This is a genomic window from Mesorhizobium sp. P2_A8 (assembly GCF_056404935.1).
Window position 1 is genome coordinate 511,369 of the sequence record NZ_JBFUDB010000004.1, and the last position, 56,977, is coordinate 568,345.

Consider the following 56,977-nt stretch of genomic DNA (forward strand, 5'->3'; position numbering starts at 1 on the left):
ATGGCACCCCTGATGTCAGGACGGGCGGGGCAGGGGAATTCCTCGCCTTCATCGAGGACGAATTGAAGCCCTGGGTGGCAAGCCGCGCCAGGATCGATGAAAGCCGCCAGGCGCTTTATGGTCATTCCTTCGGTGGCCTGTTCGCGCTCTATGCCCTGTTCACCCGCCCGCTCTCGTTCCGGACCTGGATCGCGGCCAGCCCCGCCATCTATTGGGAAGACCGCGCCGTCGATCGCTTTCTCGAAGCCTTCGAGGCCGCCGTTCCTGCAGGCCTGACGGTGAACGTGCTTCTGTCGGCTGGCGAGTACGAGACCGAGAAGCTGGCGCCGTTCCAGGTTGGCGCCGAGGACGAAGAAAAGCGACTGCAGCAGAAGCAGGTGACACGCACCGACGAATTCGCGCGGACAATGGCGGGGCGTCTCCAGGCCCTCCCGGGGGTGAGCGCGAGCTTCGAACTGCACGCCGGCGAGAACCACATGTCGATCCTGCCGGTGACGGTCAACCGCGCGGTTCAGGCCGCGTTTGCGGTGCGTGGGTCGGGCTAGGCGACTCCGGTCCGGATCTTTGAAATCACCAGTTCCTGTGTTGCGGCGATATCCGCGGTCATCGCGCCAAAGCGCAGGGCGCAGTGAAACATCCCGCCCGGCGCGACAACAACCAGGCGGCCTCTTTCCTTCGCCGCGAGATAACCGTCGGGTTCGGCGGTCGCCGGCAGCACGAGGCCGAGCGCGTCCTGGTCGGCGCCGCGCGTGATCCAGCGAACGGCGTAGTTGAGCTCCGCCGGGCGAAAGCTGACAAAATCCGCGGTCCGGTCCGGATGCACCTGCAAGGCGTGCGCCCAACCTTCGGCGTCTGCCTTGGCTTTCATCGTCAGCACGAGTTCGGGGTCGATCGGCTCGCCTTTGGTCAGCAAACGATGCCGCGAAGGATCGGCGACAATGGCGTCGCGGTAGGCAAGGTAGCTTTCGCTTGGCGTGAAAAAGGGTGGGAGCACCTGGCGCACGACAATGTCGGCGCGGTCATCAGCGACGCTGTCGACCAGGCGTCCGCCGTCCACCGGCCTGAAATTGATGTGCGCCAGGTACATCAGCTCCATTGGCGAGTGTTTCAGGTTCTCGATGGCGATGTCGACGGCCACGCTGGTGCCGTCGCGCTGCAGCCGCACGGTTGGCTGTGCCACATAGTCGTGGCTGAAGGCGACCGTCTGGCGGCTACGCCCGGTAACAGCCATGAACGACCCCTCGGCGTTTTCCCCAGCCAAGAGCTGCACATCTCTGTAAGGCGCATTGGGCAGGTCGCCGTGAAGCGGATGGCGATCGCTCGGGCCCGGGTTTCCCATCGCCGTCGCGCCGCAGTGAATGAAGAACGCACCGTAGGACGAGAGATAATCCCGGGTCGCAATCGGCTCGTCGAACATCGAGCGCATGGTCAGTGAACGGCCGAGGAATGTCGCGTCCCAAATCTGCTGCCCCTGGAACGGCAGCATGATGATCTCCCCCTTTTCGTTGCTGACCCGAAGACCGGCGACGCCGGATCGGTAGCGAAATGCGGTTGCGACAAGGCCGGCGTATCGCGCAACGATGGTTTCCGACGAGCCAAACTGCTCTGGCACCAGGTCAATGAGAACGTGGTCGGGGTGCTTGGGGTGCATGTTTCAGCCTCTGTCTGCCGCCGGCAGATAGTCGCAGGAAACGTTTGGAAATCAACGGCAGCGTGTCTCGCATGGCTGCCAAAACGGTAGCGCGCCGCTGCCGGTCACTGTCGATCGTGCGGTGCAGCCGACGTTGCGCCGAAGCAGCGGGACATCAGCCAGCCGTCCACTGGTTGACAGCGTCTTGCAACACACCGCGATTTCCTATCCGCGGGCGGGCGGCAGCTCGAACAGGCTGGCACCGTTCTCCTCGCCGCGCTGGACATAGCCGATGACTCCAAACCATCTTGCGACATCCGGCCCCTGAAGCCAGCTGCGTGAGTGGACGGGGACGTTGCCGGCGAGCGCCTGGATGTGCCTGATATGCCGCTTGCAGAAGCGGACGGTCGCGGCGCGGAAGAAATCCTCCTGTGCGGCGAACAGCGTGTCGGCGGCGTCGCTGTTCTCGTGCCAGGCGATGATCGCCACGGCCTTGTCGCCCTCGACAAGCGCGTGCGCGCGGCCTTCTTTCAAGTTCATCATCAGATTGTCGTACGCGATCTTGCTGTCCTTGCCGGCCGCGACGTATTCGTCGGACATCCGCTTGGACAGACCACGAAAGACGTCCTCCACATCCCCGAGCGTTGCTGCGCGTGCTCTCATTTCTCCTCCTGACGCCCCGACAGGCAGTTTGCCCTAAGGTTGGGGGATCACCAAGCAATTCCAATCCGCCGGCAACCCAATGGGCGCAAAGTCGTTTCAGCTGGCGATGCGTGGTAAAAGTTCCGGAAACCATTTTAGCGCAAGCTAATTGAATCGGGTTCTGGGCGTCGGTTCATCGGTTTGAAGTTCGTCCCGCCCCTGATGCCGGCTCTGCAAAGAGGATCGCGCCGCACGATGTCCAGGAGGAATGAGACAATGAGCCCCACTGACCCGCGACCAGAGCGACGCTCTCACCCGCGCGGGATCGTTCTAAAGGGTGCCACCATCATCACCGATGATGCGAACATCAGTTGCTCGGTCAGAAATCAGCACCAGCACGGTGCGGAATTACGGGTCGACCCCGGCGTCACAATTCCCGACCGTTTCGTCCTTCACGTGCCTGCGGATGACGCAAGCTATCGTGCCGTGGTGCGATGGAGAAGGAACGAGCGGCTTGGCGTGCAGATTTATTAGCCCGGGAACGTGGAGTGTCAGAATGCCAATTCGACGAAAAGCTGTGGAAGCGGGTATTTTTGAACCATCCGAGTTGGCGTTGCTGGGACGAGTTTTCGAGCACCTTAAACTCGGCCACCAATCGCCCGATGCGCGGGATGCGTTGGCGTCTCGGATCATCGCAAACTACATGGCAGGCGTCGTTGACGAATCCGAGCTGATTTCGCTTTCAAGACAGCCCCTGGGCCGCTAGCGGCAATGTGCCCTGTCGGCGGCCTAGGGCTTCAGTCTTCAGCCTTATTTCCGCGACTGCTGATGTGCCTTTAGATTTATCGCAGCGGGATGCCCAAACCCGACGCAGCCCAGCCGCACCGGCCTTCATTGCCTCTGAAGCTAGCGGCGAGAGCCGCAGTGCGACAGGCCAATACCAGGGAGGGAACATGGCTGAGCAAGAGAGCTGGAAGGAACTGTCGAAAGCGGCCGGCAGCGCGAGCCTACCTCGTGCAGTCACCGTGATCGGAGACCATATCCGCCTGGTGCCGCTCTGCCTCGAAGATGCCGACGAAATCTTCCGGCTAACTCATGCTGGCGAACGCGATGATATCTGGGCCGAGATGAAAGTAGGGCCGTTCGATGGGGTTCAGTCTTTCCGGGCACATGTCAGCGACCTGCTCGACGACCAATCGCGCACGTTCCTGACGCTGCGCACCGCAGCCGCGGGGCCTGTCGGTTGGCTCTGCCTGATGGAGGCGAGGCCGGCGCACAGGGTGATTGAATTGGGCTATGTCCTTTTCGCTCCCGCTCTTCAAAGGACCGTCGCAGCCAGCGAGTCGCTCTTCCTCATCATGCGTCACGTCTTCGATGACCTGGGTTATCGCCGCTTGGAATGGACCTGCACCACGGCTAACGCGAAGTCCAGGCGGGCAGCCGATCGGCTGGGCTTTGTCTTCGAGGGCATAATGCGCGAAGGCCTCACGCTGAAAGGCCGCCCGTGCGACATCTGCATGTACTCGCTTCTGGCGCGGGAATGGCAGCCCGCCAGCGCCGCCTTCCTGGCTTGGCTGTCCCCTGAGAATTTTGCCGATGGACGTCAGGTGCGATCCTTGGAGGAGATCAGAGCTTCGTTATGAGCTGGACTCGCCAAATGGCTGCCGAGTCGGCAAAATCCGTCGACGGATGGGGAATTGGCCGGGGATCATTGGATGAAAATCAATGTGGTCTACGCGCATCCTTTAGCCGACAGCTACCAAGCGTCACTTCACAAGCGCGTCGTCCAGACCCTCAAAGCAAGAGGCGACGAGGTTGTCGACTTCGACCTTTACGAAATGAAGTTCAATCCGGCCATGGATGCTGAAGAGAGACGTGGCCACTTCGATCTTTCTCAAACACCGAAGGATTTGCAGATCTATATCGACACGTTGAGGTGGGCTGAGGCGTGCGTGTTCTGCTTCCCCACGTGGTGGTCAGGCATGCCGGCAATTTTGAAGGGCTATTTCGATCGAGTCTGGCGGCCAGGCGTTGCTTACGATTTGCCGGCAGACGGCGGCACGATCAAGCCGGCACTCCTAAACATTCGCCGCATGGGGGTAGTCACCACATGTGGTTCGCCGTGGTGGTATACAGAAATCTACATGCAAAACCCAGGCAAGAAGGTGCTGCTGCGAGGCCTCAAGACGATGTGCGGCCGCAATGTCAAGCACCTCTATCTGACGCGATATTCCGTCGAGAGCATTTCGAATGAACAGAGGGAGGTGTTCGCGCGTCGTGTGGAACGAAGGTTCGAGAAATTCTAAGAGCGGGCTCGGCCGCCCGCGAAACCATCCTAGAGACCCTGTCCAACCCGGTGCGCTGCCTCACGGTGGGGCCTTTTCATTGCCCGGCCGTCGATACGATCGTCGCAACAAGCTGCCTCGCTTGAACCCGCTTCAGACAATGGCCGGGGATATTTGGCCACGTCGCCTTGGCGCATTCTTTCTGAGTGATTGCTACAGTTTCGCCGGGCTGCACATTCGCGGCTTGGCTAGTGGTGGCTGAGGCAAAGAGCACCGTCTGAGTTATGAGCGCCGCAACGGCGGCGACCTGGATCAGAACGGTGGCGAGGGCGATCTTCTTGAGCATTCGACCAAACGCGCGACCGCGCCGCCGGTTCCCTCCGGTATTGCCGGTTTCACGCCCCTCACAGTGGAAGAACGCTTCCAGCGGAGCAAAGACGCGGATAGGGCGCAACAGTTGCCTATGCGCGTGGCATGGCTCGAAGGGCGCTTTGGCAATCGTGAAACAAAAAGCCGGGTCGGGCCGTTTGCAATCTGCCAGACCCCAATCTGGCATACTCTAGACCCTCCCGCTGGCTTCGGCCGGCGGGCTTTTTTCGAAGGCTCCCGAATTTCATCGATAGAGCTGCACCTCGTCGCGCAGGAAGTTATCGAGCGTTCCCTGGCCGCCACGACCGGTGATGTCGACCAACTCTACAAAAACGGATCCGCCGGCCGATGCACCCGGAACAGGCTCCGACAGGAAGAAACTTGCAAACGCCTCAACGGGAAGGTTTGTACTGTTGCCGTTCAGATCGTTGCCAGCGGCCTCGAGCGCATTGCAGTTGAGGATTGCCCCGTAGAGCAGACGACGATCGACGGATGTAACAGGCGATTGACAGGAGCTCGGCGGCGTTCCCACCTCACCGCCTGTCGAAGCGTGTCCGACGAGACCGTTCGCAATCTCGTATTTGTAAACCTGGTAACGCGTCGGTTTGCTCGTGTCCCATGACGAAGGGTAGCTCGTCGAACTGAAATTGGTGCTCCAGTATCCGGAAAAGTTCCAGTTACCGTCTCCCATGCGGCCGCCCATATAGGGCGTGGTGGCATCGCGTGGCAGGCCCATGTTGCCCGTAGCGTTGAACGTCAGCTGATTGTACTGCGGGCACTGGTTGCTGTTTCCGTTGCCGTTGCCATTGCCATTGCCATTCCCGCCAGGCGATGCGCCTTTCCTGACATTCGACGCGGGACCATACTCGGGCGTGTTGAAGGCGTTGCCGTTCGCTTGGATGCCGAAGCGGACATTGAAGGCGTCCTGAATCGGACCTGTATTCTGGCCAGTCTTTGTGCTGACGTCTTGTGCCGAGTAGCAGCCGAGCGGCTTCGATGTTGCGATCGTCTCGGCAAGCCCTTGGGCACCGTTCCCGACGTTGTTCGGCGGCGCCAGGAAGCCAAAATTGCCAGGGCCGTATGCGGCATTGTTGCCAACCGTGCGAAGTTCGATCAAACGCCGGCGAATTGAGGGGTCAGCTGCTGCTTGTTCCAATGTCACGCCGCCGGCGGAGTTGGTGCCGTTCACCATCTCGTAGGGGTTGCAGATAAAGACCGGCGTGTAGTTGCAGACGCTCGATGTGAAGCCAGCCACGGAAACCGCGCCGACATTGAAGCCATTGCTCGCGGTGTTCCCGGTCAGGTAAGACGCCGGGAAAATGGCCGCAAAGCCGACAGGGGTCACTTTCACTTGGATGAACCGAGCGTTTGGGGCGTCTGTCACTTCATCGGTGATGATGTTGGCTGCTGCAACCGGCGAACTATCCAACGCAGGAAGTGACCGAAGATATGTTCTCGTCACTCCGGCGGATGACAATGTTTGGGGTATGCCGGCCGTGGAGAATGAATAGCTATTGCTCACCAGAGTCGATAGCGCGCGATCCGCCCTGGTGATCGAATCCGATCGACCATCCAGTTCCGCGGCGGCTGCCAACGCCATCGCGTCGGCGTCCTTCTGCAGATCGTTTTGCAGGTTATTGACCCGGCTCATGTCGATTGCCAGGAGCGAAAATCCGATGATCGCCGGCAGCATCACGCTGACCAGAATCAGTGCTATGCCGCGTTGATCAGTCCAGAATTTGCGTAGAGCATAAAACATTGCGGCGCCGCCCCCACCGGCGACGGTTGGTTGGCCGACGCCGGGTAGGGTCGTCGTTCTTGATAGCAAATGCGCCCGGTCCAGATGCTTGGACGCGTTGGTTATGGTCCCACCGAAACGCCCAACGGTCCAATCACGAGCTTGCGAGCTAGCTAATATGCATGAACCCGCGTCATACCGGCGCTCATGATCCTTTCGCCGACGCGGCTCCTGTGACATTGCCCGCGGCATTTACCGCGACACTCGGACAAGCAGGTCAGAAGCGACGCGGGATCAAGGGACATCGCATGGACGGACGTGAGCCACAGGAGAGGGCATCCTTGCAATCGCGGCGATCACTCCGGCACGCCGGAGATGCGCAGCGCCTCGACGTAACGCTCGGCGAACACCTTGTCCAGCCACGGGTTGATCTGTCTCTGCAGGGTGAGCGTGTAGGTCGGGAACGCCTCCATCAGCCGCCGCGCCGCCGCCTGCGCCTCATCCAGCCGGTTGAGTTTGACCAGCGCCATGATCACCACCCGGTGCGAGGAGCCGTAGTTCGGCATCTCGTGCAGCGCGCGTTCTCCCCATGCCAGCGCTTCGTCGTAGCGCTCGAGCATCAGGTAGCTCATCCCGATGCCGGAGAGCGCGATGCCCTTCTCGGGGTCGACTGGGCTTAGCCGCATTGCCCTGTGAAAGTGCTCGATCGCGACGAGCGGGCGGCTGGAATGTGCGTTCACCCAGCCGCAGCCCGTATGGCCCTGCGCCGAATTGGGGTTGAGCAGCAAAGATCGTTCGATCGTGCCCAGCGCCATCTCGTATTCCTTCGCGCTGTAGGCGATCACCTGCGCGGCGAAGCGTAGGCTCGTGGGGTCGTCGCGCGCTTCCGCCAGTACCTCGCGCGCCATGCGCGCGGCGACTCGGATATCGTCGGGCTCGTGCCAGCACTGGCTCACGGATAGGCTGCGGATATAGGCGCCGAGTGCCTTCGCCAGGTTGAAGCCAGGGTCGATGCTGAGCGCCTCGTTGGTGAGCCGGCGCACGTCGGCAAAGCCTTCGCGCGTCATGCTGTAGAAGCGCGGCAGCGCGCGAAGGTAGAGGTCGTAGGCACTGATGTAGTCGGTCGGCTTCATGCGTGCCTGCTTGATCTGCTCCAGCCGGATGCTCGGCTCGACAGCGCCGACGACGCTCTCGGTCACCTTGTCCTGCAGTTCGAAGATGTCGCTCACGTCGCCCTCGAAGCGGTCGGTCCAGACATGGTGTCCACTGATCGCGTCCACCAACTGCCCACTGATGCGCACCCGCGATCCTGCTCTGCGGATGCTGCCTTCGAGCACGTAGCGGACGCCCAGCTCGCGCCCGACCTGGCGCAGGTCCACCGCCCGGCCCTTGTAGGTGAAGGACGAGTTGCGGGCGATCACGAAGAAGGAGTTCACCCGGCTCAATCCCGTGATTATGTCCTCCACCAGCCCGTCGGCGAAGTATTCCTGGTCGGGGTCGCCGCTCATGTTGGTGAAGGGCAGAACCGCGATCGAGGGTTTCTCGGGCAGGGGAGGCGGTGCAGCCACCGAGGCGCTGGCGTCGGTCTCGACGCGGTAGGCGCGCACAGGCCGCTCGATATTCTTGAGGTGCAAGTTGCCGAGCGGTGTGAAGCCGCAGTCGAGCTTGCCCTGAAGGTGGTCGTAGGCGGTGCCCGAGACGACCACGGTGCCGGGATCGGCGATGCTTTCGAGGCGCGCGGCGATGTTGACCCCGTCGCCGTAGAGGTCGCCGTCCTCCTCGCAGACCACGTCGCCGAGATTGACGCCGATGCGGAAGCGAATCCGCTCTTCCTTGGGCGTCTCCGCCTCGTGTTCTGCCACGGCTTGCTGGATCGCCATCGCCGAGGTCACCGCGTTAACGACGCTCGCGAACTCGCACAGCATGCCGTCGCCGGTGAGCTTGACGATCCGACCCTGATGCTCGGAGACCAGCGGTTGGAGGAGGTCCTTGCGGTAGATCTTCAGCCGCTCGAGCGTGCCGCGCTCGTCGCGCTCCGTCAGTCGCGAATAGCCGACCACGTCGCAAGCCAGGATCGCTGCGAGGTGGCGCTGCGTGGTCATCGCACCGCTCAGCCAAGCGCCCGCACGCGGGCCGCCCCGCGTCGATGTCCTGCCAACTGCCAGACGTCCCCCGTGCATGGTATCCATCTCTCCCAGTCTCCGCCCGTCGCCGATACAGAACGGAGAACGCAGCTTGACCTTGCCTTCACGAGATTTCGCTATCTCGCTTGCGAGACGTGGAGCGTTCCAGTCGCTGCGCTAACAGCCAACCGACGACACGCCCACGCAGCCTCTGGGGACACTGACACGCCACGCCCAGAAGGACGGAGATATTTCCTGCCCTGTGTAACCGGCTGACGCCACCGTGGCGGTGCTTTTGTATCGGGCATCACACCAGACCTTCTCGCTTGGAGGTCCTGAGGTCGGCAAGTGGCGCAACGCCATGCCCTCACGCTGACGGGGGCAAGGTCATGAAAGGCTCGGTCGCCCACTACTTGGATACCGCCGAGCGTCTGGAAAAGATCGTCCCGACGGTCGATCCTGCGAACGGGGATATGATCATCGTGTATATCACAGAAGACGCCAGCGGCGGGCGGGCGTTCCGCATGTCGCCCGAAATCGGTGCGGACTTCCGCTCCTTATTCTCCAGGCTGATCCGCGAGAAGGCGAACTGAATTTCCATCCGGTGGTGGAAGAATGGCCCGCTGCCTCAATGGTGGCGGGTCTCTTCAAGGCACGACAACACGACGTACCCACACTCATGGCACTTGAGCAAGTCCTGGTCTTCTCTCCGCTGGTCAACCATGGACTCCTGCCTTGCTCGCCATATCCAGCAGCGCGGGCATTGAGGCTTATCGTCGATAAGGGGCTGATACGTCTCTAAGCGGGCACCGGCAGCGACCTTGTTGTCCAGATCGGATTCCAATTTTGCTTTGGCTTCATCCTGCAGGTCCAGCCTGTGCCTTAGGTCTCCGGCCTTCTTCTTTTCGTCGAAAGCTAACCGTTCGGCGTCGTGCATGAGGGTTTCGCTGAAGCGGACCATTGCTTGATGGAGTGCAAGGACGCACGCGGAGTGCAAGATGGCCCTATGAGGTACACCCGAATGAGGTACAGCGAGCCACGGTGGCTTCGGGCTCAGCCAATTCAGCGCGTGGCTGGCGATAGTGCGGACGCCGAGCGTACACTTGCGCTTGAGAAAACCACGAAGGCGAAAAGCAGCACCGCTGCAGCCACGATCAGCGAGCCGACGGCAACGACCGGTTCGATTGCCGTATAGCCTCCGTGCAGCATCAGATACAAAGCAGGAAGCATGATCACAAGCCCGACGTTATATAAGCCGTAGTGGATCATCGCGATTTTCCGCCCGGCCTTTGCCGGGTTAAGGGCGTAGTAGCCGCCGAAGATTGCACTTGTAACCCATCCGAGGAGATTGATGTGCGCATGCGCCGGAAAGGCGCTGTGGTCGCCCGAAATCGCCATTTGCAAGCCGGCGCCAATCCCCAGGATGAGCCACACGACTGCCGTCTTAAAGAAGAGATCCGAAACCTTAGGCATGACACGTCCTCCCCGTAGTGCCGATTTTTCAACGGGGGATATTAGGGTTCCCTAAAAAAGCAATGCAATCAAAATCAAAGACCATCCACAGGCCCGACCGCGCCTTACAGTGGTGCGCCTCTAACTGGCAGGACCAGGAACAAAGTGAGCGCGATCATTCCCGCTGTTCGGCCGCTGATCAAAATTCCCGACGAGAAAAATGAAGCCCGCTGCCTCACGGTGGCGGGCCTTTTAAGTTGGGCTGGCGATGAACTTGAGAAATGCGTCCCCAACGCCGGTTGTTCTCTTGGTCAGGAAAACGCCTTGGGTCCCCATCGCCGACATCCCGCCGGTGACGGCCAATCATTTGCTTCCCCCATGTCGCATCCATGTCGCGTGGACTCGCCGATAGTCGCAGGAAATCCTTGGAGATCAACGGTAGCGGTTTGCAACATGGCGCGACATGAAATTGGGTACGGGTGCCCATACCTGACTGTCAAGACATTGATTTTCTTGGAGAAAATTTGGTGCCCAGAGGCGGATTCGAACCACCGACACGCGGATTTTCAGTCCGCTGCTCTACCAACTGAGCTATCTGGGCCTGTCCGGCAAACAAAATCTCGTAAACCGGAGTTCATCAGGGCGCCGTGGGCGCCCCTTGAAAGCGCGTGGGTTATAGCATGGGAATCCGGCCTGTCCAGCGCCCAGGTGGCGATTTCAGACAGGAAAAAGAGATGCCATGCATCGGCCGGTTCTGGTGCCGCGGCGACAGCCGGGATGGCTCGCGGCGCGCTGCCATTTCGTCCTTCTCTGTCCTTGTGCGCGTTGCCATCGCGGGCCGCGATGCCGTGACCCGTCTTTTAGCCGGCAATCCGGGTGCGGCAACGCATTCGCGGCATCGGTCATGCCTCGCCGGTCGTCGCGTTCTATCTGGCGCCTGTCACGCCCCTGCGGAAATCGGAGGGCGACATGCCGGCCAGCTTGCGGAACGATTTGTTGAACGCGCTAAGCGAGCCGAAGCCAGAATCCATGGCGACGCGCAGCACATTGGCGTCCTGATGCATCAACAGCGCCTGCGCGTAGCTCAGCCGCAGCAGGTTGACGTATTCGTTGAGTGTCATGCCGGTCGATTTCTTGAACAGGCTCATGGCGTATTTGGGATGGATGTCGGCGGCCGCCGCGATGTTCACGCAGTCGATGTCGTAGAGGAAGTTCTCGGCGATGAAATCGCACATGCGCCCGACATTGCGCGACGACTGCTGGTCGAAGGGGTTGCCCGTTTCCTGCCCGGGCGCGGTTTCGGGTACCAGCCGGTATGGCTCGAACCGCACCCGCTCGAGCCGCAGCAGCAACTCGTTGACGGCGTGTTCCGCCTTGGCCTGGTCACCGGACCGGGCGTAGCGGTTCCAGCGCTCGAAATTATGGTTGTCGGACTGGTCGGTGGCGCCGGTCACCAGCGTGGCGCCCGTCATCAGCCGATGCCGGATATCCGTGGGCAGGTGCAGCCGGAAGAAATGCACCAGCGGCAGATGCGCTCCGGCATAGATGGCGTCGTCGGACAAATCGTCCATCTGGTGCGGCAGGCCACCCCAGAACAGGCACATCTCGCCGGCCGACAGCGAAATCTCGTGGTCGTTCATGCGGTAGTGCACGCTGCCGCGCACAATGAAATTCACCTCGACCTGGGCGTGCCAATGCGGCTTGAGCATCACCAGAGGATTGGTGTGAAACATCTGCAGCAGCAGCGGCAGACCTTCCACGCTGCTGGCGCCCGGCTGGTAAAACGGCCGTTCCGGCATCTTACTTTCCGCCAATTTCATATTCCCTTTGACGGCGACAGGCCCTGCCCACTGCATAGTCTAGCCATGCTCACAGTGAGAGAGCAAATGAAATGGGAGGATTTCAATGCGCATCATACTGACCTGCGCCGCGCTCGCGCTCGCCCTGGGCTCTGCCCCGGCCTTTGCGCAATCCGGCGAAATCACGATCTGGAGCTGGAATGTCGCGGCTTCATCGCTGAAGGCGACCGTTGCCGGCTTCAACAAGCAATTTCCCGACATCAAGGTGACGGTCCAGGATCTCGGCAACCAGCCGACCTACGACAAGTCGATCGCCGGCTGCGCCGCCGGCGGCGTCGGCCTGCCTGACATCGTCACCATCGAGAACGGCGAAGCCGAGAACTACTGGAGCCAGTTCCCCGACTGCTTCGTCGACCTGCATACGCTGGGCTATACCGCCGAGGACCAGAAGAAATTCCCCGACTTCAAGCGCACCGAGCTCGAAGTTGGCGACAAGGCCTATGCGATGCCGTGGGATTCGGGTCCGGTTGCCGCGTTCTATCGCCGCGACTTCTACGAAAAGGCCGGCGTCGATCCGGCATCGATCAAGACCTGGGACGATTTCATCGCCGCCGGCAAGAAGATCCAGGCCGCCAATCCGGGCGTCTCGATGACCAATGCCGATTTCAACGGTGACAGCGAATTCTTCCGCATGATCTCCAACGAACAGGGCTGCGCCTATTTCGCCGAGGACGGCCAGTCGATCACGGTCAACCAGCCGAAATGCATCGATGCCATGACCAAGGTCAAGGAGATGAAGGATGCCGGCATCGTCTCCTCGGCCGACTGGGGTACCAAGATAACCAACAACACGGCTGGCACGGTCGCCACCCAGATCTATGGTGGCTGGTATGAAGGCACCGTTCGCACCGAATCGGCCGGTGAAAACGGCAAATGGGGTGTCTACCTGATGCCGAGCCTCACCGCCGACGGCCCGCGCGCCGCCAATCTCGGCGGCTCCTCGCTGGCCATCACCTCGGCGTCCAAGAACAAGGAAGCCGCCTACGCCTATATGAAATACACGCTCGGAACGAATGAAGGCCAGATCACGATGCTGAAGGAGTTCGGCCTGGTGCCGTCCCTGATCTCGGCGCTCAATGATCCCTATGTTTCGGAAGGCCTGCCGTACTGGGGCGGCCAGGCGGTGTGGAAGGACATCCTCGGCACCTTGCCCAAGGTTGTTTCAAGCCGCGGCACGCAATTCCAGAGCGACGCCGAAATCATCGTCCGCGCCGTGCAGACCAAATATCTGGCCGGCGGCTACCCCGACGCCAAGGCAGCGCTCGACGATGCCGCAAGCCAGATCGCCGCAGCGACCGGATTGCCCGTCAAATCCTGATCTGGACGAGATGTCCCGGGCGGTATTGATGCTGCCCGGGACCATTCCGAACGCGCCCCGGGTCTCGCCAGGGCGCGCCAACCTCTGAACGCGGAAAGGAGGCAACAATGCGCTATCAGAACGCCACGGCGTATCGCTTCCTCGCGCCCTATCTGCTGATCTTTGCAATCTTCTGGGTATGGCCGATCATCGATTCCTTCATGATCTCCTTCCAGGCGACGCGCACCGTGCCGTGGCGGTTCGCACCCGGCTTCAACTGGGGCCGATTGATCGGCGACCCCGCCTTCTTCAACGCATTGAAGAACACGCTGCTCATCCTTGTCATCCAGGTGCCGGTGATGATCACGCTGGCGATCGTGATGGCGGTGCTGTTGAACTCGCCGCTGCTCAAGGCGAGGGGTCTTTACCGCTTCGCCTTCTTCGCCCCGGTCGTGGTCGGCGAAGTTGCCTACTCGGCGGTCTTCCGGCTGATGTTCAACCTCAACTTCGGCATCATCAACAAGCTCTTGAACAGCGTCGGCCTGCCCAGCATCGACTGGTTTTCCAACGTCACACCGGCGATGGCGCTGATCATGATCGCGGTGACCTGGCGCTGGGCCGGTTACAACGCCATCATCCTGCTCGCCGGCATGCAGTCCATACCCGAAGATGTCTATGAGGCGGCGACGCTGGACCGCGTCAGCAAGTTCAAACAGTTCTTCTACATCACTCTGCCGCTCTTGAAGCCGGTCATCGTGTTCTGCCTCGTGCTGTCGATCATTGGCACCATGCAGCTGTTCACCGAGCCCTTCCTGATCACCGAGCGGGGCGGACCGGGCGGCGGCACGGAAACGCTTGGCCTGTTGCTTTACCGCCAGGGTTTTCGGTCGCTCAACTTCGGCTACGCATCGGCCGTTGCCTACACCATGGCCGCGCTGGCGATCGCGATCACGCTGGTGCAGCTATGGCTGACGAGGGAACCGAAATGAGTTCGCGTTCTTCCGCCAGGCTGGGACGCAGCATCGCGCTGCATCTGTTCCTGACGCCGCTGGCGCTGGTCTGGCTGTTTCCGCTGTGGATGATGGTGGTGTTCTCGACCATGCCGGACAACGGCATCTTCAGCCCCGGCATCGAGCTTTTGCCGCACGGCAACTTCATGGACAATTTCAACAATCTGCAGCGTGACACCGACTTCGTCGGCGCCATCGGCATTTCGGTCTCGGTGGCGGTGACCTACACGTTCCTGTCGGTGCTGCTGACGTCGATGGCCGGCTGGGCGCTGGCCCGCTACCGGTTCTTCGGCAAGGGCGTGGTTGTCGCCATCATCCTCGGCACCATCACGCTGCCTTACGCGGTGGTGCTGATCCCGCAATTCATCATGGTGGCGCGCGATTTCAAGCTCGCCAACACCTGGGTGGCGCTGATCGTGCCGCCGCTGTTCAATTCGCTCGGCGTGCTGTTCATGCGGCAGAGCTTCTCGATGATGCCGGACGACCTTTTCGATGCGGCGCGCGTCGAGGGGGTGAAGGAATGGCGCATCTTCCTCTTCGTCGCGCTGCCTCTGGCGCGGCCGATGCTGGCGGCGCTCGCCATCATCCTGTTCCTCGCCTCCTGGAACAACTATTTGTGGCCGCTCCTGATCAACAGCCAGCCGGGGTCGATGACGGCGCCGGTGGCGCTCGGCACGCTGATCGGTCTCACCAAGGTGTCGTGGGGTGGCATCATGGCGGGCGCGGTGATGCTGACGGTGCCGATGCTCATCGTCTTCGTGCTTCTGCAGCGCCATTTCATCGCCGGCATCGCCGCCGGCGCGGTCAAGTAAGGGGCAGAATGGCAACGGTCACGCTCAACAATGTCATCAAGCGTTTTGGCGTCTTCGAGGTCGTCCATGGCGCCAACATCGACGTCAAGGACGGCGAGTTCGTCGTCTTCGTCGGCCCCTCCGGCTGCGGAAAATCGACGCTGCTCAGGATGATCGCCGGGCTCGAGGACATCAGCGGCGGCGAGATCGCCATCGGTGGCAAGCTCGTCAACGACGTCGAGCCGGCCGACCGCGGCATCGCCATGGTCTTCCAGTCCTACGCACTCTATCCGCACATGACGGTCGAGCAGAATCTGAGCTTCGGATTGCGGATGACCGGCAATCCGAAGGCCGACACCGACCGGCGCGTCAAGCGAGCCGCCGAAATCCTGCGCATAAACGAACTGATGAAGCGGCGTCCTAAGCATTTGTCGGGCGGCCAGCGCCAGCGCGTCGCCATCGGCCGCGCGATCGTGCGCGAACCGCAGGTGTTCCTGTTCGACGAGCCGCTTTCCAATCTCGACGCCGAGTTGCGCGTCCAGATGCGGGTCGAGATATCGCGGCTGCACAAGGAACTCGGCACCACCATGATCTATGTCACGCACGACCAGACCGAGGCGATGACACTCGCCGACAGGATCGTCGTGATGCGTGCCGGCCATATCGAGCAGATCGGCCGGCCGCTCGATCTCTATGACGATCCCGACAATCAGTTCGTGGCCGGCTTTGTCGGCTCGCCGAAGATGAACTTCATCAACGGCCGCATTGTCGGGCGCGATGCACGGGGTGTGGTGGTCGAGCTGGCGGGTCAGGAGAAGACCCGTATCGCGCAACCGCTGACGGGTGCCGCACCCGAAGCAGGAAGCAAGGTCATCGTCGGCGTGCGTCCCGAACATTTCGGCAGCGCCGGAGAGGGCGACACCGACCTTGTGGTTCGCATCGACGTGGTCGAGCACCTGGGCGGCACAAGTTTTCTCTATGCCAGAACGGCGCACGGTGAAGACGTGGTGATCCAGCGCGACGCGGCCAAGGTTCCCGACGCGTCCGAGATCACCGTTTCCATCCGCAAATCCTACCTGTTCGACGAAAAAGGACTGCGGCTGCGCTGACCGGCCGCCCTTTCCAGCCTTCAAGGAGAATGACAATGACCTCAACCACGCCCATTCGCTGGGGCATTCTCGGCCCGGGCAGCATCGCCCAGGCCTTTGCCGGTGGCGCGGCCGCTTCGCGCACTGGGAAGCTGGTTGCCATCGGCGCGCGCAATCCCGCCAAACCTGGCCTCGCCGAGAGTTTTCCCGGCGCCCGCATCCTCGATGGCTACGATGCCTTGCTCGCCGATCCGGATGTCGATGCCGTCTACATTTCGATCCCGCATCCCGGCCATGCGCAATGGGCGATCAGGGCGGCGGAAGCGGGCAAACATGTGCTTTGCGAAAAGCCGCTTGCGCTGACCGCCTTCGAGGCCGACGCCATGATCCATGCCGCGCGCAAGGCCGGCACCTTTCTCGGCGAAGCCTTCATGTACCGATTGCACCCGCAGACGCTGAAGCTGGTGGAACTGATCAGATCGGGCGTCATCGGCGACATCCGGATGATCAAGTCGAGTTTCGGCTTTGCCATGCCGGGCTTCATGCCGGAGCATCGGCTCTATGCCAACGATCTTGCCGGCGGCGGCATTCTGGATGTTGGCGGCTATCCGGTCTCGATGGTGCGGCTGATTGCCGGGGCAGCGGCAGGTCTCCCCTTCGCCGAGCCGGACAAGGTGGTTGGTGCTGCCCATCTTGGTCAGTCCGGCGTCGACGAATGGGCCTCGGCGCTGCTGCATTTCCCGGGCGGCATCATTGCCGAAGTTTCCTGCAGCATCTCGCTTAACCAGGACAATGTGCTGAGAATCTTCGGCACCAGGGGCCGCATCGAGGTGCCGGACTTCTGGTTCGCCGGCGGCAACCGTGATGTCGGCCTGGGTAGGATCGACGTGATCGGGTCCGATGGCGCGCGCGAGACCATCAGCGTCAACGAAAAGCGCCATGTCTATTCCTTCGAGGTCGATGCTGCCGGGGAGGCCATCCAAGCAGGACGGCAGGAGTTCGCCTGGCCAGGCATGGGCTGGGCCGACAGTCTCGGCACCTTGCGCGTCCTCGACAGATGGCGGGCGGCGGCGGGCCTGGAATATGGGATCGAGAAGGCGCCGCAGCGCGCCAACACCATCTCCGGCCGGCCTTTGCGCTCGGGCGGCACGGCGATCGGCAAGCGCACCATTCCGGGCCTGTCGAAGCCGGCGTCGGTGGTGGCGCTCGGCTTCGAGGATTTCCGCACCTTTTCATCGGGCTCGATCCTGCTCGATGCCTTTTTCGAGGCCGGCGGCAATCTCTTCGACACCGGCTATGTCTATGGCGGCGGTTACACCGAGGCGCTGCTTGGCGAGTGGTTGAAAAACCGCGGCGTGCGGGCGCAATCGGTGGTCATCGCCAAGGGCGCGCACTCGCCGCTCTGCTATCCCGATGTGATCGGTAAGCAGCTCGCCCAGTCGCTCGACCGGCTGCAGACCGACCATGTCGATGTCTACTTCATGCACCGCGACAATCCGGATGTGCCGGTCGGCGAATTCGTCGATGCGATGGATCGTGAGGTGAAGGCTGGCCGCATCCGCGGTCCGTTCGGCGGCTCGAACTGGACGATGGAGCGCATGGACGAGGCTATTGCCTATGCCGAACGCACCGGCAAGCAGAAGCCTGGCGCATTGTCCAACAACTTCTCGCTGGCCGAAATGCTGGAACCGATCTGGGCGGGCTGCGTGACCTCGTCCAGCGACGAATGGAAGGCCTGGCTGAGGTCCTGCCAGATGCCGAATTTCGCCTGGTCGAGCCAGGGGCGCGGCTTTTTCACCGATCGCGCCGGGCGTGACAGGCACGACAATGAGGAACTGGTGCGGGTCTGGTACTCGGAGCGGAATTTCGGCCGCCGCGACCGGGCGATCGACCTGGCCGCGAGGCTGGGCAAGAGCCCGATCCATATTGCACTGGCCTATGTGCTCAACCAGCCCTTCCCATCCATTCCGCTGATCGGGCCGCGCACGCTGGGCGAGTTGGACGACAGCCTGCGCGCCCTCGACATCACACTTTCGCCGGCCGATCTCGAGTGGCTGGACGGCGGCAGCCTGCGCGCCGCCTGATGCATGTCGCCCAAAAGTGCGCAGCGGTTTTGGGGTAACGACATGCATGAACCTGATGCATGTCGCCCAGAAGTGCGCAGCGGTTTTGGGACAACGTGCATAAAAGCAGGACCCCAACAGCGGCGTCAGGTCTCGTCGTCCGGCAGGCTGGCGCCGCGTCTGGCCGGAGTTCTCATGCTGGCATACATGCCGGTGGTGCGGAATTGGCTGGGCGTAATGCCGTAGCAGCGGCGGAAGACCTTCGAAAAATAGTTCGCGTCCTCGAAGCCGCACAGGATGGCGACTTCCTTCACCGGCAGGAAATCCGCCTTGGTCAGCAGCTTCGCCGCCCGTTGCAGGCGCTGCTGCAGCACGAACTCGGCGGGCGGCAGGCCTTCGCTCTCGGCAAAACAGCGCGAGAAATGGGCCCGGCTGAGGCCACTGATCTGGACAAGATCCGCCACCGGCAGCGGCTTGTCGAGGTTGGCACTGATGTGATCGATGACCGGCTGCATGGCGCTCTGTTTTTCGGCAAAGGCATGTGAGCCGAAGACATCGTCATAGAGTGCCATCGCAGCTTCGTAGGCGACGGCGGAAGCGGCACCCGGCGAAGCAGCCCCCTTGATGAGGCGCAGGCTGCAATCGGCAAGATGATCGATCGTCGCCGGCTGCAGCCGAAACACCGGACCCGAAGTGCCGAGTATGGATTTGTGGATGCGCAGCGCCTCCTCGCCGTTCATCGAAATCCAGAAATATTCCCAACGCTCATCCTTGGCCAGCCAGTAACGGTGGTTGTGCGGCACCAGCACCAGCAAAGTGTCGTTCTTCTGCAGGCGGTAGTTGCGGTTCTCATAGCGCAGCCGGCCGGTCCCGCTGATCGTGTGCTGGAGCACTGTGAACGGTGTCTGGCCGCGCCTGCGCCCGTCCCAGTCGTAGATCTCGTCCTCGCGCACTTCATAGCCCGTGCTCGTCGGCATGGCGTGCAGGCGCTGGCGGCCGCGCGGCAGCGAGATCGTGCGCATGGACTGTCCGTTGGCTATCAAATCCTGCAGCATAAAATTACCCTTGAAAGCATAATCCTTCTCTGGTCGCGCTCGCGAATAAGCGCATAATCCCCCTCGAAAAGCGAGAGAGATCCGCAGTCGAGGAGCGGACAGGGAGGTTGGCAGGCCGGAATCCGGCTTGTCTTGCACACATGTCATGGCATGTGGCTAGACCTTTCGTTGTCATTCCTTGCCTGACATTTGAAGGAAATGAGGTCCGGCTGATGAGTTTCAAAATCGCTATCATCGGTGCCGGCAGCGTCGGCTTCACCAAGAAGCTGTTCACTGACATTCTGTGCGTACCCGAATTCACCGACATCGAATTCGCGCTGACTGACGTCAGCGAGCACAATCTTGAGATGATCAAGGCGATCCTCGACAGGATCGTCGAGGCCAACGGACTGCCGACCAAGGTGACGGCGACCACCGAGCGCCGCAAGGCGCTCGAAGGCGCACGCTATGTCATCAGCTGCGTGCGGGTCGGCGGCCTCGAAGCCTACGCCGACGACATCAGGATTCCCCTGAAATACGGCATCGACCAATGCGTCGGCGACACGATCTGTGCCGGTGGCATTCTCTATGGCCAGCGCAACATTCCGGTGATCCTCGATTTCTGCAAGGACATACGTGAGGTCGCCGAGACGAACGCCAAATTCCTGAACTACGCCAATCCGATGGCGATGAACACCTGGGCAGCGATCGAATACGGCAAGGTCGACACCGTCGGGCTCTGCCACGGCGTCCAGCACGGCGCCGAGCAGATCGCCGAGGTGCTGGGTGCGAAGTCAAGGCAGGAACTCGACTATGTCTGCTCCGGCATCAACCACCAGACCTGGTTCATCGATCTGCGCCTGAACGGCCGCGAGATCGGCAAGGATGAACTGGTTGCCGCCTTCGAGGCGCATCCTGTCTATTCCAGGCAGGAAAAGTTGCGCATCGATGTCTTGAAGCGCTTCGGCGTCTATTCGACCGAAAGCAACGGCCATCTTTCGGAATATCTGCCCTGGTACCGCAAACGGCCCGACGAAATCACGCGCTGGATCGACATGTCCGACTGGATCCATGGCGAGACGGGCGGCTATCTCCGCTATTCCACGGAAACCCGCAACTGGTTCGAAACGGAATATCCACAGTTCCTCGAAGCGGCGTCACAGCCGATCGATCCCGAGAAACGTTCCAACGAGCATGCCAGCCATATATTGGAGGCGCTGGAGACCAACCGCGTCTATCGCGGCCATTTCAACGTCAAGAACAATGGCGTGATCACCAACCTGCCGCGGGACGCCATCATTGAGTCGCCCGGCTTCGTCGACCGCTTCGGCATCAACATGGCCGCCGGCATCACGTTGCCGGAAGCCTGTGCCGCCACCTGCATCGCCTCGATCAATGTCCAGCGCATGTCGGTCCATGCCGCGATATCAGGCGACATCGATCTCCTGAAGCTCGCCGTGCTGCATGACCCTCTGGTCGGCGCGGTTTCAACCCCGGAGGAGGTCTGGCAGATGGTCGATGAAATGGTCGTCGCCCAGGCAGCCTGGCTGCCGCAGTATGCCCACGCGGTTCCGGCCGCCAAAGAGCGGCTGTCGACATCTGCGGTGAAGACCCGCGAGTGGGCGGGCGCAGCGCGGCGCAGCGTGCGCTCGATCGAGGAATTGCGCGCCGAAAAAGCCGCGCTGAAGCAGGCCGGCTGAAAACCTCATGCGGTGATGGTGGATCTACGGGAGGCAGATCCACTGCCAGGAAGCCGTTTGAATTCGAGGAGAAACGGAGCAGGTGAAAATGCTCCGGAACAAACAAGAGGGAGAGAGACAGTGAGGAATTTACGCAATATCGGCCTTGCTGCCGGACTGGCGCTGAGCGTCTCGGTCTCGGCACTCAGTGCATACGCTTCCGAGCCGACGGTTCCGCCGGCGCCGACACCGTTCCCCGCCGAGGGCAAGATCAAATATGTGGCGCGTGACTCCATCCTGGAGTTCAAGGCACTCCCGCAATATCACGAGCCTGACTGGGTTACCGAGAAATACGTCAAGACCGGCAAGCTGCCGCCGGTGAAAGACAGGCTGCCGAAAGAGCCGCTGGTCTTCAAGACCGGCAACATGCAGGACGGCATCGGCGTCTATGGCGACACGATGCGCCACGTCATCGGCGGTCGGCCGGAAGGCTGGAACTACGGTGCCGGCCAAACGCAAGGCTGGGGTGGCATCGATATCGGCCTTTCCGAATGCCTGACGCGCACCGCGCCGCTGTTCCAGGTCGAGGCCAAGGACACAGAACCGCTGCCAAACCTCGCCAGGAGCTGGGATTGGTCGAGCGACGGCCACAAGCTGACGATGCACCTTGTCGAAGGCGCCAAATGGTCGGATGGCGTGCCCTTCAACGCCGACGATGTCATGTTCTACTGGGACGACGAGGTCGTCGATCCCAACGTCTCGCCGCTGAACGGCGCGACGCCTGAAACCTTCGGTGTCGGCACCACGCTGAAGAAGATCGACGACTACACCGTCGAATGGACCTTCAAGGAAGCCTTCCCGAAGCAGTATCTCTACGCAATGGCCTACGGCACCTTCTGTCCCGGCCCCGCGCACATCCTGAAGCCGCAGCATCCGAAATATTCGAAGAACACCTACGACCAGTTCAAGAACGCCTTCCCGCCGGAATTCATGAACATGCCGGTGATGGGCGCCTGGGTGCCGGTCGAATATCGGCCGGACGACATCATCGTCATGCGCCGCAACCCCTACTACTGGAAGGTCGACGAGAAGGGCAACCAGCTGCCCTACCTCAATGAACTGCAGTACAAGCTGTCGACCTGGGCCGACCGCGACGTCCAGGCGGTCGCCGGCTCGGCCGACTTCTCCAATCTGGAGCAGCCGGAAAACTTCGTCGCCTCTCTGAAGCGTGCGGCGGAGGCGAACGCGCCGGCCCGGCTGGCCTTCGGCCCGCGGCTCATCGGCTACAATCTGCGCCTGAACTATTCCGCCAATGGCTGGGGCAACCCGGACGAACGCAGCCAGGCGGTTCGTGAGCTGAACCGCAACGAGGATTTCCGCAAGGCCGTTACCATGGCGCTCGACCGCAAGGCGCTCGGCGACTCGCTGGTCAAGGGCCCGTTCACCGCCATCTATCCCGGCGGCCTGTCGTCGGGCACCAGCTTCTATGACCGCGATTCGACCGTCTACTTCCCCTTCGACCTCGAGGGTGCCAAGGCCGAGCTCGCCAAGGCCGGCCTCAAGGATACCGACGGCGACGGTTTCGTGAACTTCCCGGCCGGCACCGCGGGCGGCAAGAACGTCGAGATCGTGATGCTGGTCAACAACGACTACACCACCGACAAGAGCCTTGCCGAAGGTGTTGTCGGCCAGATGGAAAAGCTCGGGCTTCGGGTCGTGCTCAACGGCCTCAACGGCACCCAGCGCGACGCTTCCCAATATTCCGGCCGCTTCGATTGGTTGGTCCGACGCAACGATCAGGAGCTGACGTCGGTGGTGCAGAACACCGAGCAGCTCGCCCCGGTCGGTCCGCGCACCAGCTGGAACCATCGCGCGCCGGAAAACGGCGAGGTCGATCTGATGCCTTTCGAAAAGGACCTCGTCGACATCGTCAACAAGTTCGTCTCGACGCAGGACAATGACCAGCGCGCCAGCCTGATGAAGCAGTTCCAGAAGATCTCGACGGAACACGTCTACAATGTCGGCCTGACGGAATATCCTGGCGCGCTGATCGTCAACAAGCGCTTCTCGAACATTCCGCAGGGCACGCCAATTTTCATGTTCAACTGGGCCGAGGATTCGATCATCCGCGAACGGGTCTTTGTCGCGGCCGACAAGCAGGCGAAATACGAATTGTTCCCCGAAGAACTTCCCGGCAAACCCGGAGACAAGGGGCCAATGAATTAGGTTTACCTCCCTGACCAAGAGAACTCCGGCCGCGCCGCTGGCGCGGCCGGACAAAACCAACCTCCGGACGCAACCAAAGGGCGCGGTCGGCGATACAAGGAAGCGGACCGTCCATGTTGCGATTCCTGCTCACGCGCATAGCGTCGGCAATACCGGTCCTCGCCATTCTGAGCCTGGTCACCTTTGCCATCATCCAGGCGCCGCCGGGCGATTATGCCGACTACATCCGCTCACAGCTGATCAATCAGGGTGGAGCCTCCTTCGCCGAGGCCGACGCGCAGGCCCAGGCCTATCGCATCGAGCATGGCCTCGATAAGCCGCTGCCCATTCAGTATCTCAACTGGATCGGCGGCATCATCACCCGCGGCGATTTCGGCTACAGCCTCTACTACAACAAGCCGGTCGCCGATGTGGTCGGCGAGCGTCTGCCGCGCACGCTGCTTCTGGCGCTGGTCTGCCATCTGCTCGCCTCGGTCCTCGGCATCGGCTTCGGCATTTGGGCCGCGACCCGGCAATACACCTGGATCGACTCGACGCTGTCGGCCATCTCGTTCCTCGGCATGACAGTGCCGCGCTTCCTGATGGCGCTGATCATCGTCTATCTCCTGGTCTTCCAGTTCAACGTGTCGGAAATCGGCAGCTTCTTCTCGCCGCAATATGGCGGCGCGCCGTGGTCGTGGGCCAAGTTCGCCGACCTGGTCAAGCATGTCTGGCCGGTCGTGGCGATCGCCACCTTCGGCGGCCTCGCCTACAACATGCGCGTCATGCGCGGCAATCTGCTCGACACGCTGAACGCGCAATATGTCGAGACGGCGAGGGCCAAGGGACTGACCGGCGCCGCCGTCGTCATGCGCCACGCCGTGCCCAACGCGCTGCACCCGCTCGTCATGTATCAGGGCGTGGTGCTGCCCTACATGCTGACCGGTGAGATCGAGACGGCGATCATCTTCGCGCTGCCGACCGTCGGCCCGGCGATCGTCGGCTCCATGGCTGTCGGCGATGTCTATGTCACCGCCACCTTCATGATGGTGCTGTCGGCGACGCTGATCGTCGGCAACATCATCGCCGACATGCTGCTCGTCCTGCTCGATCCGCGCGTGCGCCAGTTCGGGGAAAGCTGAGATGCTGGCTTTCGACAATCTGCCACCGCCGCTGCCTGCCGAGGGAGCCATCAACAAGCCGCAGCGCGGCAACGAGAGCTACATGGCGCTTGTCTGGCGCCGGCTGAAGCGCTCCTGGACCGGCATGGCCGGGCTTTGCCTCGTCGTTCTGCTGCTGGTGATGGCCGTGTTCGCCGAGTTCATGGCGCCGATGGATCCGAAGGTCACCGATGTCGGCTTCGCCCCGCCGCAACTGCCCAGCTTTCACGACAAGGAAGGCAATTTCGTCGTGCGGCCGAGGGTCTACGCCCTGGCCGATTCGGCGGACCTCGATCCGGTCACCTTCCAGCCCGTCGTCGGCCCCGACTATGACCATCCAAGGCTGCTTGGGTTCTTCGCGCATGGCGCGCCATACAAGTTCTTCGGGCTGTTGCCGGCGGATCGGCATCTGTTCGGTTCGCTGGACGGCCAGCCAGTGCATTTCCTCGGCACCGACAAGTTCGGCCGCGACGTGCTGTCGCGCGCCATCCATGGCTCGCGCGTCTCGCTGATGATCGCGTTGACGGTCGTCTTCATCATCACCGTCATCGGCACCACCGTCGGCATGGTCTCCGGCTATTTTGGCGGCAGGTTCGATGTCTGGATGCAGCGTTTCGTCGAACTGGTGCTCGCCTTCCCGCAGCTGCCGCTCTATCTGGCGCTGACGACGCTGATCCCGGTTACCGCGCCGACCAACGTGTTCCTCGCTTTCGTCATCATCGTTATGTCGGCATTGGGCTGGGCGCAGATGTCGCGCGAGGTGCGCGGCAAGACGCTGGCGCTGGCGCGGATCGAGTATGTGCGCGCCGCCATGGCCGTTGGCGCCACCGACCGGCGCATCATCATGCAGCACATCTTCCCCAATGTGATGAGCCATGTGATCGTCGCCGTGACGCTGGCGATCCCGACCGTGGTGCTGCTCGAATCCTTCCTCGGTTTCCTCGGCTTCGCCGTGAAGCCGCCGTTGATCTCGTGGGGCCTGATGCTGCAGGACACCGCGACCTATTCCGTCATCGGCACCTATCCCTGGATCCTGTCGCCGGTCGGTTTCGTGCTCGTCACCGTCTTTGCCTTCAACGCGCTGGGAGACGGCCTGCGCGACGCCGTCGACCCCTATTGAGGGTGGCTGGGATGACCGTCGTGCTCACTGAATCCTTCGCCCCGACCGTCCGTCACGACCATGACGGACGCCACGACCAGCCCATCATCGACGCCCGCAATGTCGCCGTGTCCTTCAAAGTCGAGCATGGCGCCGTCGAAGCGGTCAAGGACATCTCGTTCCAGCTCTATCGCGGCGAGACGATCGCGATCGTCGGCGAATCCGGTTCCGGCAAGTCGGTGACGGCGCGCACCGTCATGGGACTGCTGTCGCGGCGCGCCACGGTGTCGCCAACGTCGAGCGTCTGTTATGACGGCCAAGACATCCTGAAATTCCCCGAGCGTGCCCGGCGCCAATTGCGCGGCAACCGCATCTCGATGATCTTCCAGGAGCCGATGAGCTCGCTCAACCCGATTTACACGGTCGGCAGCCAGATCGTCGAGGCGATCAGGGTGCATCGCAAGATGAGCCGCAGGCAGGCGCAGGCGCGGGCGCTCGAACTTCTGCAGCACGTGCAGATTCCCGACCCCGCCGCGCGGCTCAGGCAATATCCGCACCAGCTCTCGGGCGGGCAACGCCAGCGGGTGATGATCGCCATGGCGCTGGCCAACAATCCCGATGTGCTGATCGCCGACGAGCCGACCACGGCGCTCGACGTCACCGTCCAGGCGCAGATCCTGAACCTGATCCGCAGCCTGCAGAAAGAGCTGCGCATGGCGGTGATCCTGATCACCCACGACCTGACCGTGGTGCGCCAGTTCTCCGACTACGTCTATGTCATGCAGCATGGCGAAATGTGCGAGCACAACGTCACCGAACGGCTTTTCGCCGATCCGCAGCATCCCTATACGCGGCGGCTGCTGGCGTCCGAGCCGCGCGGGCGGCCAAAGCCGCTCCCCGACGGCAGCAGTACCATTCTCGAGGCGAGCGGCGTGCGCGTCTCCTTCATGCTGCGCCATGGCAGCTTCCTGAAACCGGACTGGCGCGAACTGGTCGCGGTCGACGACCTCGGCCTCAAACTTTGCCGCCACGAGACGCTGGGGCTGGTCGGCGAGTCCGGCTCCGGCAAGACCACCTTCGGCCAGGCCCTGCTCAGGTTGATCGACACCAAGCGCGGCGAGATCCACTTCGACGGCAAGCCGATCCACGGCCTGTCGAGGGCCGAGATGCGACCGCTGCGCTCGCGCATGCAGATCGTCTTCCAGGACCCGTTCTCCTCGCTCAACCCACGCATGACGATCGGGCAGATCATCGAGGAAGGGCTGGTCGTCAACAGCATAGGGGCGACGCGGCGCGAGCGGGTCGAACGGGTGCGCGAGGCGCTGGTCAGCGCCGGCATGCCCGGTGATATCCTATCGCGGTTTCCGCACGAATTTTCCGGCGGCCAGCGCCAACGCATCGCGATCGCCCGCGCCATCGCCCTGGAACCCGAATTCATCCTGCTCGACGAGCCGACATCGGCGCTGGACCTCTCCGTCCAGGCGCAGATCATCGACCTCTTGCGCAAGCTGCAGGACGAACGCGGATTGAGCTACCTCTTCATCTCGCACGACCTCAAGGTGGTGCGTGCGTTGTGCCACCGCGTCATCGTCATGCAGCACGGCAAGATCGTCGAGCAGGGCCCCGTCGACGAAGTCCTGTCCAATCCCAAGACCGCCTACACCGAACGGCTCGTCAGGGCCGCTTTCGACGTGGCTTGAACATATGCCGGAGGTTAGCGTGGCAAGAAATCCCAAGATCACTTTCATCGGCGCCGGATCGACGGTGTTCATGAAGAACATCGTCGGCGACGTGCTGCAGCGCCCGTCGCTTTCGGGCGCGACGATCGCGCTGATGGACCTCAATCCGCAGCGGCTGGAAGAGAGCGCCATCGTCGTCAACAAGCTGATCTCGACGCTCGGCGTCAAGGCGAAGGCCGAGACCCATTCGGACCAGCGCAAGGCGCTGGCGGGCGCCGACTTCGTCGTCGTCGCCTTCCAGATCGGTGGCTATGAGCCCTGCACGGTCACCGACTTCGAAGTGCCGAAGAAATACGGCCTGCGCCAGACGATCGCCGACACGCTCGGCGTCGGCGGCATCATGCGTGGCTTGAGAACCGTGCCGCATCTGTGGAAGATCTGCGAGGACATGCTCGCCGTCTGCCCGCAGGCGATCATGCTGCAATACGTCAACCCGATGGCGATCAACACCTGGGCGATATCAGAGAAATACCCTGATATCAGGCAGGTCGGCCTCTGCCATTCGGTGCAGGGCACGGCGATGGAACTGGCGCATGACCTCGACCTTCCGTACGAGGAGATCCGCTATCGTTCGGCCGGCATCAACCACATGGCCTTCTATCTGAAGTTCGAACATCGCCAGCCGGATGGATCCTACCGCGACCTCTATCCCGAGCTCGTGCGCGCCTATCGCGAAGGCCGCGCGCCCAAGCCCGGTTGGAATCCGCGCTGCCCCAACAAGGTGCGCTACGAGATGCTGACGCGGCTGGGCTATTTCGTCACCGAAAGCTCGGAGCATTTCGCCGAATACACGCCCTATTTCATCAAGGAAGGCCGCCCGGACCTTATCGAGAAATACGGCATCCCGCTGGATGAGTATCCCAAGCGCTGCATCGAACAGATCGAGCGCTGGAAGGGGCAAGCGGAAGCCTATCGCTCGGCCGAGCGCATCGAAGTCGAGCAGTCGAAGGAATATGCCTCATCGATCATGAATTCGGTATGGACGGGCGAACCCTCGGTGATCTACGGCAATGTCCGCAACAATGGCTGCATCACCTCGCTGCCCCGGGATTGCGCCGCCGAAGTGCCGTGCCTGGTCGATTCCTCGGGTATCCAGCCGACTTACATAGGCGACCTGCCGCCGCAACTGACGGCGCTGATCCGCACCAACATCAACGTGCAGGAGCTGACGGTGCGGGCGCTTATGAGCGAGAACCGCGATCACATCTACCATGCGGCAATGATGGATCCGCACACCGCCGCTGAGCTTGATCTCGATCAGATCTGGTCACTGGTCGATGATCTTCTCGCCGCTCATGGCGACTGGCTGCCGGCCTGGGCACGTATCAACCGCAAGAACGAGGCCGCCTGACCGGTTCCGCGCTCATTTCGGCTCGTTGGCGTCCGGCTCTTCCTCGTCGTCGCGGGCGGAGATGACATAGGCGCCCTTCAGCCAGCGGTTGAGGTCGATGTCCTTGCAGCGCGTCGAGCAGAACGGAAAGGTGTCGCGCGCCGACGGTTTGCCGCATTCAGGGCAGGGGCGTTTCGGCCGCAGCGGCGTGACTTTGGAATCGGAATTCACGGCCGTACACCCGCCAGCCAGCCGCCATGCACCTTGAAGCCTTCGCCGGAAAGCAGCGCCACTGTCTCATAGAGCGGCAGGCCGACGATGTTGGTGTAGGAGCCGACCAGCTTGACCACGAAGGCGCCAGCGAGACCCTGGACGGCATAGCCGCCGGCCTTGCCGCGCCATTCGCCCGACGCCACATAGGCGTCGATTTCTTCGCGCGGCAGCCGCTTAAAGCGCACCCGCGTCTCGACCAGCCGCTGGCGCAGTTTGCCACCCGGCGTGATCAGGCAGATGCCGGAGTAGACCCGGTGCGAACGGCCGGACAAAAGCCCGAGGCAATTGGCGGCGTCGTCGAGGGTTTCGGCCTTGGGCAGGATGCGCCGCCCGACGGCGACCACCGTATCGGCGGCCAGCACGAAGCCGGGCGCATAGTCGGCCTCGGCCTGCAGCGATGCGAACGCCTTCTCGGCCTTTTCCTTCGACAGGCGCTTGGCCAGCGAGCGTGGATGCTCGGCGCGCAGCGGCGTCTCGTCGACATCGGCCGGCAGCACGCGGTCCGGCTCGATGCCGGCCTGCTGCAAGAGCTCGATCCGGCGCGGCGAACCCGAGGCAAGCACCAGCTTCTGCAAAATGCTCATCGCGGACCAGTCGGGCTTTGCTTACTTGAAACGATAGGTGATGCGGCCCTTGGTCAGGTCGTATGGCGTCATCTCGACCAGAACCTTGTCGCCGGTCAGCACGCGGATGCGGTTCTTGCGCATGCGGCCGGCAGTATGGGCGATGATCTCGTGTTCGTTTTCGAGTTTCACCCTGAACATCGCGTTGGGCAACAATTCCGTCACGACACCCGGAAACTCGAGGACTTCTTCCTTCGGCATTCGATACCTTTGCTTGGATGGGAGTTCCAGCGCCTGGCCGGAATTTCGGCGGAACCTATATGATAATCGTCCGCTTGTGAACACGCTTAATCGGCAGCCTCCGGAGCGGCGAAACGGCGGTTGATCCGGGCTTTCAGCCGCTCGCGCACATCGCGATAGGCTGCCATGATATGTTCGCGCGTGCCGGTAGCGTCGGTCGGATCCGGCGTTGGCCAGTATTCGACCTCGACGGCAAGCGAGCGGGTGAGTTCGAGCGCCGCGTGGTGGGCCTCCGGCGCCAGCGTGATGATGAGGTCGAAATAGTCGTCCTCCAGATCGTCCATCGTCCTTGGATGACGCTCGCCCAGCGACAGGCCTTCCTCGGCCAGCACCGCATCGACGAACGGATCGCGCTCGCCGGCACGAACGCCGGCCGAGGCGACGAAGATGGTGGCCGGCAGCGCCCGCCGCGCCAGCTGTTCCGCCATCGGCGAGCGCACTGCGTTCATGCCGCACAGGAACAGGATCGAGCGGGGCAGGGTAGCCAGGGCTAACCCCGCCAGTGCAGCACGCAGACCAGCGTGAACAGCCGGCGCGCCGTATCGAAATCGATGTCGATCTTGCCGGCAAGCCGGTCCATCAGCGTTTGCGAGCCCTCATTGTGGAGGCCGCGGCGGCCCATGTCGATCGCCTCGATGTGGCTCGGCGTCGAGGAGCGGATGGCGTCGTAGTAGCTTTCGCAGATCATGTAGTAGTCCTTGACGATGCGCCTGAGCGGCGTCAGCGACAGGATGTGGGTAACGACGGCAGCCCCGTCCTCGCGCGCCACGGCAAACACCAGGCGCTGCTCGGCCAGCGACAGTTTCAGCCGGTAGGGCCCGGCGCCGCTGTCATTGACGGGTTGAAAGCTGTTCTCTTCGATCAGGTCGAAGATCGCCACCGCGCGTTCATGCTCGACGTCGGGCGTCGAACGGCCGATCGATTCATCGAGTTCGACATCGATCAGTTTTGCGCGGGTTTGATCGGAGCCCGTCATGATGGCCTACATGTTCAACCGTATGGCGACGGAGCGGCCATGCGCGTCAAGGCCTTCCGCCTTGGCCAGCGCGATCGCCGCCGGCGCCAGAAGCCGCAACTGCTCCGGTCCAAGCTTCAGGATCGACGTACGCTTGACGAAATCGAGCACGGACAGGCCCGACGAGAAGCGCGCCGATCGTGCCGTCGGCAGCACGTGGTTGGAGCCGCCGACATAGTCACCGATGGCTTCCGGCGTGTGGCGGCCGAGAAACACGGCACCGGCATTGCGCATCCGCGCCAGAAACCCCTCGGCATCGTCGATGGCCAGTTCGACATGTTCGGCCGCGATACGGTCGACCAGCGGCAGCGCGGCGTCGATCGTCGGCACAAGAATCACCGCACCGAAATCGCGCCAGCTCGCCGATGCCGTCTCGGCACGCGGCAGGCTCTGCAACTGGCGCTCCACGGCTTGTTCGACAGCACGACCGAAGGCCGGATCGTCGGTGACCAGGATCGACTGCGCCGAGGCATCGTGCTCGGCCTGGGCCAGCAGGTCGGCGGCGATCCAGTCCGGATCGTTGCTGCCGTCGGCCACGACAAGCACTTCCGAGGGGCCGGCGATCATATCGATGCCGACGGTGCCGAACACCTGGCGTTTGGCCGCTGCGACATAGGCATTGCCGGGTCCGACGATCTTGGCCACCGGCGTTATCGTCTCGGTGCCATAGGCAAGCGCCGCGATCGCTTGCGCGCCGCCGACGCGATAAATCTCCGACACGCCAGCAATATCCGCCGCCACCAGCACCAGCGGATTGATGATGCCGCCGGGCGCCGGCACCACCATGACGATACGCTCGACGCCGGCCACCCCCGCCGGTATGGCGTTCATCAGCACCGAGCTTGGATAGCTCGCCGTGCCGCCCGGCACATAGAGCCCGACCGCCTCGATCGCCGTCCAGCGCCAGCCAAGCTCGACGCCGGCGGCATCCGTATAGCGATCATCCCTGGGCCGCTGCCGCTCATGATGCGAGCGAATACGGTCGCGCGCGAATTCCAGCGCCTCGATCGTCTTTGGGTCGGCGGCCTTGTAAGCCTGGGCGATATCGTCCCTTGATACGGCGATACCGAGACTCCCGAGGTCGGCATGGTCGAATTTCCGGGTGTAGTCGATCAGCGCCGCGTCGCCCTCGGCGCGCATGCGGGCAATGATGTCGCGCACCGCAGCATCGACGTCGGCCGAGACTTCGCGCTTGGTCAAAAGGAAGGCGGCGAAGCGCTGCTCGAAATCGGCATCGGACTGACGAAGCGTGATGGCCATCGGACGCTCAAGCCTTGTGCACGGGGCGCGACGTGGCTTCCCACGCGCCGCCAATGTCGGCAAGCCGGGCCTCGATGCACTCGACATCGAGCATGATGGTGCCGCCGCCCGAAAAGATCAGCTCGACGATGCCGGCCGGCTTGCTGATCTCGATGAAGCTGATCGCCAGCAGCGAAAGGATCTCGGCCGGCTTGTCGCGGGCGATGCCATTGGTCTTGGCGCCAAGCACGCGGTCGAAATGCAGCACCGCTTGCCGCCGCTCATTGTGCTGGCGAAGCAGGCTTGATTTGGCCTCCCAGACGAAGCGGTTCATGGTCAGCAAGAAACGCTTCGCCGAGGGCAGGAATTCGAGGTCGCTGACTTTCAGTACAGCGTCCTGGACATGGGCCGAGACGATGCTCAGATCCTGATCGTCGAGTGCGATAAGCTTAAGGGCGGTCATGCGGATTTCGCACCTGAAGGTTGATTGTTCAGCCTTCTGTTAGGCGGTCTTTCCGGTCCGTGCAACCGCGACTGGTATAGGCGCCGTCGACGAAGCAGCCGATCTCCCCCCTTGCGGGAGAGATCGGATGCCGCTTAGGCTGTCGCCAATCACCAACGCTGGAAGACAGTTGTCTAAGCCGAAATCCGCTCGATCACAGCGCCGCAATTGGACAGTTTCTCTTCCAGCCGCTCGAAGCCGCGGTCGAGATGGTAGACGCGGTTGACCGTCGTCTCGCCTTCGGCCGCGAGTCCAGCGATGACCAACGAGACGGAGGCGCGAAGATCGGTCGCCATGACAGGCGCGCCCTTCAGCTTCGGCACGCCGTCGACGATCGCCGTCTGGCCCGAAAGCGTGATGTGGGCGCCGAGCCGGGCCAGCTCCTGCACATGCATGAAGCGGTTTTCGAAGATCGTCTCGGTGATGCGCGACTTGCCCTTGGCCATCGTCATCAGGCCCATGAACTGCGCCTGCAGATCGGTCGGGAAGGCCGGGAAAGGTGCCGTCGTCACGTCGACCGGCGAAATGCCCGCGCCGTTGCGCCTGACGCGAATGCCGGAATTGGTCGGCGTGATCTCGGCGCCGGTCTGGGCGATCACGTCGAGCGCGGTCTGCAGCAGATCGGGGCGCGCGCCTTCGAGCACGACGTCGCCGCCGGTCATGGCGACGGCCATGGCATAGGTGCCGGTCTCGATGCGGTCGGGGATGACGCGGACGCGGGCGCCCGACAGTGATTCGACGCCGTCGATGGTGATGGTCGGCGTGCCGGCGCCGGAAATCTTCGCGCCCATGGCATTGAGGCACTCGGCAAGGTTGACTATTTCGGGCTCGCAGGCGGCATTTTCAAGCACCGTCTCGCCCTTGGCCAGCGACGCCGCCATCATCAGCACATGGGTGGCGCCGACCGAGACCTTCGGGAACACGTAGCGGTTGCCGACAAGCCGGCCATTCCGGGTCTTGGCGATGACATAGCCGGTGTCGACGTCGATGTCGGCGCCCAGCGCCTGCAGGCCTTCGAGGAACAGATCGACCGGGCGCGTGCCGATGGCGCAACCGCCCGGCAACGACACCTTGGCCTCGCCCATGCGGGCCAGCAGCGGGCCGATCACCCAGAACGACGCCCGCATCTTCGACACCAGCTCGTACGGCGCTGTCGTGTCGACGATGTTGCGTGCCGAGAAATTGATGGTGCGCGAATAGCCCTCATTCTGCTTCTCGCGGCGGCCATTGACCGAATAATCGACGCCGTGATTGCCGAGGATGCGGATCAGCTGCTCGACATCGGCCAGATGCGGCACGTTTTCCAGCGTCAGCGTGTCGTCGGTCAAAAGCGAGGCGATCATCAGTGGCAAGGCGGCGTTTTTCGCGCCCGAGATCGGGATGCTTCCGGCAAGCTTGTTGCCGCCGACAATTCTGATGCGATCCATGGAAGAACGTCCCTCTCGGCCAAAAAAGCCGCTTCAATCGTTTGAGTATCGGCCCGTCTAGACCATTGGCCGGTCCGGTTCAAGAAATAGGATTTCCTGCTATCCGACCCAAGAGTGGCCGATTTGAGTTAATCCTTTTGTATTTCCCTTGCCGCGCCGAGCCCGTCCGGCCGCTGGTCGGCATCCCCGGTGCGCTGCTTGTCAGCCTCGCCGGTGCGCCGCGAGCGCGACTGCGCCTTGCGCTTCTGCAGATTGGCGCGCAATTGCTCGGCGAGCCGGTCCTTGCGGTTTGTGCCGCCTTTTTTCACAGGAATTGTCTTGTCGTTCATTGTCCCGTCCCGGCTGGCGACCCACCAGCCCGCTGATCAGGGATAGCCAACATTGTGGCGCCGCCATGTCATCAAAAGCGATCCGGCAAAGGCTTTCACAGAAGCGTTGCACTTGGCCTTGCGCTTGCCGGTTCGATATGGCAGAAGCCCCGCCATCGGCGGCTGCGGTAGCTCAGTGGTAGAGCACTCCCTTGGTAAGGGGGTGTATCAAATCTGGCACCACGCTTTTCCCTCATAAGATCAATCGCTTAACCAGCCTCCCGCTTTCGACTGGTGTAAGGTCTTGTCACCGGTTTGGTTGCTTTGTCACCGGCGTTCGCGGCCTTGCGCGGCTTCTTCTTCCCGAACACCTTGTCGATGACGCCTTTGCCGCTATCGCCATGGGTGTAGTGGTCCATCAAAACCCGCTTGTCCTTCCATCCACCTTTCTTGGCGGTGGTGGCGACGTCGACCCGATTCTTCACGATCATTTCGGTAGCGAAACTGTGGCGACCTGGTTGATGGGTGCCGAGGTAGGGAATGCCGGCGGCCTCGCACGTCGCCTTGATCGCCTTGTAGACAGCCCAGCGCTGGCGGAAACCAAAGACCCGAGTGTTCGGGTGGCGGCCGAGCCGGGCGCCCTTGCCGTAGTCGTCGGCCTTGGCCCGAGCCTCCTTCCATTCGGCCAGCTGCTGGAACTCGTAGACCATCTCAATGGTGAGGTCGGCTTGGCGGTCCTCGCCGTTTTTCGTGTCGCGGAAGGTGACAGTTCGGTTGATCAGGTCGAGATCGCCTGACGCCTCGTCGAGGTCGATTGCTTCGCTCACCCGGGCGCCGGTCTGGAACAGGAACAGCATGAGGGAGCGAAGCCGCTGGTCGTCGGTGTAGGCCCTGAACGTGTCGATGTAGGAACGGTCGACGGCGCGCTTCGGCGCAGCCGTCGGCTTCTTGACGTCCCGGTCCTTCTTGGTGAAACCCTTGATCTTGACCGCGTGGCAGTCGCCAGTGTCGGCACTATGGTTTATCACCGCCTTCATGGGCGTGACGATCTGCCGGTTCCATGTCGTGTAGACCGCGCCAGGATAGAGCGCCTTGGCCGCTTCGCGGACCTTGCTGCCGGTCAGGTCCGAGATTCTGGTGGCTGTGAAGTGGTCGAGCAATGGGAGGATGAACCTGTCATCCTTGCCGGCGTCGAGATAGGCGTCGACGGCCTGGGTGAATGTGAAGCGGTCTTTTGGCGACAGGTTAAACTCGGCCTTGGCCTCGTTTTCGCGGCTTAGCCGGACCGCGTCCGCCGCGGCTTCGTCAGTCTCGCCCGTACTCTCGTGAACTCTTTGCTCGCCGTCTTTGGCCTTGACGGTGCCGGTGAGCCACCAGAAGCGGCCTCGCCGATAGATGGTGAGCGCCATGACGCTTTACTCCACAAAAACAACTCGTCGATCTGTCGGGGCGAGATCAGCACCTGCTTGTCGACATGGTAGCAGAGCCCCGCTTTGATGGCCTTCTCGCGCAACGACCTCGCGGACATGCGCAAACCTTTGTCGCGGAAACGCGCCGACCAGTAGTCCGGCGTCTCAGCGACGGTCAGGACCTCGGGCGGATTGTCGTTCATGACGCTGCCTTTGAGACTGGCTCGTAGGAGAGGCAGGCGACGCCGGCGCCGGGATCGGAAACGCAGCCTCCTTCAGGCCAAGCGCCCCCGTCCTCCATCATCGCTTCGACTACATCGCACTTGCAGTGCTTCGAGCACCACAGGCACGGCATGTCATAGCACTCGATCCAATCGCTTCGACCGGGCTGACATGGCTCGCGCTTCATAGTGGCTGGGCTGGAAACAGTCATTGAAGATAGTCCGCGGCAGGTAACCGAATAAGTACTACGATGTAACCATTCTGGTTACAAGCGAAGCGCGCGAGAATTGTCGGTTTGAGAGCGGGGGTGTCCAAAAACGCAGTCGTAGGTTGCCGTCACCAGCCGCATCAAGCGCTGGATACCCTGCCCGCGCTCCTAACACGAGGCCATGCAAGACTACCCAGGGAAGGACGCCGGACGGCTTCAACACCAGACGCAGGTTATTGTTGACCGCTCTTTACATTAGCGTGGGTCCGGCCGCTCCCTTCGGGAAATCGGCAGGCGACTTTCGGTGCGATTTTTTTCGGACCAGCTCTTGACGCCAAAATCAACCATTCCCAAATCGTCGACCGTCGAGGCCACAATGGCTCGGCAGGCGGCGCCGCAGGGCGGCGCACCTTGTACCCATGTTGCTTCAAGGAGAATGTGGCTATGAGAACCTTTGACTCCCTCTATCGCTCGACGGTCGGCTTTGACCGTCTTTTTGACATGCTCGACAGCGCCAGCCGCCCCGACTGGCCGCCCTACAACATCGAAAAAAGGGGCGAAAACGACTACCGCATTGCCATGGCGATCGCCGGCTTCACCCCTGACGAGATCGAGCTCAGCCAGAACGGTCCCGAGCTCGTTGTGACCGGCCAGAAGGCCGCCGATGCCGAAAGCCGCCAGTTCCTGCACCAAGGCCTGGCACTGCGCAACTTCCGCCAGGCGTTCAAGCTGGCCGACCACATGAAGGTGACCGGCGCGTCGCTGGACAGCGGCCTCCTTGTGATCGACATCGTGCGCGAGATCCCCGAGGAGCTGAAGCCGCGGCGGATCCAGATCGCCACCGGTACGGCGCCTGCCGCGCCCCAGCAGATCACCCAGGACGTCGGCCAGGCGCGCAAGGCCGCCTGATACTAACCTGATACTAACACGTCAACCTGCGGTCCCTCCCGGCATCTGGCCGGGAGGCCTTGGATTGCGGAGAAACGGAGATGCTGCAACAAGACCATGAATTCAGCAGCGCTAGCAATGGCGCTCCTTCTCAGGATCCCATCGAGGCTGTCCTGACCAACCCCTACATCGACCGCGACGGCAAACGGGCCGTCTTGGCAGCGTGGGCCTCCGATGCCTGTGCCGTTCCGAACCGGCCGACACTTCGCCAGCTCGAGGACGGCACCGTGGTGGTGCTCGACGACATCCTTCGCGCTTTGCGGACATTGGACGGCGCGCCCCCGAAGGCCAAACAGGGCGTAGTCCTGTGGCAGGCCTCGGAACGCCGGCGGAGAGTCGCCCGGAGGTCGTGGCGCTGGCCGCGCCGATCCCCGGGACAAGATGACGATGACCCGCCACCTTGCCCGGCTTCCATAGCGCCCCGACCCGTTAACTCGGGCGGACCGGCTTTCGCGTCGTTAGCGGAACTCGCGTGCGCTTGAATTTCAGGCAGCCGCCGGACGGTGAGCAATTCCAAAACGACGGGGAACTTGCCGTCCGGCCGCAGATTAAGCATCTGCCATCGGAATGGCGCTGCAAGTGCCGTGCCCATGGCTTGGCGTCGTGTTCGACGGCCACTTGACTTAGGTGAGAGCATGGCCGCTGATCCGACGCTTCGTGACGACCCCATCGGACCCAACGCCGCGCACATTTGCGTCGACATGCAGGGCATGTTCCGCGAGGGTTCGCCTTGGGCGTTGCCGTGGATGGATCGCGTGCTTCCGAATATCGTCGCCCTGTGCAGCGCCTATCCGTCACAGGTGATGTTCACACGGTTCATCCCGGCCCGTCGGCCGGGAGAAGGACACGGGACCTGGCGCCGGTACTATGAGCGGTGGGCGAACATGACCCTTGAGAGCCTTGCTCCGGGCCAAGTCGACCTCGTTCCAGAGCTTCAGCCGTTCGCGCCGCCTGCGCCGGTAATTGACAAGCCGGTGTATTCGCCTTGGCTAGGTTCCGATTTACGGGCGCAGTTGGCTGTGCGCAGGTGCGATACCGTGATTGTGACCGGCGGGGAAACGGACATGTGCGTGCTGTCGACCGTGCTGGGGGCCGTCGACTATGGCTTGCGGACGATCGTTGTCCAGGACGCACTGTGCAGCGCCTCGGACGAAGCCCATGATGCCATGATCGATCTCTTCAGCAACCGATACGGCCAGCACATAGAGACTGCGGACACGGACCAGTTGTTAGAAGCGCGGCGCGCCGTTTTAGTTGAATAAGTTGCGCTGGCCCGAGGACCGGAAAGGAGCGCAGCGCACCCCGCGCACAACGTTGAGGGGTCCAAGACGGGGACCCCTCAACGATTCACCGGATCGATCGGGCAGCCTGCTGTTCGGCAGCCCGATCGTCACGCCCGCTTCGCCGAGTGACGTGGGTGCTTCATCGGTGGCTCTCTCTCCTTCGAGGTGAGGAATTATTTGTGACGGCTTTGCGCCTCATATCGGCCATTGAGGTGGCTGTTGCCGATGCCGGAAAACGGACATTACCGGCGACCACGCTTGAGGTCGCAGGTGCGCCATCTCCGGACATACGGGATCGCCATCAGGACCGTCGCGCATCGACCCGCTGCAGCCCTGGGCCCGGTTCAGCGGATCGGCCGTCTGGGGTTTACAGCCGACGCTCACCAAGCCCGCTTTTGGGCTTGCGGCCAGCTTTGCGGTCGGCGACGAAATGCACCGCCGCGTCCGCCGTCGGTTCGCTTCGACTCGCCCCTTCAGCCCAACAGAGACCGGTGCAATTCCGGAGGGCCGCCCAACGCATAGCGATGGGAAACCGGCTGGCTGCCGTCAATGTCGGTGACCCCGAGCAGAGCCCCAAGCTCTGCGCCGATCAAGGCCCGCCCCGAGAACTCCATCATCCTCTCGGATGCATAGAGCGCGGCAAGGACGCGGCCGGTAAACTGCGGCGACTCGCGTTTCTGCGTCCACCGCTGGTTTTCCGGAAGCGTCGCGAGATAGGCGCGTGCGCGCTCTGTATCGAGGCCGCCCATCCAAATCGACACCGCAGCGACGTTGCGCGGACGAAGCTCCTTGGCCATGTCGGCCGCCATCTTGTCCGCTCCGGCTTTCTGCGCGCCATAGGCCGGACCGTGAAAATAGCAGACCGCGCCATAGTGGCCCGTACTGGCGATCAGGCCTCTGCCGTTGGCGATCAACAGCGGCGCCGCATAGTAACTGGCAACATAATGCGAGCGCAGTCCAACCGTAATCAGATCGCCTGCCTCGATCGGCTTTTCCCAGAACCCGCCTGGGTCGGTCACCGCGACCGCCTTGACCGCGTTGTTGACGAGAATATCGAGCCGCCCATGCTCCTTTGCGATCCGATCAAAAAAGGTTGCGACGGCAGCGTCGTCAGCATGGTCAACCGCCACAGCGACGCCTTTGCCCCCGGCTTTTGTCACCAGTTCGGCCGTCTCATGAATGGTGCCGCCCCATTGCGTGTCGCTGTCGGAAGTGCTTCGGCCAGTGACGTAGACGGTGGCGCCGGCAGCCCCCAGGGCGATCGCAATGCCTTTTCCAGCCCCGCGGCTGGCTCCGGTTACAACGACAATCATCTCGATCCTTCCTCAGTCACTTATTTTGACCAGGAATGAATATGCGACTTAGAATGATGGCTTCAAGAACGCAGAAAATTGAGACTTGGTCATATGAAGATGACTGCCGAAGCACGGCGGGTGCTGATAGATAGCCGGCGCGTTGGTCGCGTGCTGACCCGCGTCGGAGACAAGTGGAGCGTCATGGTTATCGTCTATATCCAGGACCAACCGCGCCGATTTAACGAGATCAAGCGAGGAATCGAGGGCATCTCGCAACAGATGCTGACGCGGACCCTGCGGGGATTGGAGCGCGACGGGTTCGTCACGCGCACCATCATGCCGACCAGTCCGCCCCAGGTGGAATACGCACTCACCGGACTGGGACAGTCTCTCAGCACGCCTGTCCTCGCGCTGGGCCAATGGGCTTGTGAGCATATTGATCAGGTCGACAAGGCCCAGCGACGGTTCGATGAGCGGCACGGCGACATCTGAACGCATCGCGCCAGACCAGCGATGCGCGTTCCGCCGGTCATCACGCCTCCGGCACGTGCGATCAGCTTGGTTTCGCCGCAGGGCGGAACCCATGATCGGAATTCGCCGCTGTCCCCTTTTTGCCGGCGCACCAACGTCCTCAATCGGGGCGCGGAGAAGACCGGAACCGCCAGTCACACCGACGACCGGTTCCCAGCCTAAGCGGAAGTCCGCCTCCGATCAGCCGAACTCACGCCCATGACCCAAAGCAGGCTGTAACAAGTGAAAGCGCGTGACGGCTTTGCGCCTCATCTCGGCCGTTGCCGACAGATTTGCCACTGATTGAAAGCGGACATCGCGGCGACCACGCTGGTCGTCGCTCGCGACTCAGCGCGATCAAAGCCACCACGGCCGAAACGAGAGTCGCCGCCGTACCCCGATTTGGATTGTGCGTCAGTGCATTGGCAGAATGTTCTGGTTCAGGCGGAACAGATTGTCCGGATCGTATCTGTGCTTGATCTTGGCGAGCCTCGCGTAGGCCTCGGCTCCCAAGGCGTCGCGCACGAGATCCGCTCCTTCGCCATGGCCGGGGAAGTTCAGATAGAGGCGGCCGGTCGAGTAGCGCTGCATGTCCTGCCAGAAGCTGCGAACCCAGCCGATGTTCGCATGGTCCTCGTCAGCGCCTGGCCAGATGGCGTCGAGGCTGAGCATGAAGGGCATGAAGCGGTCGCCGAAGGCAGTTGCATCGGCTGCAACGCGCTGGACGAAACCGCCGAACTTCCAGATCGAGGCGAAGGTCATTTCGGAGGGCCGCTTCACCATCCGCGCGGTGATCCCCTCGATGACTTCGTCGCCGAGGTGCGAGAGGTAGGTGGATTTCCAGTAGCAGCGGTCGCGGCCTTTCGGGAACAGCCCGTCATAGAGCGACTGGATGGTGCGATACGGCATGCGGCCGCTGAAATCGACGAGCGGTTCCCCAAAGCTGCGCAACGGCGCCACGACCCGCTCGCCCTCGTCGGCCGGTCCGTCATAGACATGCGCGAGCGCCAGGACGCGCCGGCCCCTTGCATGCTCGGGAATCGAGGGATCGTCGGGCAGGGTGGAGAACTCGGCCAGGCCGCTCAGGCGGTCGGGTGCGGTCTGCATGAAGTCGCGCCAGAGTGGAATGATCTCGTTGGCGCGCTCTTCGGGATAGGCCGGACCGCACAACATCAGCTCCGGTTCGATCGGGTGCAGCTTGAACTCGAAGCTCGTCACCACGCCGAAATTGCCGCCGCCGCCACGCAGCGCCCAGAAGAGATCCGGGTTCTGCGTCGCGTCGGCATGGATGAGGCGGCCATCGGCGGTCACTAGATCGGCGGCCAGCAGATTGTCGACGCTGAGGCCGTGGCTGCCGCGCAGCCAGCCGATGCCGCCGGAGAGCGTCAGGCCGGCAACGCCCGTCGCCGAGATGAGACCCCCCGGCGTGGCGCGGCCAAGCGGGGTGGTGGCCGCATCGACATCGGCCCAGGTGGCGCCGCCCTCGACGAAGGCACGGTCGAGGCCGGGTGCGACCCGCACGCCCTTCAGCAGCGACATATCGATCATCAGCCCGCCGTCACAGACGGCGTAACCTGCAACATTGTGGCCGCCCGAGCGGATCGCGATCGCCAGCCCGTTTTCGCGCGCGAAATTCACCGACGCCACGACATCGGCATCACTCCGGCAGCGCGCGATGAGGGCGGGACGGCGGTCGATCATGCCGTTCCAGACGACCCGCGTCGCGTCATAGGACGGGTTCGACGGCTCCAGCACCTCGCCGCGCAAGATGGAACGGAAGCTGTCGATGCTCGATTGTGCAAGGGTAGCGGTGGCGGCCATGTTGCGGTCTCCTCGTTTCAGGCACGCTAGCGCGGCGCGGGCACGGCCGCTAAAGTCGAAAATGCTGGAAGGCGGTCATTTCTGCCATGGTTGAACAGGCCAGACCATTAAATGTGGCGATCCTTGCCGCTCCGGAGGCTACCGCCTCCACGATCTACGGCATGTTCGACCTATTTTCCTCGCCCGGCAGGGATTTCCTGTTCATCACCAGCGGGGCCGCGGGCACGCCGCGCATGCGGCCCTATGTGGTTGCCGGGGACGGCAGCCCGTTTCGCGCGGCAAACGGCATCTGGGTGCGTCCGGACCACGCGCTCTCCGATTGCCCACGCCCCGACATCGTCTGCATCCCCGATTTCTTCGTCAATCCGGGCGAAAGCGTCGCCGGGCAGTATGATGCCGAGGCCCGCTGGCTGAAGCGCGCGCATGACGACGGCGCGATGCTGGCCAGTGCATGCTCGGGCGCGGTGCTGCTCGGCGAGGCCGGGCTGCTCGACAATCGTGAGGCCACCATTCACTGGGGCTATGTCGAGACTCTCACGAACAACTATCCCGGCGTGAAGGTGAGGCCGGACCAGTCGCTTGTGCTGAGCGGCGAGGCGCAACGGGTGGTCATGGCTGGGGGCGGCTCGAGTTGGCAGGATCTCGCCCTCTATCTGATCGCGCGCTTCGTCAGCCTCAGGGAGGCGATGGAGGTCGCCAAGGTGTATATGCTGCAGTGGCACGATATGGGCCAGCAGCCCTTTGCCACGCTGATGCGCTTTCGCCAGACCGACGACGCAGTGATCAACCGCTGCCAGAAATGGGCCGAACGCAACTACCGGATGCACTCGCCCGTCGCCGCCATGACCAAGCTGTCAGGCCTGTCCGAGCGCTCCTTCGTGCGTCGCTTCGCCAGGGCTACGGACATGAAGGCGATCGACTACATCCACGCGCTCAGGCTCGAGCAGGCCAAGCAGATTCTGGAGACGGGCGACCTCCCGGTCGAAGCGGTGGCGAATGAAGTCGGCTACGAGGATGCAAGTTTTTTCGGGCGTCTCTTCCGCCGCAAGGTCGGGCTGACGCCGGCGCAATATCGCATTCGTTTCAGTGCTCTCCGGCGAGCGCTGAGCCCGGTTGAATCTCAACCGTCTCGGCGCGATGCCCATATCCCGCTTTGCGCCCAATCTCCGTCATAGAGGCAACCTTTGCCTCCGCCCGGAAGCGGACATCGCGGGTGACAATGCTGGAGGTCATGTTAGCGTCAGAAGTGGCCGTCTATGGGTGCGCTGCCAAATGGCGGCTTCGGGATCAAAAGGTCGCGTTCGCGATAGGCCGGATCGCGGCATGAACGGACATTCGAGCTGTGGTTTATCCGTTTGCCCTTGGGCAGAAGCCGGTATTCTTCCTCTGGTCGGCGAAAAGCCGCTTTGCGACGCGGGGAAACTGATAAGGTATGCCTCCGAAACAAGCGGGGCAACCGAGTATGGAACGCCGCCTGACCGCAATATTGGCCGCCGACGTCGTTGGCTACAGCCGCCTGATGGGGCTCGACGAAGCCGGCACGCTGTCGGCGCTCAAGACGCATCGGCGCGAGATGGCCGACGGCAAGATCGCCGAACACCAGGGCCGCATCGTCAAGCTCACCGGCGACGGCATGCTTGTCGAGTTTCCGAGCGTGGTGAATGCTGTGGCGTGCGCCGCTGACATCCAGCGCCGGATGCGCGAGCGCAATGTCGACGTGCCGGAGGAGCGCCGCATCGAATTCCGCATCGGCGTCCATCTCGGTGACATCATCTTCGAGGACAACGACATCTATGGCGACGGCGTCAACATCGCGGCGCGCATCGAAAGCATCGCCAAGCCCGGCGGCGTCGCGGTGTCCGGCTCGGTCCGCGACAATGTCGGTAACCGGCTCGATCTCTCCTTCGAGGACACCGGCGAGCAGACGCTGAAGAACATCGACCGGCCGGTTCGAGTCTACAACGTCGACCTGTTCGCCGGCGCTCCGCCGCCGCGCGTGACGAACGGCGCGGCGTCGCCCAAGCCAGCGCCGGCGAAGGAAAAACCGTCGATCGCTGTGCTGCCGTTCAACAACATGAGCGGCGACCCGGAGCAGGAGTATTTCTCCGACGGCATCACCGAGGACATCATCACCGATCTCTCGAAGATCTCCGGCCTGTCGGTGATCGCCCGCAATTCGGTGTTCACCTATAAGGGCAAGTCCGTCGACGTGCAGGAGGTCAGCCGGCGGTTCAATGTCGCAACGGTGCTTGAAGGCAGCGTCCGCAAGGCCGGCCAGCGCGTGCGCATCACAGCGCAGCTGATCGATGGCAAGGACGGCACGCATGTGTGGGCCGATCGTTACGACCGCGACCTGACTGACATCTTCGCCATACAGGATGAGATAACCAGAACAATAGTTGACCAACTGAAGGTAAAGCTTCTGCCGGAGGAGAAAAAGATCGTTGGCCAAGCGCCAACCGAAAACATGGATGCCTACACATACTACCTTCGAGGACGCCAGTTCCTGCACAGGAACTCGAGAGCATATTACACGCTTGCGAGGCGAATGTTTTCGAAAGCGGTCGAACTTGATCCGCTTTATGCCCGAGCGTATTCCGGGATCGCCGACTGCGACTCCTTTCTGTTCTTGCATTACCATGAGAACATCTCGATTGAGAGCATCCTGGCCACCAGCGCCAAGGCACTCGATCTTGAGGGTGGCCTGTCCGAGGCTCATGCTTCGCGCGCATTGGCCTTATCGCTCGGGGAGCGTTATCCTGAGGCTGAGACGGAATTTGAACGCGCGATTGCCCTGAATCCTAACCTGTATGAGGCCCACTACTTTTTCGCTCGTGCCTCCTTCGCGCAGGGCAAAGTCGATCAAGCCGCGCGGCTATACGAACGGGCGGTTGAGATCAAGCCAGATGACTACCAGAGCCAGATCCTGCTGATCCAGATCTACCGTTCCCTAGGCCGGGACAAGGATATTGTCGATGCAGCGCGCGCAGGAGTTAAGCTGGCCGAAGGCGAGTTGGCTATACATCCCGATAACCCGCGCCCAGCCTATCTAGGCGCCATTGCTCTAGCCGAAATTGGAGAGATCGCCCGTGCGAGGGAATGGACGTCGCGTGCGTTGGCCATTGACCCCGACGATGTTCTAACCCAATACAATGCTGCTTGCGTCTACTCGCTTCTGGAGGATGCCGAGCCGGCGCTAGATCTGTTGGCGCGTCTACTCCCGCAGGCAAATCACGAGACCAAGGCATGGGTCAAACAGGACTCTGACTTCGCCAAGCTTCACAATCATCCTCGCTGGCAGAAAATAGTTGAACTGGCAACCTAACTGCAACGAGTGGACCTCATCTTGGCGGCGCCTTGCCGCCCAATAGCGACGACCGCTTCGGGCCAACTCACGACGCTGCTCGCACGGACTTGAGGGTCCGCTATTGAAAATTTGAGGCCCGAAGCTGCCGGTCCGCTTTCGGCCCAAGAGCCGCCAGTCTGCAATGCGCCAATCTCGGTCATATCGACAGATCTTGCTGGTGCCCGGAAGCAGACATCGCGGAGGATCATTGTGGGGGGGGCGTGGTCACGCCATTTCCAGACCTACGTGGGGACAAGCGCTAACGTCCCGTCTCGACCCTTCGACGGCGTTCACCGCTGCTGAGGGCAATGGCTGCCTCGGGGTCCACAAGCAGACTTAATTTGACTGTGGGCAGCGGTGCGCGAAAGGCATTCCGTTGCTGCCCGCCCTCCACATCGCGGTCACCGCATCGCCTATCGTTACCGGCCCGGCAACTGAGCGATCACGTTGCAATCGACAGTGCGGTCTGAGCGCGCGGTGTAGGCGGCGTAGATCACCTGACCCATGTACATGGAGATTTCACGCACCAGCTTTCGGCGGACTGCGGTGGCGAACATAGCGGCCTCGGTGACGCCGATTGCAAATGCGTCTGGTCCGCCAATGACGCAGCGCTCGAAATAGGATTGCAGGTTGGAACGGTCGTACATCGCAAACCCGTCGGCCCCGCCAATGCGGGCCAGTGCGATAGGCAGCCCGTTGATCGTTACACCTTCCGCGAGAAGAATCTGCCGGATGGGCTCAAGGAGCGCTCCGGCATTGTTGGGTCCGTCGCCGGATACGTCAATAACCCTGCGCGGGCTGCGCAAAACACTCTTCGCGAACAGATCATTCGCGGCTGACAATGCGCCGGAAATCGACGTTCCGCGGCCTTCAGTCAACGGCAGCGCCGCGAGCCTGTCTGCCAAAGTCAGAGCATCGTCGAGGCTTTCGACAATTGTCCAAGGGATAATGACTGTTTGCTGACCTGGCCCCGCCCACTCCAGATAAAGCACTGCGATTCTGCCGCGCTCTCCCGACTTGATTGCCCTCGCGATGTCCGCGTGGCGGAAGGCAGCAGTGTAGCCGTCGCGTTGCACTCTTTGCTCAACTTTGCTCATCGAAGGCGAGACGTCCACGGCAAGGATCAATTGCAGATCGACTACGGCCAGGTCGTCCGCGGGACGGTCGGACGAGTGAGCCTGTGACGCCATCGCGAAGAACAGACTGAGCAGGCAGACGCCCGTGAGCTGTAACATCGGTCTTGCACCCGCACATCGAGCAATCTGCACCAAGTAGTCCATGGCTAGCCTCTCGCTGACATTGCAATTGTCGGTCCGAGGCGTCTCCGGGTCACGAACGGCTTCCGATCATTCGCCGAAATCTGCGCTCCCCGCCGGTCGGGAAGGTGAACACTCTTCGCAGCGCGAAACCGTGCTAAGATCGAACAATTGGACTGGGGCTTCGTGCTTGAGGGAACCGGCTTGGATAGCTCGCCCCCGACGACGTTCGTACTCAACGGCGTTACCGCCGATCTGAGCAGCGAGACCTTGCGCGACAAGTTCAACAGGACAATCGCACTTCGCCACCAGACCTTCGCGGTGCTCCGCCACCTTCTGGAGAACGCTGATCGCGTCATCACCAAGGACGACCTGATGAAGGCGGTCTGGAACGGTGTAGCCGTGACCGATGACAGCCTGGTGCAATGCATTCACGAGATCCGTGCGGCGCTCGACGACAATGGGCAGGCCGTCGTGCAGACAGTGCCGAGGCGCGGTTACAGGCTGGTCCTTCCCTCAAATGCCGGACCGAGAATGGCCACCATTCTGGCCGCCGAAGTGGCCGCCGAGGGCCGGCCGACAGGCAAGGATGAGCGGATCCCTGCTGCAACTTTCCGGGCGTATAGGCAGATCATCGATCGGCTGCTGGTGCAACATGCGGGTCGCGTGTTCTGGAGCGCCGAAGAGAGCGTGGTGGCCGAGTTCACCGGCCCTGTCGAGGCGATGCGGTGTGCGAGTGAGATCCAGCATGAAGTCGATAGGCGAAACTGCGAAATTCCCGCGACGAAGCGCCTGCGCTTCCGGATAGGTGTTCACCTGGGCTATGTCGTTGCCGAGGGCGACCACCTCGCGGGTGAGGCCGTCGAGGTTGCCGCTCATCTGCAAAAATTGTCACGACCGGGCGGGATTTGCGTCACGGAGGCGGTCCACGCCCAGGCTCAAGACCGACTCTCGCAACTCGAGTTCGTCGATCTCGGCGAGCACAAGCTGAAGAACGTCGCACGCGCCTTGCGCATCTACCGCATCCCCCTTGCTTCGGAGGAACCGGTCAGGTCGCCCTTTCGCGGTCTCGATGCATTCGAATTCGACGATGCCGACCTCTTCTTCGGCCGAACGCGGGCGATTGCTGCCTGCACTGCAAGACTGGAGCAGCAGGCAGCCAGCGGCACGGCATTCCTGCTCATCTACGGAATGAGCGGTTGCGGCAAGTCTTCCCTCCTGCGCGCTGGCCTGCTGCCGTCATTGACCCGGCCTGGAGCCGTGGCGGGCATATCCTTGTGGCGCCGCTGCCTGATCCGCCTCTCCGAAGGACCGGATGCATTCGCTGTGCTGGCCGCGGCACTGCTTCGCGAGGCTGCCGTGCCGGAGCTGGCCTGCGAAGTAACAGCGGCGGAGTTTGCCCGACTCTGCAGGAGCGCGCCGGATAAGGCACTGGCGATGGTTCGACAGGCTCTTGGCAAGGCCGCCGGGCCGGCCCGTCCGCAGATCAGATTGCTTGTCGCCATCGATCAGCTGGAGGAGCTGTTTACGACGGAGAGGGAGCCGGCGACGCGCGAGGCCCTTGTGCGGCTCATGGCGGCGCTGGCCGCGAGCGGACTGGTCTGGGTGATCGCGGCGATCCGTTCGGACTTCTTTCACCGCTGTGGTGAGGTCCCGGGTTTCTCGGCGCTCAGGGACGGGCTCGCCAGCTACGAACTCCTGCCGCCGACTGGCCCAGAGATCGGGCAGATCATCCGCGAACCGGCGGGCGTTGCCGGGCTCCGCTTCGGGGAGAGTGCCGAGTTGGGGCGGCTCGATGATGTGCTGCAGGAGGCAGCAGCTGCCGATCCCGGATCATTGCCGCTTCTCGAGTTCGTACTCGACGCGTTGTACGAGGCCGGTCGCGAGCGACGAGTGCTCACCTTTGCGCATTATCGCGCGCTCGGCGGGCTCGAAGGCGCAATCGCGCGCCGCGCCGATGAAGTCGTAGACTTGCTCGCGCCCGAGATCCAGGAGGCTTTGCCCGCGGTGCTGCGCGCCCTCACCACGGCAAATCCGAGCGATGAAACGGTGACGGCACGTCCGGCCTTGCTCACCGAAGTTGCAGGCACCCCCGCGCGATCGGCCCTCGTCAGGGCCCTGATCGACGCACGGCTCCTCGTCAGCGATGAGGACGCCGGAGGGCATGTCCTCGTCCGCGTTGCCCATGAGGCACTGTTGAGCCGTTGGCCGCGCGCCCGTGACATTGTGAATGCAAACCGAAACTTCCTCGAAACGCGCGAACGCCTAAGGGCCGACGCCCACCGATGGCACCTGGAGAGCAGGAATCGGGAGCTTCTCCTTCCGTCCGGCAAACGCCTCGCGGAGGGCGAGGAGCTGCTGCTGTCAAGGCGGGAGGAGGTCGATGATGACGTCCTTGAATACATCGAGGCGTCCGTGCGTGCCCATCAGCAGAAAGAGGAGAAGGACCGGCACGCAGAACTGGCGCTGATCGAGGCCGCCGAACAGGCAAAACGCGAGCGGCTGGAGCGCGAGGCCGAGCGCCGGAGCCTCGCGGCTGCCGCGGCAAACCGGCTTGCCCGGCGTACGCGCAATGCCGCGATTGTGGCGATGGTGCTCGCTCTCCTGGCGGGCGCAGGCGCACTGGTCGCCTTCAAGGCGCAGGAGGAAGCAAGCTGGCAACGCGACCAGGCGCTGCGCAATCAGTCTCTTTCGCTCTCGTTTCTGTCGCAGCAGTCCACGGCGACAGGCAACACCGAGGCTGCGATCCTCTTGGCGCTCGAAGCACTTTCCTCGAAAGACCAGTCCGAGCGGCCATATCTCTTTGAAGCGGAGGCAGCCCTCTACAAGGCCCTGCTGGCGCACCACCAGATCAAAATCTTCCGGCATGGCGCCGGTGTGGCGGACGCGGCGTTCAATCCGACGGGCGATCGCATCGTCACTGCATCCTACGATAAAACTGCTGGCGTCTGGGACATCTCCAGCGGTGTCGAAACTGCAGTTCTAAAAGGTCATGAAGGGGCCGTGGAGCGGGCTGAATTCAGCCCTGAAGGGAGCCGGATCGTAACGGCCGCGAGAGATGGCACTGCGCGCCTCTGGAACGCCATCTCGGGAGAACAGCTCTCCATCCTGCAGCCGGTAGGCAATTATCCAACGGCAATCTTCAGCCCGAATGGCAAGCAGGTGCTGACGGCGGGGGAAAACAGCGATGCAGTGCTCTGGGACGTCCGGACAGGGAAGAAAGTCCTGAGTGTAGGCAGCGATGGATATGCACGGGCTGACTTCAGTCCGGACGGTCGCAGCTTCGCGACGGCACACAAGCATGTTGTATCGATCTGGAATACCGCAGATGGCGCACTGACACGGTCAATCCGAATGAACTTCCTGCCCTACAGCCTGGCATTCAGTCCCGACGGAAGCCGGCTGCTGGCTGGCGCGTGGGCACCGCTTTCGTACGGCGGTACTTCCTGCCTTTACGATGTGTCGACAGGAACGGAGATCGCAAAGTTGGCCGGCCACGAAAGCGACATGCAATTGAATGGCGTGATTTTCAGCCACGGGGGTCAGCGAATTGCCACGGTATCACTCGATGGCGCTGCCCGGATATGGGATGGAGCGTCGGGAACGCCGCATGGCCTGCTCGGCCAGGAGGTTTCGGGTTTGAGGCTGGCCGATATCGGTGCTGACCAACGCGATGAGGAGATGAACGGTGCGTTCACCCCGGACGACCGCTTCCTGGCGACCGCTTCCGTCAATGGGCCGATCCGCATCTGGGACGTTGAACGAGCCTCGCAGGTCACGACGATCGCTGGTCATGATTCTTTGGTAGAGCATCTGGAATTCAGCCCGGTTGACAGCAACATTCTTCTCACGGCTTCACACGATGGCACCGCTCGGCTGTGGGATGTCGACGGCGCCCTGACGACCACGCTCTCTCATGAATATCGGCCGACCTTCGCGGTCTTCAGTCCCGACAATGTCCACCTGCTGACGGGTGGCGGCGACGGCGCGGTGCATCTATGGGATGTTGTGAGCGGGCGCGAGATCATGCGGCTCGATACCCATGAGATCGTTCAACGCGCGACGTTCAGTCCCGATGGAAGGCGCGTCGCGACGGCATCTCTTGAGGGCCAGGTCCGAATTTGGGAGGTGGCCAGGGGATTCGAGACCGCCCGGTTCCAATCACATGGCGGGCTGATCCAGATCCAGTTTGGTCGCGATGGCAAATTGCTTGTTTCCGCATCGATCGACGGTACCGCCCAGCTGTGGGACGCGGCTACCGGTACCGAGCTGGCCGTCATCAATACAAGCAGCAAGCTGCCGCAGGCCATTCTCAGCCCCGACGGACGTCTGATCTTCGCGGCCAAGGAAGACAATGCGGGCTACCTCCTGAAGGCGGACGGGGCTGAGCTCAAACCTCTTGTGGGGCATCGCGATCGCATCACGGCAGCGGCCTTCAACCCCAACAGTCAACTGGTCGCCACGGGCTCACGCGACCATACGGCCCGAATTTGGTCGACCACGGACGGAGCAAACGTCGCAACCCTGGAGGGACATACCGACGAGGTGACGGTGGTCGCCTTCAACCCGGACGGTCAGTCGCTGCTGACTGCCTCACGCGACGGAGCCGTCCGGATCTGGAGCGTCCCTGGCGGACTGGAAAAGACCGTTCTCAGGGGCCACAGCGGCGCGGTGGACAGTGCCCAGTTCAGTGCCAGTGGTTTGTATGTCGTGACCGCGTCGTCCGAAGATCGCACGGTCAGGCTGTGGGCGACGCAATCGGGGCGCCAGATTGCCATCCTTGCCAGCCACGACAAGGCGGACGCTCGACCGGGCCTTACACGCGCGGCTTTCACTTCCGACGGCACGCGGGTCGCAATTATTTCCGGCGAAGAGAGGGTCCGTATCGTTCGCGTCTTCCGGACACCCAACGACCTCATTGACTTCGCCCGGCGGACCGTGCCTCGCGAACTCACTTCTTGCGAGCGGCGAAGCTTCTTCCTGCCTGAAGACCCTTCAACTGGTACTTGTCCGGGCTGATGTCGGCAGCGGGGTCAGATTTTGCCGCTTGAGCCGGCCGCCGCAACGGGCAACTTAGCGTCGCATTTCAGGTCATTCGTGCCAAAATTTCTTTGCTCCTAACAGCCGCCATTCGGTCATCTGGCCTAGCAGCGGGCTCGGATTAGCGACAGCCAAGCGCTTCGTGCAAGAAGGTGCGCACGTCGTGATCACCGGGCGAAGAGAGAAAGAGCTGAAGGAGGCCGCAGCCTTCATTACGAGAAACGTTACGACGGTCGTCGGCGACGTGTCACGCTTGGAAGATCTGGACCACCCCTATGCCGTCGTGAAAGAGAAACATGGTCACATCGACATTCTCTTCGCGAACGCGGGCGCAGGGACAATCGCACCGCTCGCGGTCGCTACTGAGGCCCATTCTGACCAGACCTTCGATGTGAACGTGAAAGGTCTGTTCTTTACCGTGCAGAAGGCCCTTCCTCTCTTCAAAGACGGCGGTTCGATTATCCTGAACTCTTCAGTGTCGAACGTGTTGGGTGTTCCGGCGTTTAGCACCTACGCCACAATTCGCCACACACGGCGGGCAGCGCTTGCGTGAGCGTGCCTGTCGTAACAACTTCACCCGCGACTAGTGGCTCGCCTCCATAGAGCTCGAGTTGTCGTACAAGATGCCCCAGCGCCTTGATCGGGCTGCCGAGGACCTGAACACCGCCTCCCGTCGCGTGCGCCCCTGTCGCTTCTGAAAGTGTGGCCGAAAAAGTTTCAAGCTCATCAGCCCAAAGTTTTCGAGTTTCGCCGATAGGATGTCGCACGCCTAGCAGCAGTGCAACATCCACGCCGGTGGCTGCCGCGTCGGCGGAATGCCGATACCCAGACGCTTTGCCAACTCGGCACAAAAATATGCCGTGCTCTCAGCCTGGGTTGCTTCCGGCTGCAGCCCGACTATCCGCGCTCCCGCTTTGGTCTCCCGGCTGATCAGCAATTCGGAACAAAGCAGCACAGACTGCGTTTTTTTCAGAGACGAGGTCAATCCCTTCAACCGATCGCGTCTGAAGTGGGCCAGAGAGTGCTCTTTAGACGCCGAAATCCTGATGGTCTCTTCGAGCGCTTACGCACTTATATGTGGCCGCGCCGCTCTTTCTCGCGATCGCTTCAGTATTTTTCAAAGCGCATTCTCCGGCTGAACGCCAGTCCACATGCCGTCGCGGCTGGGGTGGCGGCTGGGGTTTTCGCGTCGTTCTTTCCATTGGGGTCCCATTTCGCCATTGCCGCCATCGTGTGCTGGCTGATCGCAGGAAACATGGTGGCGGCAGGGTTAGGAACGTTTGTCTTTGGCAATCCGCTGACCCTCCCATTTGTTGTGGGAGCGTCCTGGGAGACCGGCAAGATCATGTTGCACGGCCACATGCAAAGTCACGAACGGCCAGTCAATTTGAGTGAGATGTTGCAGACCCTTTCAATTTCGCAATTGTGGGCACCGGTCTTAAAGCCCATGCTGTTTGGCGCGGTGCCACTCGGCCTGATTTTAGGCCTGTTGTTCTATGGCATCACCCGCTATGGCATGACAGCCTTCCGCGAACAGAGGCGCAAGCGACTGGCCGAAAAGGGGGGCCTGCTCCATCAGCAGGAAGACATCGCGTCATCACCCCCGCTGCCGGATCGACATCGCCGTTCTGGCGGGTGAATTGCGGCGGTCTTTTTTCTTTCGGTTGGACTTGGACGCAGCTATTCCCGCTGCTGCCAAAGACTCTCATTTCTTGGTCGGGCCGCGTTCTACGACCGTACGCTCCTCTTTTGAGCGCAAGGCGCGTCGGGGAACAAGCCTTGGTTTCAGCGCAGCCACCTTGAACGCCGCAAAGGCGATGCTTGGTTTGAACGTGCCGCCAACGGCCCCTGCCGTGAGACGGGCTGGGGCGTTCTTGTTTGGCCACTGCCTATCAAGCGAAAGTCTCGCCTGGCTCACCGCCATTCCGCTAACGGCCCAAGCGTTGCCAAGCGTTTCTCTGACGGCCAATTCCACGGCAAGCGTCGCCGGCGGCCTGCCGGGCGTCAGTCGCGCGATATGGACAGCCCCGCGAGAAGCGGAGCGTACGCGGCGAGCCTGCGGGATACGAACTCCGTGAAGAGCCGCACGCGCTTCGTCTTGCGTGTCTCGCCCTGTGTGAGAAGCCAAACTGTTCCGTACATGTGCAGGTCGGTGCCCGGCACCCGCACCAGGAGGGGGTCGGCATCGCCAATGAAGCACGGCAGTGTCGTGATCCCGAGCCCTTGCCGTACAGCAACGATCTGCGCCTCTCCGTCCGTGGTCCTGAATGGCCCCCCCGTGGTGCGAACCTCACCCTCGCTGGCCCAATTCGGAATTCCATGAATGCTTATGACGATCCACCGGATGGGATCAGGCGCGCCCGCACGCCATGCGGCCAGTCGATCCCGGGACATGTAGACACCGCCGAACAGCTCCGGTCCCTTCAGGCCGTGAAGATTGAGCGGCAGGCTTTTGCGGTCGTAAACGACGCGGATCGCCACGTCGGCCTCTCGGTTGGTCAGATTTGCCAGCTCGCCGGACGACAGGATTTCCATCTCGATGTCGCGATGCAGACGCGCGAAATCGGCAAAGTCCGGCATGAGCAGGTGTGTCGCGAGGGTCGGCGCCAACGTCACCCGCAAGAGTCCGCGCACGCTCTGGTCGCGCCCGAAGACGCGCGTCTCCAGCTGGTGCGACGACGCTTCCATCTGGTTCGCGAGCTCGAGCACCTCCTCGCCCGCAGCCGTCAGGCGGTAACCCGAAGGCAGCTTTTCGAACATCTGCGCCCCGAGACGTTCCTCGAGCTGGGCGATGCGTCGCAGCACGGTTGAATGATTCACCCCGAGGTGCGCGGCGGCAGCCCGCACCGAGCCTCCGCGCGCGGCGGCAAGAAAGTAACGAACGTCATCCCAGTCGATCATGGTGCATTCCTGCGCAGCGCAGTGCGGTTTGCAAAGCCCATTCTAACACTCTCAGCCGTAGTTCGCGCGGCCGTCGCGGCGTTCAATCATCTAGCTGGATCGTTTTCGCACCACCGATGTGCGCGATTGCGCACTCACCGCCCGACTTCGGCGAACCCATCTTGGGGCTCTCGCGGGACTTCCCCGTACAGCCAAAGACACGAGACGGCGAAACGAAGGATGCATGACATGAACAGACTGAATGGAAAGACCGCTGTGATAACCGGCGGCGCTACCGGCATCGGCCTCGCTGCGGCAAAGCGCTTCATCGAGGAGGGCGCCTTGGTTTTCATCTTCGGCCGCCGGCAGGAAGCGCTGGACGCCGCCGTGGCTGAGCTCGGGCCCAATGCCCGCGCGGTGAAGGGCTCGGTCTCGGATGAGGCCGATCTCGACCGGCTTTACGCGGCGGTGAGGGCCGAGCGCGGAAGCCTCGACATCGTCTTCGCCAATGCCGGGGCGGGAAGCCCGCTTCCGCTCGGCCAGATCACCGCCGAGCACATTGACGAAACCTTCGACACCAATGTGAAGGGTACGATCTTCACGGTCCAGAAGGCGTTGCCGCTGATGGGCCAGGGCGGCTCGATCATCCTGACCGGATCGAGCGCCGGCACCACGGGCGCTCCGGGATTCACTGCCTATAGCGCGAGCAAGGCCGCAGTGCGCAACCTCGCACGGACTTGGGCGGAAGACCTGAAGGGCACCGGCATCCGCGTAAATGTGCTGTCGCCCGGAGCGACGGCGACCGAACTCGCGAAGGAGGCGTTGGGCGAGGAAGGCCAGAAGGCCTACGGCGCGATGACTCCGCTCCAGCGCATGGCCGATCCGACGGAGATCGCGGCCGTGGCCGCCTTCCTCGCGTCGTCGGACAGCAGCTTCATGACCGCCAGCGAAGTCGCCGTCGACGGCGGCCTGGCGCAACTCTGACCCCGGCGCGATCCCGCGTCTGGGCCACACAATGAAGGAATAGAAGATCATGAAAAAACTTGAAGGCAAAGTCGCAGTCATCACGGGTGGAAGCAGCGGGATCGGGTTGGCCACCGCCAAGCGCTTCGTGGAGGAAGGTGCGCACGTCGTGATCACTGGGCGACGAGAAAAGGAGCTGAAGGAGGCCGCGGCCTTGATCAAACGAAACGTTACGACGGTCGTGGGCGACGTGTCGCGCTTGGAAGATATTGATCGCCTCTATGCCATCGTGAAAGAGGAACATGGTCATATCGACGTTCTCTTCGCGAACGCTGGCGCGGGGACAATCGCACCGCTCGCAGTAGCTACTGAGGCCCACTTTGACCAGACCTTCGACGTGAACGTGAAGGGGCTGTTCTTCACGGTGCAGAAGGCCCTTCCCCTCTTCAAAGATGGCGGTTCGATTATTCTGAATTCTTCGGTTTCGAACGTGTTGGGGTTGCCGGGGTTTAGCACATATGCCGCGAGTAAGGCGGCAGTGCGCAACTTCTCGCGCGCTTGGACTCTAGAGCTGAAAGACCGCAAAATCCGAGTAAATACGATGAGCCCCGGAGCAATCGAGACCCCCGCGTTGGAGACAACAACGGGCCTTACCCCTGAGCAAGCCGAGCAAGCGGTCGCCCAGTTTGCTTCACAGATCCCAATGGGTCGCAGGGGCAAACCAGAGGAAATCGCGGCTGCTGTCACGTTCCTCGCCTCCGATGAAAGTTCTTACATCACCGGCGTGGATCTCGCCGTCGATGGAGGCATGGCGCAGGTCTGACCCCGGCGCGGTCCCGTGGCTGGCCCTTCAGCCCCGCCAGTAGGTGCCCCCGCTTCTCAAACGTTAGTTCCAACACAAGGTAGGAGAAACACTATGAGCTTCGCAATTATCGGCTTCGGCAATATCGGCCAGGCTTTGGCCAAGGCGTTTGCCCGTAAAGGCATCGACGTGTCCGTTGCAACCACGCGCGACCCGGAACGCTTTGCGTCCGCTGCGGCCGCGATCGGGCCCACGGTCATTCCCAAAAAGCTGGCGGACGCGGTCAAGGCGGACATCATCTTTTTGGCTGTCCGTTTCGAGTCGCACCCGGAGGTCGCCAAGGCGCTCGCCACCTGGCAGGGCAAGACCATCGTCGATGTGACCAATGCCTACGGCGTGCCCGCTGAAAAACTGGGAGGACAGCCTTCTTCCAGGTTCGTTGCACAGGCATTCTCTGGTGCAAGGCTGGTCAAGGGCTTCAATCATTTGGTCGCTGCCGTCCTTGATCAGGATCCGGCCGTACATGGTGGCAGGAGGGTCGTGTTCCTGGCGAGCGACGATGACGACGCCGCAGCGGAGATTGGTGTGCTTGCGGAAAATCTCGGTTTCGCGCCGATCAAGCTTGGCGGGCTGTCGGAAGGTGGACTGCTGGTCCAGGCGCGCGGAAATAGCTGGGGTCATCTGATCTTCAAGGACCTGGTCAAGTTCGACTGATGAACACGACTGCCAACCGGCAGGGCCACGATGCACGGATCGGATCGAGCGCGATGCGAT

General features: G+C 62.2%; 50 protein-coding genes, 1 tRNA gene and 1 pseudogene (1 of these 52 cut by a window edge). 28 read left to right on the top strand and 24 right to left on the bottom strand.

Annotation, left to right across the window (positions count from 1 at the left end):
* On the top strand, positions 1 to 545 hold the 3' portion of the coding sequence (locus AC1D10_RS14885) for an alpha/beta hydrolase (protein WP_477272923.1). The gene continues 337 nt to the left of window position 1, outside the view; 545 of the gene's 882 nt are visible here — the last part of the coding sequence; its start codon lies off the left edge, out of view; the stop codon is at positions 543 to 545.
* On the opposite strand, the gene AC1D10_RS14890 is transcribed toward AC1D10_RS14885, so the two are convergent.
* Positions 542 to 1,651, bottom strand: a complete 1,110-nt coding sequence (locus AC1D10_RS14890) for a DUF4432 family protein (RefSeq protein ID WP_477272925.1) — start codon at positions 1,649 to 1,651, stop codon at positions 542 to 544. The genes AC1D10_RS14885 and AC1D10_RS14890 overlap by 4 nt on opposite strands.
* Positions 1,652 to 1,855: 204 nt before the next feature.
* Positions 1,856 to 2,293 carry a hypothetical protein gene (locus AC1D10_RS14895; RefSeq protein WP_477272927.1) on the bottom strand — a complete coding sequence of 146 codons (438 nt, stop codon included), beginning with the start codon at positions 2,291 to 2,293 and terminating at the stop codon, positions 1,856 to 1,858.
* A 255-nt stretch (positions 2,294 to 2,548) separates the two neighbouring features.
* On the opposite strand from AC1D10_RS14895, the gene AC1D10_RS14900 reads away from it, so the two are divergent.
* From AC1D10_RS14900 to AC1D10_RS14915, 4 genes are all read left to right on the top strand, one after another.
* Positions 2,549 to 2,806 carry a PilZ domain-containing protein gene (locus AC1D10_RS14900; RefSeq protein ID WP_477272929.1) on the top strand — a complete coding sequence of 86 codons (258 nt, stop codon included), beginning with the start codon at positions 2,549 to 2,551 and terminating at the stop codon, positions 2,804 to 2,806.
* Between the two features lie 22 nt (positions 2,807 to 2,828).
* A complete protein-coding gene (locus AC1D10_RS14905) occupies positions 2,829 to 3,038 on the top strand; it encodes a hypothetical protein (RefSeq protein ID WP_477272931.1) in 210 nt (69 codons plus the stop codon).
* A 187-nt stretch (positions 3,039 to 3,225) separates the two neighbouring features.
* Positions 3,226 to 3,915: a GNAT family N-acetyltransferase gene (locus AC1D10_RS14910; protein ID WP_477272933.1), complete on the top strand. Its 690-nt coding sequence runs from the start codon at positions 3,226 to 3,228 to the stop codon at positions 3,913 to 3,915.
* Positions 3,916 to 3,987: 72 nt separating this feature from the next.
* Positions 3,988 to 4,578: an NAD(P)H-dependent oxidoreductase gene (locus AC1D10_RS14915; RefSeq protein ID WP_477272935.1), complete on the top strand. Its 591-nt coding sequence runs from the start codon at positions 3,988 to 3,990 to the stop codon at positions 4,576 to 4,578.
* 76 nt (positions 4,579 to 4,654) lie between these two features.
* On the opposite strand, the gene AC1D10_RS14920 is transcribed toward AC1D10_RS14915, so the two are convergent.
* The 3 genes from AC1D10_RS14920 to AC1D10_RS14930 all read right to left on the bottom strand — a co-directional run bounded on the left by AC1D10_RS14920 (position 4,655) and on the right by AC1D10_RS14930 (position 8,766).
* Entirely contained in the window at positions 4,655 to 5,113 is a 459-nt protein-coding gene (locus tag AC1D10_RS14920; RefSeq protein WP_477272937.1) for a hypothetical protein, read from the bottom strand.
* Between the two features lie 57 nt (positions 5,114 to 5,170).
* Positions 5,171 to 6,685 carry a TadE/TadG family type IV pilus assembly protein gene (locus AC1D10_RS14925; protein WP_477272939.1) on the bottom strand — a complete coding sequence of 505 codons (1,515 nt, stop codon included), beginning with the start codon at positions 6,683 to 6,685 and terminating at the stop codon, positions 5,171 to 5,173.
* 335 nt (positions 6,686 to 7,020) lie between these two features.
* Complete coding sequence (locus AC1D10_RS14930; RefSeq protein ID WP_477272941.1) at positions 7,021 to 8,766, bottom strand: adenylate/guanylate cyclase domain-containing protein; 1,746 nt, start codon at positions 8,764 to 8,766, stop codon at positions 7,021 to 7,023.
* A 410-nt stretch (positions 8,767 to 9,176) separates the two neighbouring features.
* Here AC1D10_RS14930 and AC1D10_RS14935 point away from each other — a divergent pair, with 410 nt between their 5' ends.
* The gene (locus AC1D10_RS14935) at positions 9,177 to 9,380 is read left to right on the top strand and encodes a hypothetical protein (RefSeq protein WP_477272943.1); all 204 of its coding nucleotides are present in this window, start codon (positions 9,177 to 9,179) and stop codon (positions 9,378 to 9,380) included.
* Between the two features lie 35 nt (positions 9,381 to 9,415).
* Here AC1D10_RS14935 and AC1D10_RS14940 read toward each other — a convergent pair whose 3' ends face one another.
* The 4 genes from AC1D10_RS14940 to AC1D10_RS14955 all read right to left on the bottom strand — a co-directional run bounded on the left by AC1D10_RS14940 (position 9,416) and on the right by AC1D10_RS14955 (position 12,059).
* Entirely contained in the window at positions 9,416 to 9,724 is a 309-nt protein-coding gene (locus AC1D10_RS14940; protein ID WP_477272945.1) for a hypothetical protein, read from the bottom strand.
* 125 nt (positions 9,725 to 9,849) lie between these two features.
* Positions 9,850 to 10,260: a hypothetical protein gene (locus tag AC1D10_RS14945; protein ID WP_477272947.1), complete on the bottom strand. Its 411-nt coding sequence runs from the start codon at positions 10,258 to 10,260 to the stop codon at positions 9,850 to 9,852.
* Between the two features lie 504 nt (positions 10,261 to 10,764).
* Positions 10,765 to 10,840: transfer RNA gene (locus AC1D10_RS14950), tRNA-Phe, on the bottom strand.
* 325 nt (positions 10,841 to 11,165) lie between these two features.
* Complete coding sequence (locus AC1D10_RS14955; RefSeq protein WP_477272949.1) at positions 11,166 to 12,059, bottom strand: helix-turn-helix domain-containing protein; 894 nt, start codon at positions 12,057 to 12,059, stop codon at positions 11,166 to 11,168.
* Between the two features lie 85 nt (positions 12,060 to 12,144).
* Between AC1D10_RS14955 and AC1D10_RS14960 the strand changes: the two genes are divergently transcribed.
* The 5 genes from AC1D10_RS14960 (at position 12,145) to AC1D10_RS14980 (ending at position 18,368) form a co-directional block, all read left to right on the top strand.
* Complete coding sequence (locus tag AC1D10_RS14960; protein ID WP_477272951.1) at positions 12,145 to 13,416, top strand: ABC transporter substrate-binding protein; 1,272 nt, start codon at positions 12,145 to 12,147, stop codon at positions 13,414 to 13,416.
* A 107-nt stretch (positions 13,417 to 13,523) separates the two neighbouring features.
* A complete protein-coding gene (locus AC1D10_RS14965) occupies positions 13,524 to 14,384 on the top strand; it encodes a carbohydrate ABC transporter permease (protein WP_477272953.1) in 861 nt (286 codons plus the stop codon).
* Complete coding sequence (locus AC1D10_RS14970; protein ID WP_477272955.1) at positions 14,381 to 15,217, top strand: carbohydrate ABC transporter permease; 837 nt, start codon at positions 14,381 to 14,383, stop codon at positions 15,215 to 15,217. Before AC1D10_RS14965 ends, AC1D10_RS14970 begins: the two co-directional genes overlap by 4 nt.
* Positions 15,218 to 15,225: 8 nt before the next feature.
* The gene (locus AC1D10_RS14975) at positions 15,226 to 16,305 is read left to right on the top strand and encodes an ABC transporter ATP-binding protein (RefSeq protein WP_477272957.1); all 1,080 of its coding nucleotides are present in this window, start codon (positions 15,226 to 15,228) and stop codon (positions 16,303 to 16,305) included.
* A 35-nt stretch (positions 16,306 to 16,340) separates the two neighbouring features.
* On the top strand, positions 16,341 to 18,368 hold the full coding sequence (locus tag AC1D10_RS14980) for an aldo/keto reductase (RefSeq protein ID WP_477272959.1): 2,028 nt from the start codon (positions 16,341 to 16,343) through the stop codon (positions 18,366 to 18,368).
* Between the two features lie 125 nt (positions 18,369 to 18,493).
* On the opposite strand, the gene AC1D10_RS14985 is transcribed toward AC1D10_RS14980, so the two are convergent.
* The gene (locus AC1D10_RS14985; protein WP_477272961.1) at positions 18,494 to 19,549 is read right to left on the bottom strand and encodes an AraC family ligand binding domain-containing protein; all 1,056 of its coding nucleotides are present in this window, start codon (positions 19,547 to 19,549) and stop codon (positions 18,494 to 18,496) included.
* 65 nt (positions 19,550 to 19,614) lie between these two features.
* Here AC1D10_RS14985 and melA (AC1D10_RS14990) point away from each other — a divergent pair, with 65 nt between their 5' ends.
* From melA (AC1D10_RS14990) to melA (AC1D10_RS15015), 6 genes are all read left to right on the top strand, one after another.
* On the top strand, positions 19,615 to 21,081 hold the full coding sequence (gene melA / locus AC1D10_RS14990; RefSeq protein ID WP_477272963.1) for an alpha-galactosidase: 1,467 nt from the start codon (positions 19,615 to 19,617) through the stop codon (positions 21,079 to 21,081).
* A gap of 120 nt (positions 21,082 to 21,201) precedes the next feature.
* Positions 21,202 to 23,286: an ABC transporter substrate-binding protein gene (locus tag AC1D10_RS14995; protein ID WP_477272965.1), complete on the top strand. Its 2,085-nt coding sequence runs from the start codon at positions 21,202 to 21,204 to the stop codon at positions 23,284 to 23,286.
* A 113-nt stretch (positions 23,287 to 23,399) separates the two neighbouring features.
* The gene (locus AC1D10_RS15000) at positions 23,400 to 24,407 is read left to right on the top strand and encodes an ABC transporter permease (RefSeq protein ID WP_477272967.1); all 1,008 of its coding nucleotides are present in this window, start codon (positions 23,400 to 23,402) and stop codon (positions 24,405 to 24,407) included.
* Position 24,408: 1 nt separating this feature from the next.
* On the top strand, positions 24,409 to 25,545 hold the full coding sequence (locus AC1D10_RS15005) for an ABC transporter permease (protein ID WP_477272969.1): 1,137 nt from the start codon (positions 24,409 to 24,411) through the stop codon (positions 25,543 to 25,545).
* A gap of 11 nt (positions 25,546 to 25,556) precedes the next feature.
* Positions 25,557 to 27,224 carry an ABC transporter ATP-binding protein gene (locus tag AC1D10_RS15010; RefSeq protein ID WP_477272971.1) on the top strand — a complete coding sequence of 556 codons (1,668 nt, stop codon included), beginning with the start codon at positions 25,557 to 25,559 and terminating at the stop codon, positions 27,222 to 27,224.
* A 19-nt stretch (positions 27,225 to 27,243) separates the two neighbouring features.
* Complete coding sequence (gene melA / locus AC1D10_RS15015) at positions 27,244 to 28,614, top strand: alpha-galactosidase (protein ID WP_477272973.1); 1,371 nt, start codon at positions 27,244 to 27,246, stop codon at positions 28,612 to 28,614.
* Between the two features lie 12 nt (positions 28,615 to 28,626).
* On the opposite strand, the gene yacG is transcribed toward melA (AC1D10_RS15015), so the two are convergent.
* From yacG to AC1D10_RS15065, 10 genes are all read right to left on the bottom strand, one after another.
* Positions 28,627 to 28,824, bottom strand: coding sequence for a DNA gyrase inhibitor YacG (gene yacG, locus AC1D10_RS15020; RefSeq protein ID WP_477272975.1), 198 nt, complete (start codon positions 28,822 to 28,824; stop codon positions 28,627 to 28,629).
* Complete coding sequence (locus AC1D10_RS15025) at positions 28,821 to 29,450, bottom strand: Maf-like protein (RefSeq protein ID WP_477272977.1); 630 nt, start codon at positions 29,448 to 29,450, stop codon at positions 28,821 to 28,823. The genes yacG and AC1D10_RS15025 overlap by 4 nt, the downstream gene beginning before the upstream one ends.
* Positions 29,451 to 29,471: 21 nt before the next feature.
* Positions 29,472 to 29,690 (bottom strand): translation initiation factor IF-1, encoded by a 219-nt coding sequence (infA, locus tag AC1D10_RS15030; RefSeq protein WP_006200926.1) that lies wholly within the window; start codon positions 29,688 to 29,690, stop codon positions 29,472 to 29,474.
* Positions 29,691 to 29,776: 86 nt separating this feature from the next.
* Positions 29,777 to 30,232 carry an arsenate-mycothiol transferase ArsC gene (locus AC1D10_RS15035; RefSeq protein WP_477273119.1) on the bottom strand — a complete coding sequence of 152 codons (456 nt, stop codon included), beginning with the start codon at positions 30,230 to 30,232 and terminating at the stop codon, positions 29,777 to 29,779.
* Positions 30,220 to 30,705 carry a UPF0262 family protein gene (locus AC1D10_RS15040; protein WP_379093635.1) on the bottom strand — a complete coding sequence of 162 codons (486 nt, stop codon included), beginning with the start codon at positions 30,703 to 30,705 and terminating at the stop codon, positions 30,220 to 30,222. Before AC1D10_RS15040 ends, AC1D10_RS15035 begins: the two co-directional genes overlap by 13 nt.
* Positions 30,706 to 30,711: 6 nt before the next feature.
* A complete protein-coding gene (hisD, locus tag AC1D10_RS15045) occupies positions 30,712 to 32,004 on the bottom strand; it encodes a histidinol dehydrogenase (protein ID WP_477272980.1) in 1,293 nt (430 codons plus the stop codon).
* A 7-nt stretch (positions 32,005 to 32,011) separates the two neighbouring features.
* On the bottom strand, positions 32,012 to 32,446 hold the full coding sequence (locus tag AC1D10_RS15050) for a DUF2948 family protein (protein ID WP_477272982.1): 435 nt from the start codon (positions 32,444 to 32,446) through the stop codon (positions 32,012 to 32,014).
* Between the two features lie 173 nt (positions 32,447 to 32,619).
* Complete coding sequence (murA, locus tag AC1D10_RS15055) at positions 32,620 to 33,912, bottom strand: UDP-N-acetylglucosamine 1-carboxyvinyltransferase (protein WP_477272984.1); 1,293 nt, start codon at positions 33,910 to 33,912, stop codon at positions 32,620 to 32,622.
* Between the two features lie 128 nt (positions 33,913 to 34,040).
* On the bottom strand, positions 34,041 to 34,241 hold the full coding sequence (locus tag AC1D10_RS15060) for a hypothetical protein (protein ID WP_477272986.1): 201 nt from the start codon (positions 34,239 to 34,241) through the stop codon (positions 34,041 to 34,043).
* A gap of 248 nt (positions 34,242 to 34,489) precedes the next feature.
* A complete protein-coding gene (locus tag AC1D10_RS15065; protein ID WP_477272988.1) occupies positions 34,490 to 35,629 on the bottom strand; it encodes a tyrosine-type recombinase/integrase in 1,140 nt (379 codons plus the stop codon).
* An 874-nt stretch (positions 35,630 to 36,503) separates the two neighbouring features.
* Here AC1D10_RS15065 and AC1D10_RS15070 point away from each other — a divergent pair.
* Both AC1D10_RS15070 and AC1D10_RS15075 read left to right on the top strand, forming a co-directional pair.
* Positions 36,504 to 36,968, top strand: a complete 465-nt coding sequence (locus AC1D10_RS15070; protein WP_477272990.1) for an Hsp20 family protein — start codon at positions 36,504 to 36,506, stop codon at positions 36,966 to 36,968.
* 674 nt (positions 36,969 to 37,642) lie between these two features.
* Positions 37,643 to 38,269 carry a cysteine hydrolase family protein gene (locus tag AC1D10_RS15075; RefSeq protein ID WP_477272992.1) on the top strand — a complete coding sequence of 209 codons (627 nt, stop codon included), beginning with the start codon at positions 37,643 to 37,645 and terminating at the stop codon, positions 38,267 to 38,269.
* A 494-nt stretch (positions 38,270 to 38,763) separates the two neighbouring features.
* Here AC1D10_RS15075 and AC1D10_RS15080 read toward each other — a convergent pair whose 3' ends face one another.
* The gene (locus AC1D10_RS15080) at positions 38,764 to 39,603 is read right to left on the bottom strand and encodes an SDR family NAD(P)-dependent oxidoreductase (RefSeq protein ID WP_477272994.1); all 840 of its coding nucleotides are present in this window, start codon (positions 39,601 to 39,603) and stop codon (positions 38,764 to 38,766) included.
* Positions 39,604 to 39,696: 93 nt separating this feature from the next.
* Between AC1D10_RS15080 and AC1D10_RS15085 the strand changes: the two genes are divergently transcribed.
* Complete coding sequence (locus AC1D10_RS15085; RefSeq protein WP_477272996.1) at positions 39,697 to 40,077, top strand: winged helix-turn-helix transcriptional regulator; 381 nt, start codon at positions 39,697 to 39,699, stop codon at positions 40,075 to 40,077.
* A 432-nt stretch (positions 40,078 to 40,509) separates the two neighbouring features.
* Here the strand turns inward: AC1D10_RS15085 and AC1D10_RS15090 are convergent, their stop codons facing one another.
* Positions 40,510 to 41,916, bottom strand: a complete 1,407-nt coding sequence (locus AC1D10_RS15090; protein ID WP_477272998.1) for an FAD-binding oxidoreductase — start codon at positions 41,914 to 41,916, stop codon at positions 40,510 to 40,512.
* A gap of 86 nt (positions 41,917 to 42,002) precedes the next feature.
* Here AC1D10_RS15090 and AC1D10_RS15095 point away from each other — a divergent pair, with 86 nt between their 5' ends.
* Both AC1D10_RS15095 and AC1D10_RS15100 read left to right on the top strand, forming a co-directional pair.
* Complete coding sequence (locus AC1D10_RS15095) at positions 42,003 to 43,091, top strand: GlxA family transcriptional regulator (protein WP_477273000.1); 1,089 nt, start codon at positions 42,003 to 42,005, stop codon at positions 43,089 to 43,091.
* 287 nt (positions 43,092 to 43,378) lie between these two features.
* Positions 43,379 to 45,241, top strand: coding sequence for a TPR end-of-group domain-containing protein (locus AC1D10_RS15100; protein WP_477273002.1), 1,863 nt, complete (start codon positions 43,379 to 43,381; stop codon positions 45,239 to 45,241).
* A gap of 440 nt (positions 45,242 to 45,681) precedes the next feature.
* Here the strand turns inward: AC1D10_RS15100 and AC1D10_RS15105 are convergent, their stop codons facing one another.
* Positions 45,682 to 46,542 carry a DUF1194 domain-containing protein gene (locus AC1D10_RS15105; RefSeq protein WP_477273004.1) on the bottom strand — a complete coding sequence of 287 codons (861 nt, stop codon included), beginning with the start codon at positions 46,540 to 46,542 and terminating at the stop codon, positions 45,682 to 45,684.
* A gap of 147 nt (positions 46,543 to 46,689) precedes the next feature.
* On the opposite strand from AC1D10_RS15105, the gene AC1D10_RS15110 reads away from it, so the two are divergent.
* From AC1D10_RS15110 to AC1D10_RS15120, 3 genes and pseudogenes are all read left to right on the top strand, one after another.
* Complete coding sequence (locus tag AC1D10_RS15110) at positions 46,690 to 51,537, top strand: nSTAND1 domain-containing NTPase (protein ID WP_477273006.1); 4,848 nt, start codon at positions 46,690 to 46,692, stop codon at positions 51,535 to 51,537.
* 118 nt (positions 51,538 to 51,655) lie between these two features.
* Positions 51,656 to 52,075, top strand: a pseudogene (locus AC1D10_RS15115) (SDR family NAD(P)-dependent oxidoreductase); the annotation flags it as partial.
* A gap of 504 nt (positions 52,076 to 52,579) precedes the next feature.
* Positions 52,580 to 53,197 (top strand): DUF2062 domain-containing protein, encoded by a 618-nt coding sequence (locus tag AC1D10_RS15120; RefSeq protein WP_477273008.1) that lies wholly within the window; start codon positions 52,580 to 52,582, stop codon positions 53,195 to 53,197.
* 365 nt (positions 53,198 to 53,562) lie between these two features.
* Here AC1D10_RS15120 and AC1D10_RS15125 read toward each other — a convergent pair whose 3' ends face one another.
* Positions 53,563 to 54,459: a LysR family transcriptional regulator gene (locus AC1D10_RS15125; protein WP_477273010.1), complete on the bottom strand. Its 897-nt coding sequence runs from the start codon at positions 54,457 to 54,459 to the stop codon at positions 53,563 to 53,565.
* Between the two features lie 228 nt (positions 54,460 to 54,687).
* On the opposite strand from AC1D10_RS15125, the gene AC1D10_RS15130 reads away from it, so the two are divergent.
* The 3 genes from AC1D10_RS15130 (at position 54,688) to AC1D10_RS15140 (ending at position 56,917) form a co-directional block, all read left to right on the top strand.
* Positions 54,688 to 55,422, top strand: coding sequence for an SDR family NAD(P)-dependent oxidoreductase (locus AC1D10_RS15130; protein WP_477273012.1), 735 nt, complete (start codon positions 54,688 to 54,690; stop codon positions 55,420 to 55,422).
* Positions 55,423 to 55,471: 49 nt separating this feature from the next.
* Complete coding sequence (locus AC1D10_RS15135) at positions 55,472 to 56,224, top strand: SDR family NAD(P)-dependent oxidoreductase (protein WP_477273014.1); 753 nt, start codon at positions 55,472 to 55,474, stop codon at positions 56,222 to 56,224.
* A gap of 93 nt (positions 56,225 to 56,317) precedes the next feature.
* On the top strand, positions 56,318 to 56,917 hold the full coding sequence (locus AC1D10_RS15140) for an NADPH-dependent F420 reductase (protein ID WP_477273122.1): 600 nt from the start codon (positions 56,318 to 56,320) through the stop codon (positions 56,915 to 56,917).
* The last annotated feature ends 60 nt before the right edge of the window (positions 56,918 to 56,977 follow it).

Bases quoted from the DNA above. Each gene is read 5' to 3' on its own strand.
- AC1D10_RS14905 (WP_477272931.1), top strand. From the start codon at position 2,829: ATGCCAATTCGACGAAAAGCTGTGGAAGCGGGTATTTTTGAACCATCC.
- AC1D10_RS14985 (WP_477272961.1), bottom strand. From the start codon at position 19,549: ATGACATGTGTGCAAGACAAGCCGGATTCCGGCCTGCCAACCTCCCTG.
- AC1D10_RS15140 (WP_477273122.1), top strand. From the start codon at position 56,318: ATGAGCTTCGCAATTATCGGCTTCGGCAATATCGGCCAGGCTTTGGCC.
- AC1D10_RS15135 (WP_477273014.1), top strand. From the start codon at position 55,472: ATGAAAAAACTTGAAGGCAAAGTCGCAGTCATCACGGGTGGAAGCAGC.
- AC1D10_RS14890 (WP_477272925.1), bottom strand. From the start codon at position 1,651: ATGCACCCCAAGCACCCCGACCACGTTCTCATTGACCTGGTGCCAGAG.
- AC1D10_RS15130 (WP_477273012.1), top strand. From the start codon at position 54,688: ATGAACAGACTGAATGGAAAGACCGCTGTGATAACCGGCGGCGCTACC.
- AC1D10_RS14960 (WP_477272951.1), top strand. From the start codon at position 12,145: ATGCGCATCATACTGACCTGCGCCGCGCTCGCGCTCGCCCTGGGCTCT.
- AC1D10_RS14975 (WP_477272957.1), top strand. From the start codon at position 15,226: ATGGCAACGGTCACGCTCAACAATGTCATCAAGCGTTTTGGCGTCTTC.
- AC1D10_RS14965 (WP_477272953.1), top strand. From the start codon at position 13,524: ATGCGCTATCAGAACGCCACGGCGTATCGCTTCCTCGCGCCCTATCTG.
- AC1D10_RS15005 (WP_477272969.1), top strand. From the start codon at position 24,409: ATGCTGGCTTTCGACAATCTGCCACCGCCGCTGCCTGCCGAGGGAGCC.
- AC1D10_RS14945 (WP_477272947.1), bottom strand. From the start codon at position 10,260: ATGCCTAAGGTTTCGGATCTCTTCTTTAAGACGGCAGTCGTGTGGCTC.
- melA (WP_477272963.1), top strand. From the start codon at position 19,615: ATGAGTTTCAAAATCGCTATCATCGGTGCCGGCAGCGTCGGCTTCACC.
- AC1D10_RS14895 (WP_477272927.1), bottom strand. From the start codon at position 2,293: ATGAGAGCACGCGCAGCAACGCTCGGGGATGTGGAGGACGTCTTTCGT.
- AC1D10_RS15065 (WP_477272988.1), bottom strand. From the start codon at position 35,629: ATGGCGCTCACCATCTATCGGCGAGGCCGCTTCTGGTGGCTCACCGGC.
- AC1D10_RS15025 (WP_477272977.1), bottom strand. From the start codon at position 29,450: ATGAGCATTTTGCAGAAGCTGGTGCTTGCCTCGGGTTCGCCGCGCCGG.
- AC1D10_RS14970 (WP_477272955.1), top strand. From the start codon at position 14,381: ATGAGTTCGCGTTCTTCCGCCAGGCTGGGACGCAGCATCGCGCTGCAT.
- AC1D10_RS15095 (WP_477273000.1), top strand. From the start codon at position 42,003: ATGGTTGAACAGGCCAGACCATTAAATGTGGCGATCCTTGCCGCTCCG.
- AC1D10_RS14900 (WP_477272929.1), top strand. From the start codon at position 2,549: ATGAGCCCCACTGACCCGCGACCAGAGCGACGCTCTCACCCGCGCGGG.
- AC1D10_RS15085 (WP_477272996.1), top strand. From the start codon at position 39,697: ATGAAGATGACTGCCGAAGCACGGCGGGTGCTGATAGATAGCCGGCGC.
- AC1D10_RS14935 (WP_477272943.1), top strand. From the start codon at position 9,177: ATGAAAGGCTCGGTCGCCCACTACTTGGATACCGCCGAGCGTCTGGAA.
- AC1D10_RS14955 (WP_477272949.1), bottom strand. From the start codon at position 12,059: ATGAAATTGGCGGAAAGTAAGATGCCGGAACGGCCGTTTTACCAGCCG.
- AC1D10_RS15125 (WP_477273010.1), bottom strand. From the start codon at position 54,459: ATGATCGACTGGGATGACGTTCGTTACTTTCTTGCCGCCGCGCGCGGA.
- AC1D10_RS15060 (WP_477272986.1), bottom strand. From the start codon at position 34,241: ATGAACGACAAGACAATTCCTGTGAAAAAAGGCGGCACAAACCGCAAG.
- AC1D10_RS15100 (WP_477273002.1), top strand. From the start codon at position 43,379: ATGGAACGCCGCCTGACCGCAATATTGGCCGCCGACGTCGTTGGCTAC.
- AC1D10_RS14930 (WP_477272941.1), bottom strand. From the start codon at position 8,766: ATGACCACGCAGCGCCACCTCGCAGCGATCCTGGCTTGCGACGTGGTC.
- AC1D10_RS14920 (WP_477272937.1), bottom strand. From the start codon at position 5,113: ATGCCAGATTGGGGTCTGGCAGATTGCAAACGGCCCGACCCGGCTTTT.
- hisD (WP_477272980.1), bottom strand. From the start codon at position 32,004: ATGGCCATCACGCTTCGTCAGTCCGATGCCGATTTCGAGCAGCGCTTC.
- infA (WP_006200926.1), bottom strand. From the start codon at position 29,690: ATGCCGAAGGAAGAAGTCCTCGAGTTTCCGGGTGTCGTGACGGAATTG.
- AC1D10_RS15080 (WP_477272994.1), bottom strand. From the start codon at position 39,603: ATGATTGTCGTTGTAACCGGAGCCAGCCGCGGGGCTGGAAAAGGCATT.
- AC1D10_RS14915 (WP_477272935.1), top strand. From the start codon at position 3,988: ATGAAAATCAATGTGGTCTACGCGCATCCTTTAGCCGACAGCTACCAA.
- murA (WP_477272984.1), bottom strand. From the start codon at position 33,912: ATGGATCGCATCAGAATTGTCGGCGGCAACAAGCTTGCCGGAAGCATC.
- AC1D10_RS15075 (WP_477272992.1), top strand. From the start codon at position 37,643: ATGGCCGCTGATCCGACGCTTCGTGACGACCCCATCGGACCCAACGCC.
- AC1D10_RS15090 (WP_477272998.1), bottom strand. From the start codon at position 41,916: ATGGCCGCCACCGCTACCCTTGCACAATCGAGCATCGACAGCTTCCGT.
- AC1D10_RS14910 (WP_477272933.1), top strand. From the start codon at position 3,226: ATGGCTGAGCAAGAGAGCTGGAAGGAACTGTCGAAAGCGGCCGGCAGC.
- AC1D10_RS15010 (WP_477272971.1), top strand. From the start codon at position 25,557: ATGACCGTCGTGCTCACTGAATCCTTCGCCCCGACCGTCCGTCACGAC.
- AC1D10_RS14925 (WP_477272939.1), bottom strand. From the start codon at position 6,685: ATGTTTTATGCTCTACGCAAATTCTGGACTGATCAACGCGGCATAGCA.
- AC1D10_RS14980 (WP_477272959.1), top strand. From the start codon at position 16,341: ATGACCTCAACCACGCCCATTCGCTGGGGCATTCTCGGCCCGGGCAGC.
- AC1D10_RS15070 (WP_477272990.1), top strand. From the start codon at position 36,504: ATGAGAACCTTTGACTCCCTCTATCGCTCGACGGTCGGCTTTGACCGT.
- AC1D10_RS15000 (WP_477272967.1), top strand. From the start codon at position 23,400: ATGTTGCGATTCCTGCTCACGCGCATAGCGTCGGCAATACCGGTCCTC.
- AC1D10_RS15040 (WP_379093635.1), bottom strand. From the start codon at position 30,705: ATGACGGGCTCCGATCAAACCCGCGCAAAACTGATCGATGTCGAACTC.
- AC1D10_RS15105 (WP_477273004.1), bottom strand. From the start codon at position 46,542: ATGGACTACTTGGTGCAGATTGCTCGATGTGCGGGTGCAAGACCGATG.
- AC1D10_RS14940 (WP_477272945.1), bottom strand. From the start codon at position 9,724: ATGCACGACGCCGAACGGTTAGCTTTCGACGAAAAGAAGAAGGCCGGA.
- AC1D10_RS15050 (WP_477272982.1), bottom strand. From the start codon at position 32,446: ATGACCGCCCTTAAGCTTATCGCACTCGACGATCAGGATCTGAGCATC.